The 46,994-nt window shown below is 67.5% G+C and carries 37 protein-coding genes and 3 tRNA genes (1 of these 40 only partly in view); 15 read left to right on the top strand and 25 right to left on the bottom strand.

The genetic code is table 11. The annotated features are described in order from the left end of the window. The first annotated feature begins 290 nt into the window (after positions 1-290). The 8 genes from NNI01S_RS02610 to NNI01S_RS02575 all read left to right on the top strand — a co-directional run bounded on the left by NNI01S_RS02610 (position 291) and on the right by NNI01S_RS02575 (position 10,777). The gene (locus NNI01S_RS02610) at positions 291-1,685 is read left to right on the top strand and encodes an FHA domain-containing protein (RefSeq protein ID WP_063017081.1); all 1,395 of its coding nucleotides are present in this window, start codon (positions 291-293) and stop codon (positions 1,683-1,685) included. A gap of 205 nt (positions 1,686-1,890) precedes the next feature. Continuing rightward, positions 1,891-2,358: an FHA domain-containing protein FhaB/FipA gene (locus NNI01S_RS02605; protein WP_063017079.1), complete on the top strand. Its 468-nt coding sequence runs from the start codon at positions 1,891-1,893 to the stop codon at positions 2,356-2,358. Then, positions 2,355-3,848, top strand: a complete 1,494-nt coding sequence (locus NNI01S_RS02600) for a PP2C family protein-serine/threonine phosphatase (protein ID WP_063017077.1) — start codon at positions 2,355-2,357, stop codon at positions 3,846-3,848. Before NNI01S_RS02605 ends, NNI01S_RS02600 begins: the two co-directional genes overlap by 4 nt. Further along, positions 3,848-5,332: an FtsW/RodA/SpoVE family cell cycle protein gene (locus NNI01S_RS02595; RefSeq protein ID WP_063017075.1), complete on the top strand. Its 1,485-nt coding sequence runs from the start codon at positions 3,848-3,850 to the stop codon at positions 5,330-5,332. Before NNI01S_RS02600 ends, NNI01S_RS02595 begins: the two co-directional genes overlap by 1 nt. Continuing rightward, positions 5,329-6,795, top strand: a complete 1,467-nt coding sequence (locus NNI01S_RS02590; RefSeq protein ID WP_063017073.1) for a peptidoglycan D,D-transpeptidase FtsI family protein — start codon at positions 5,329-5,331, stop codon at positions 6,793-6,795. The genes NNI01S_RS02595 and NNI01S_RS02590 overlap by 4 nt, the downstream gene beginning before the upstream one ends. Before the next feature lie 37 nt (positions 6,796-6,832). Continuing rightward, the gene (locus tag NNI01S_RS02585) at positions 6,833-8,353 is read left to right on the top strand and encodes a protein kinase domain-containing protein (protein ID WP_063017071.1); all 1,521 of its coding nucleotides are present in this window, start codon (positions 6,833-6,835) and stop codon (positions 8,351-8,353) included. Continuing rightward, complete coding sequence (gene pknB / locus NNI01S_RS02580; protein ID WP_063017069.1) at positions 8,350-10,251, top strand: Stk1 family PASTA domain-containing Ser/Thr kinase; 1,902 nt, start codon at positions 8,350-8,352, stop codon at positions 10,249-10,251. The genes NNI01S_RS02585 and pknB overlap by 4 nt, the downstream gene beginning before the upstream one ends. A gap of 106 nt (positions 10,252-10,357) precedes the next feature. Beyond that, positions 10,358-10,777 carry a CBS domain-containing protein gene (locus tag NNI01S_RS02575; protein ID WP_063017067.1) on the top strand — a complete coding sequence of 140 codons (420 nt, stop codon included), beginning with the start codon at positions 10,358-10,360 and terminating at the stop codon, positions 10,775-10,777. Between the two features lie 200 nt (positions 10,778-10,977). Here NNI01S_RS02575 and NNI01S_RS02570 read toward each other — a convergent pair whose 3' ends face one another. Both NNI01S_RS02570 and NNI01S_RS02565 read right to left on the bottom strand, forming a co-directional pair. After that, positions 10,978-11,658: a RibD family protein gene (locus NNI01S_RS02570; RefSeq protein WP_063017065.1), complete on the bottom strand. Its 681-nt coding sequence runs from the start codon at positions 11,656-11,658 to the stop codon at positions 10,978-10,980. Continuing rightward, the gene (locus NNI01S_RS02565) at positions 11,655-12,299 is read right to left on the bottom strand and encodes an aminodeoxychorismate/anthranilate synthase component II (RefSeq protein WP_063017063.1); all 645 of its coding nucleotides are present in this window, start codon (positions 12,297-12,299) and stop codon (positions 11,655-11,657) included. The genes NNI01S_RS02570 and NNI01S_RS02565 overlap by 4 nt, the downstream gene beginning before the upstream one ends. Positions 12,300-12,396: 97 nt before the next feature. Between NNI01S_RS02565 and crgA the strand changes: the two genes are divergently transcribed. Beyond that, positions 12,397-12,660: a cell division protein CrgA gene (gene crgA / locus NNI01S_RS02560; RefSeq protein ID WP_039803465.1), complete on the top strand. Its 264-nt coding sequence runs from the start codon at positions 12,397-12,399 to the stop codon at positions 12,658-12,660. Between the two features lie 91 nt (positions 12,661-12,751). Beyond that, positions 12,752-13,237: a PH domain-containing protein gene (locus tag NNI01S_RS02555; protein ID WP_063017061.1), complete on the top strand. Its 486-nt coding sequence runs from the start codon at positions 12,752-12,754 to the stop codon at positions 13,235-13,237. Between the two features lie 55 nt (positions 13,238-13,292). Here NNI01S_RS02555 and NNI01S_RS02550 read toward each other — a convergent pair whose 3' ends face one another. Beyond that, entirely contained in the window at positions 13,293-14,165 is an 873-nt protein-coding gene (locus NNI01S_RS02550) for a rhomboid family intramembrane serine protease (protein ID WP_063017059.1), read from the bottom strand. 4 nt (positions 14,166-14,169) lie between these two features. After that, positions 14,170-14,697, bottom strand: coding sequence for a peptidylprolyl isomerase (locus tag NNI01S_RS02545; RefSeq protein ID WP_281180594.1), 528 nt, complete (start codon positions 14,695-14,697; stop codon positions 14,170-14,172). A gap of 107 nt (positions 14,698-14,804) precedes the next feature. Here NNI01S_RS02545 and NNI01S_RS02540 point away from each other — a divergent pair, with 107 nt between their 5' ends. Beyond that, the gene (locus tag NNI01S_RS02540; RefSeq protein WP_063017055.1) at positions 14,805-15,017 is read left to right on the top strand and encodes a hypothetical protein; all 213 of its coding nucleotides are present in this window, start codon (positions 14,805-14,807) and stop codon (positions 15,015-15,017) included. A 16-nt stretch (positions 15,018-15,033) separates the two neighbouring features. Here NNI01S_RS02540 and NNI01S_RS02535 read toward each other — a convergent pair whose 3' ends face one another. From NNI01S_RS02535 to NNI01S_RS02525, 3 genes are all read right to left on the bottom strand, one after another. Then, complete coding sequence (locus NNI01S_RS02535; protein ID WP_063017053.1) at positions 15,034-15,882, bottom strand: ABC transporter permease; 849 nt, start codon at positions 15,880-15,882, stop codon at positions 15,034-15,036. After that, on the bottom strand, positions 15,879-16,880 hold the full coding sequence (locus NNI01S_RS02530; protein WP_063017051.1) for an ATP-binding cassette domain-containing protein: 1,002 nt from the start codon (positions 16,878-16,880) through the stop codon (positions 15,879-15,881). Before NNI01S_RS02530 ends, NNI01S_RS02535 begins: the two co-directional genes overlap by 4 nt. An 826-nt stretch (positions 16,881-17,706) precedes the next feature. Continuing rightward, positions 17,707-18,636, bottom strand: a complete 930-nt coding sequence (locus NNI01S_RS02525; RefSeq protein WP_063017049.1) for an acyl-CoA dehydrogenase family protein — start codon at positions 18,634-18,636, stop codon at positions 17,707-17,709. Positions 18,637-18,873: 237 nt separating this feature from the next. Here NNI01S_RS02525 and NNI01S_RS02520 point away from each other — a divergent pair, with 237 nt between their 5' ends. Together NNI01S_RS02520 and NNI01S_RS02515 are read left to right on the top strand one after the other, a co-directional pair. Further along, complete coding sequence (locus NNI01S_RS02520; protein WP_084488380.1) at positions 18,874-19,578, top strand: YoaK family protein; 705 nt, start codon at positions 18,874-18,876, stop codon at positions 19,576-19,578. 44 nt (positions 19,579-19,622) lie between these two features. After that, positions 19,623-20,804, top strand: coding sequence for a DUF1444 domain-containing protein (locus NNI01S_RS02515; protein ID WP_063017046.1), 1,182 nt, complete (start codon positions 19,623-19,625; stop codon positions 20,802-20,804). A 31-nt stretch (positions 20,805-20,835) separates the two neighbouring features. Here NNI01S_RS02515 and NNI01S_RS36650 read toward each other — a convergent pair whose 3' ends face one another. The 8 genes from NNI01S_RS36650 to NNI01S_RS02475 all read right to left on the bottom strand — a co-directional run bounded on the left by NNI01S_RS36650 (position 20,836) and on the right by NNI01S_RS02475 (position 29,481). Then, entirely contained in the window at positions 20,836-21,681 is an 846-nt protein-coding gene (locus NNI01S_RS36650) for a C40 family peptidase (protein ID WP_439956111.1), read from the bottom strand. Positions 21,682-22,008: 327 nt separating this feature from the next. After that, on the bottom strand, positions 22,009-22,797 hold the full coding sequence (locus tag NNI01S_RS02505) for a hypothetical protein (RefSeq protein ID WP_063017044.1): 789 nt from the start codon (positions 22,795-22,797) through the stop codon (positions 22,009-22,011). Next, a complete protein-coding gene (locus tag NNI01S_RS02500) occupies positions 22,797-23,522 on the bottom strand; it encodes a ParA family protein (RefSeq protein ID WP_157114557.1) in 726 nt (241 codons plus the stop codon). Before NNI01S_RS02500 ends, NNI01S_RS02505 begins: the two co-directional genes overlap by 1 nt. Before the next feature lie 159 nt (positions 23,523-23,681). Further along, a tRNA-Ala gene (locus tag NNI01S_RS02495) sits at positions 23,682-23,754 on the bottom strand. A 240-nt stretch (positions 23,755-23,994) separates the two neighbouring features. Further along, positions 23,995-25,533, bottom strand: a complete 1,539-nt coding sequence (gene mhpA / locus NNI01S_RS02490; protein WP_063017040.1) for a bifunctional 3-(3-hydroxy-phenyl)propionate/3-hydroxycinnamic acid hydroxylase MhpA — start codon at positions 25,531-25,533, stop codon at positions 23,995-23,997. Continuing rightward, a complete protein-coding gene (locus NNI01S_RS02485; protein WP_063017039.1) occupies positions 25,530-27,419 on the bottom strand; it encodes an acyl-CoA synthetase in 1,890 nt (629 codons plus the stop codon). Before NNI01S_RS02485 ends, mhpA begins: the two co-directional genes overlap by 4 nt. Beyond that, complete coding sequence (locus NNI01S_RS02480; RefSeq protein ID WP_063017038.1) at positions 27,416-28,351, bottom strand: fumarylacetoacetate hydrolase family protein; 936 nt, start codon at positions 28,349-28,351, stop codon at positions 27,416-27,418. Before NNI01S_RS02480 ends, NNI01S_RS02485 begins: the two co-directional genes overlap by 4 nt. Beyond that, a complete protein-coding gene (locus NNI01S_RS02475; protein ID WP_063017037.1) occupies positions 28,348-29,481 on the bottom strand; it encodes a VOC family protein in 1,134 nt (377 codons plus the stop codon). The genes NNI01S_RS02480 and NNI01S_RS02475 overlap by 4 nt, the downstream gene beginning before the upstream one ends. A 133-nt stretch (positions 29,482-29,614) precedes the next feature. Between NNI01S_RS02475 and NNI01S_RS02470 the strand changes: the two genes are divergently transcribed. Beyond that, positions 29,615-30,280: a TetR/AcrR family transcriptional regulator gene (locus tag NNI01S_RS02470; RefSeq protein WP_063017035.1), complete on the top strand. Its 666-nt coding sequence runs from the start codon at positions 29,615-29,617 to the stop codon at positions 30,278-30,280. Between the two features lie 19 nt (positions 30,281-30,299). On the opposite strand, the gene NNI01S_RS02465 is transcribed toward NNI01S_RS02470, so the two are convergent. After that, positions 30,300-32,501, bottom strand: coding sequence for an MMPL family transporter (locus tag NNI01S_RS02465; RefSeq protein ID WP_063017033.1), 2,202 nt, complete (start codon positions 32,499-32,501; stop codon positions 30,300-30,302). Positions 32,502-32,677: 176 nt separating this feature from the next. Here NNI01S_RS02465 and NNI01S_RS02460 point away from each other — a divergent pair. Then, positions 32,678-32,750 (top strand) — tRNA-Ala (locus NNI01S_RS02460). Between the two features lie 590 nt (positions 32,751-33,340). On the opposite strand, the gene NNI01S_RS02450 is transcribed toward NNI01S_RS02460, so the two are convergent. The 9 genes from NNI01S_RS02450 to dnaA form a co-directional block, all read right to left on the bottom strand. Next, positions 33,341-33,414 (bottom strand) — tRNA-Ile (locus tag NNI01S_RS02450). 210 nt (positions 33,415-33,624) lie between these two features. After that, a complete protein-coding gene (locus NNI01S_RS02445) occupies positions 33,625-34,854 on the bottom strand; it encodes a DUF3566 domain-containing protein (RefSeq protein WP_063017028.1) in 1,230 nt (409 codons plus the stop codon). A 45-nt stretch (positions 34,855-34,899) separates the two neighbouring features. After that, a complete protein-coding gene (gene gyrA / locus NNI01S_RS02440; protein WP_063017026.1) occupies positions 34,900-37,407 on the bottom strand; it encodes a DNA gyrase subunit A in 2,508 nt (835 codons plus the stop codon). Between the two features lie 74 nt (positions 37,408-37,481). Next, positions 37,482-39,527, bottom strand: a complete 2,046-nt coding sequence (gene gyrB, locus NNI01S_RS02435; protein WP_063017024.1) for a DNA topoisomerase (ATP-hydrolyzing) subunit B — start codon at positions 39,525-39,527, stop codon at positions 37,482-37,484. 305 nt (positions 39,528-39,832) lie between these two features. Further along, the gene (locus NNI01S_RS02430; protein ID WP_063017021.1) at positions 39,833-40,744 is read right to left on the bottom strand and encodes an alpha/beta fold hydrolase; all 912 of its coding nucleotides are present in this window, start codon (positions 40,742-40,744) and stop codon (positions 39,833-39,835) included. 125 nt (positions 40,745-40,869) lie between these two features. After that, positions 40,870-41,430 (bottom strand): DUF721 family protein, encoded by a 561-nt coding sequence (locus NNI01S_RS02425; RefSeq protein ID WP_063017019.1) that lies wholly within the window; start codon positions 41,428-41,430, stop codon positions 40,870-40,872. A 360-nt stretch (positions 41,431-41,790) separates the two neighbouring features. Next, positions 41,791-43,071 carry a DNA replication/repair protein RecF gene (gene recF, locus NNI01S_RS02420; RefSeq protein WP_084488378.1) on the bottom strand — a complete coding sequence of 427 codons (1,281 nt, stop codon included), beginning with the start codon at positions 43,069-43,071 and terminating at the stop codon, positions 41,791-41,793. A gap of 243 nt (positions 43,072-43,314) precedes the next feature. After that, a complete protein-coding gene (gene dnaN, locus NNI01S_RS02415) occupies positions 43,315-44,490 on the bottom strand; it encodes a DNA polymerase III subunit beta (protein ID WP_063017017.1) in 1,176 nt (391 codons plus the stop codon). 860 nt (positions 44,491-45,350) lie between these two features. Beyond that, on the bottom strand, positions 45,351-46,994 hold the 3' portion of the coding sequence (gene dnaA, locus NNI01S_RS02410; RefSeq protein ID WP_063017015.1) for a chromosomal replication initiator protein DnaA. The gene runs 309 nt beyond the window's last position; the window shows 1,644 of its 1,953 coding nt (coding positions 310-1,953); its start codon lies beyond the right edge, outside the window; its stop codon occupies positions 45,351-45,353.

The following is a 46,994-nucleotide window of genomic DNA, read 5'->3' as shown; positions in this document are numbered from 1 at the left end:
AACCCCCACGTCCCGAAGGACACTGGCACCTGAAGCCAGCGCGTCTGCCATTCCGCCACTCGCCCGAGCGACTGGGAGACAGTATCACGGCCCCGCGCCGGATACGAAATCGCCATTTCAGAGGCCTGACTGGGGGGCTGAACGGGCCCGGGAACCCGGGGCCGTCGCCAAGAGTTACAGGTGTGGACGATCGTGGATATCATGCAATGAACGTGGTCGATTAGCGACACGCCATACACGCGTGTCGTTGTTACGAATCAGGAAGAGACGCGTACCGAAGGGAGGCCGAGATGGGCATCGTTTCGCGATTCGAGCGTCGCCTGCAAGGCGCCGTCGGTGACGTGTTCGCCCGAGTGTTCGGCGGCAGTGTCGTCCCCCAGGAGGTGGAGGCCGCGCTGCAACGCGAGGCCACCGACCATGTCCAGGACCTGGGCGGCGGCCATCTGCTTGCGCCCAACAGCTATGTGATCACGATCAACACTTCCGATCACCAGCAGTTGGATGCCGACCACGACCTCACCACCCGCGCGTTCGCCAAACATCTACAGGACTACATCCGCGATCAAGGCTGGCAGACCTACGGCGAAGTACACGTGGCGTTCGAGGCATCACCTACGCTGCACACCGGACAGTTCAGGGCGAGTGGCCGCGTCGATCCCGACGTAGGACACAGAGCCAGCGCGGCTCGCGGCCCCGAATCACCGCCACAACGACCTGCAAACCCGCAACCAGGAGCTGGCCCCATGACGCAGAACTCAGGCTACGACCCGAGCCGTGAGCCCGCGGAGTCCGATCCACGCAACCGCGGGTACGCTCCACCGCCTGCCGGTCGCGGCGGTCCGCAGAACGGCGCGTACCGCGACGACTACGGCCGCGGCGGCGCGTATGGGGCCGATTACCAGGCTCCGGACGCACAGCAGGGTTACGGCGACTACCAGAACGGCTACGACTACCCGCAAGGCGGCCAGAGCTACGGCCAGCAGGGTTACGCCGACCAGGGCTACGGCCAGCAGGGCGGCTACGGCGAGCAGGGTTACGGCCAGCAGGGCGGCTATGCCGACCGCGGCTACGGCCAGCAAGGCTACGGCGACCAGGCTTACGGCCAGCAGGGTTATGCCGATCAGAGCTACGGCCAGCAGGGCTACAGCGATTCCGGCTACGGCCAGCAGGGCTACGCCGACCAGGGCTACGGCCAGCAGGGCTACGGTCAGCCCGGGTACGGCCAGTCCGGCTACACCGATCCGGGGTACGGCGATCAGAACTACGCCGACCAGGGCGGCTACGGTCAGGATGAGCAGGGCGGCTACGGCCAGGCATACTCTCAGCAACCAGGGTATGGCGCGCCCCAGGGCTACGCCGGCGGGCAAGGATACGGCGCCGCGCCGCAGGCCGGTTCGGGCTACTCGGCGACCCTCCAGCTGGACGACGGCAGTGGCCGGACTTACCAGCTGCGGGAAGGCAGCAACATCATCGGCCGCGGCCAGGACGCGCACTTCCGCCTGCCCGACACGGGCGTCTCGCGCAGGCACATCGAGGTGCGCTGGGACGGGCAGACCGCGATGTTGTCCGACCTCGGCTCGACCAACGGCACCCTGGTGAACGGTTCCCCCGTGCAGGATTGGCAGCTCGCCGACGGCGACGTCATCCGTGCCGGGCACTCCGAGATCCTGATCCGCATCGTCTGATCCCGTAAGCTCGCGGTGCAGGTCACGACATGGCTCTCGAGGGATTCGTCGGTCGTATCGTGATCGAAATCGACCGACGGCCCTATGATGCTGCCAACACACGCGCGGCGCCGACCCAGGGGCCGGCAAGACCAGCAGGCTGGTGGGGGTGGTCGAACCGCACCTACGGCACCGACGTACACGGTCGAACAGGAGGTGGAGCGCCGTGCAGGGACTGATCCTGCAACTGACCCGTGCGGGGTTCCTGCTGCTGTTGTGGTTGTTCGTGTGGGCTGTGCTGCGCACATTGCGCAGCGACATCTACGCGGCATCCGGCATTCGGATCCAGCCCAAGGCCCCACGCGGTGCCGCGGTGCTGCCGTCCTTCAGCCGGGGCCAGAAGGGCGCCAAATTTCTTGTGGTGACTCAGGGTTCACTCGCCGGCACCCGCATCTCGCTCGGCACCCAACCGGTGCTGATCGGGCGTGCGGACGATTCCACGCTGGTGCTCACCGATGATTACGCCTCGACCAGGCATGCGCGACTGTCTCCGCGTGGTGACGACTGGTACGTGGAAGACCTCGGCTCGACGAACGGCACCTACCTCGATCGCGCGAAAGTCACCACCGCCGTCCGTGTTCCACTCGGCACGCCCGTTCGTGTCGGCAAGACAGTGATCGAGCTGCGATCGTGACACTTGTTCTCCGCTACGCAGCGCGCAGCGACCGCGGTCTCGTCCGAGGCAACAACGAAGACTCCGTGTACGCGGGCGCCCGGCTGCTCGCACTCGCCGACGGCATGGGTGGCCATGCCGCGGGAGAAGTCGCGTCCCAGTTGATGATCGCCGCGCTCGCCCACCTCGACGACGACGAACCCGGCGACGATCTGCTCGGCAAGCTCGACGCGGCGACCCGAGAAGGCAACGCCGCCATCGCCGATCAGGTCGAGGAGGAGCCCGAACTCGACGGCATGGGCACCACGCTCACCGCAATCCTGTTCGCGGGCAAGAAGCTCGGCCTCGTGCACATCGGCGACTCCCGCGCTTACCTGTTGCGCGGCGGTGAGCTCGCCCAGATCACTCGCGACGACACATTCGTCCAGTCGCTGGTCGACGAGGGCAGGATCACACCGGAGCAGGCGCACACGCACCCGCAGCGTTCGCTGATCATGCGCGCGCTCACCGGCAACGAGATCGAGCCGACGCTGATCATGCGCGAATCGCGCGCCGGTGACCGCTATCTGCTGTGCTCCGACGGGCTCTCCGACGTGGTCAGCGACGAGACCATCGCGAACACGATGCGCGAGGGCAGCACCGACGAGTGCGCCGACCGGCTCATCGAGCTGGCGTTGCGCAGCGGCGGCCCGGACAACGTCACCGTCGTCGTGGCCGACGTCATCGATCTGGACTACGGCCAGAGCCACCCGATCGTGGCGGGCGCCGCGTCCGGCGTCGACGAGGACACGCCTCCGCCGAACACCGCCGCGGGCCGGGCCTCCGCGCTGCGACCGCCGCGCGCCGCTCCGCGCCGAGCCGCCGCCGCGCCCGAGCCGCCCGCGAAGAAGTCGCACCGGCTGCGCTGGATCGTGCTCGCGCTGGCACTGGTCGTCGCCGTCTGCGTGGGGCTCGTGGTCGGCTACAAGATGATCCGCAGCAACTACTACGTCGGCGCCGACGACGGTTCGGTGGTGATCCTGCGCGGGCTGCCCGGGTCGATCCTCGGCTACTCGATCCATGACGTGAACCTGGTCGGGTGCGTGACCCGCAACGGTGAACTCACCTTGACCGAGCCCGGCGCGGACGCGCCCTCGGCGTGCAAGCCGTTGAAGGTCAGCGATCTGAAGCAGACCGGCCGCGATCAGGTGGACAAGGGATTACCGCCGGGTTCGCTGGACAAGGCCAGGGACTCGATGACCTACCTCGCCCAGCGAGAACTGCTGCCGCCGTGCCCGGTCAAGGAAGCGGCGCCGCAGCCCGGGGTCGTCCCGCCGGCCGAGACCGCACCGCCCGCGCCCAACGGTGCTTCGCCGGCACCTGCCACCGCCGCGCCCGCACCGGCGCCGGAACAGGGTGACGCCAGGGGCCCCGAGATCAAGACACCGACGAAGTCGGAGACTCCTGCCCCGCCGTCGAGCACGTCACCCAGTCCCCAGACCGCGGGGGAGAACTGCCGGGTGACGGACTGATGTCCGCGCCGGCACCGCCGTCGGCTGGAGCTTTTCCCAGTCCCCCGGGCGGCTTCGCTCCCGCGCCACCGCCGAGCACCAGACGAAACGTCGAACTGCTGCTGCTCGCGGCCGCAGCGGTGATCACCACCGTGTCCCTCTTCTTGGTCGAGGCCAGTCAAGAGCAGTCGATCACCTGGGATATCGCCAAATACGGCTTCGCGTACCTGGCCCTGTTCGCGGTGGCGCACCTGGCCGTGCGACGGTTCGCTCCGTTCGCCGATCCGCTGCTGCTGCCGATCGTCGCGTTGCTCAACGGACTGGGCCTCGTGCTGATCCATCGGCTCGACCTCGCCGACCAGCAGACCGCCGCCTACAACTCGTGGGCGACCCCGTCTCCGGACGCCACTCAGCAGATCCTGTGGACCGCGCTGGGCACGCTCGTCTTCATCACGCTCTTGATCGCACTGCGCGACTACCGCACCCTCGCCCGCTACAGCTACACCCTCGGCCTGATCGGCCTGGTCGCCCTCGCCATCCCGGCGCTGCTGCCCAGCCAGTTCTCCGAGACCAACGGCGCGAAGATCTGGATCCGGCTGCCCGGGTTCAGCGTCCAGCCGGGTGAGTTCGCGAAGATCCTGTTGATCATTTTCTTCGCGTCGGTGCTGGTCGCCAAGCGTGAACTCTTCACCGCCGCCGGGCGCCACGTGCTGGGCATGGAGTTCCCGCGCGGCCGCGACCTCGGCCCGATCCTGGCCGTCTGGATCGTCTGCATCGGCGTGCTGGTGTTCGAGAAGGACCTCGGCACCTCGTTGCTGATCTTCAGCACGGTGCTCGTGATGCTCTACATCGCCACCGAACGGGTCGGCTGGCTGGTCATCGGCGGCGGGCTGCTCGCCCTCGGTTTCGTCTTCGCCTACCAGCTGTTCGGCCACGTTCGGGTCCGGGTGGAGACCTGGCTGCACCCGTTCGACGACTACAACAACACCGGCTACCAGATCTCCCAGTCGCTGTTCGGTCTGGCCACCGGCGGACTCGCCGGGACCGGCTTGGGCAGCGGCAGGCCCAGCCAGGTGCCCTTCGCCAAGACCGACTTCATCGTCACCACCATCGGCGAGGAACTCGGGCTGATCGGGCTCGCCGCGGTCCTGGTGCTGTTCCTCGTCTTCGTGGTGCGCGGTCTGCGCACCGCACTCGCCGTGCGCGACAGCTTCGGCAAACTGCTCGCCGCCGGCTTGGCGTTCACCATCGCAGTCCAGCTGTTCGTAGTGGTCGGTGGCGTCACCAAGCTGATTCCGCTGACCGGTCTCACCACCCCGTTCATGTCCTACGGCGGATCTTCGCTGCTGGCCAACTACGCCTTGCTGGCGTTGCTGATCAAGGTCTCCGACGCCGCCCGCGCACCCGCTCCGGCGCGGAAGAAGGAACCGGCGCCGATCGCCGACGCGCAGACCGAACTGCTGCGGCGCGATGGCGGACGACCGGAGGCGGGGCCGCTGACATGAACACTCCACTACGCCGAGTCGCGGTCGCGGTGATGGTGATGGTTGTCGCACTGCTGGCCAACGCCACCTACGTACAGGTGATCAAGGCCGACGACCTGCGCTCCGATCCACGTAACTCCCGGGTGCTGCTGGACGAGTACGCCCGCCAGCGCGGACAGATCTCCGCGGGCGGCACCGTGCTGGCCAGCTCCGTCGCCACCGACGATCGCTACAAGTACCTGCGCACCTATCCGACCGAGCCGGCGGCGTACGCGCCCGCCACCGGTTTCTACTCGATGCAGTACGGCAGCACCGGACTGGAACGCGCCGAGGACTCGGTGCTCAACGGCTCCGACAGCCAGCTTTTCGGCAGCCGCCTCGTCGACCTCATCTCCGGCCGGGATCCACGCGGCGGCAACGTGCTCACCACGCTCAATCCGCTGATGCAGCAGGTCGCCTACGACCAGATGACCAGCAAGGGCTACACCGGTTCGGTGGTGGCAATCGAGCCGAGCACCGGCAAGATCCTCACCATGGTGTCCACGCCGAGCTACGACCCGAACCTGCTGTCCGGGCACGACGGCGCGCGCGGCACCCAGGCGTGGGAAACGCTGAGCGCGGATCCGAACCATCCCATGCTGAATCGCGCCATCTCGCAGACCTATCCGCCGGGGTCCACCTTCAAGGTCGTGGTCACCGCCGCCGCGCTGGCCAACGGCGTCGCGACGCCCGACGACCAGTTCACCGCCGCGCCGACCTTCACACCGCCCGGCACCAGCACTCCGATGGAGAATTACAACGGCACCACGTGCGGTCCGAACCCGACCGCTTCGTTGCTCGAAGCGTTCCGCCGCTCGTGCAATACCGCTTTCGCCGAACTCGGCATCAAGGTGGGCGCCGCGAGCCTCAAGGACGAAGCGGCCGCGTTCGGGGTCGGCCCGCACCGGGGGATCCCGATGCCGGTGGCGGAAAGCACCGTCGGGCCGATCTCCGACGACGCCGCCTTGGCCCAGAGCAGCATCGGACAGCGCGACGTGGCGTTGACCCCGCTGCAGAACGCGGTCGTCGCGGCGACCATCGCCAACGGCGGCGTCCGGATGGAGCCCTACCTGGTCGATCAGTTGCAGGGTCCGGATCTGAGCGAGCTGTCGAAGACCAAGCCGGTCTCGGTCGGCCAAGCCGTCAGCGCCGATGTAGCGTCGACCGTGACCAATCTGATGATCGCGTCGGAGGGCAACACCGCTGGAGGTAACCGGACCCCTTATCAGATCGCGTCCAAGACCGGCACCGCGGAGCACGGGACCAACCCGCGCAACACGCCGCCGCATGCTTGGTACATCGCGTTCGCCCCCGCGCAGAACCCGAAGATCGCCATCGCGGTGATCGTGGAGAACGGTGGGGACCGAGCGCTTGCCGCGACCGGTGGGTCGGTCGCCGCGCCGGTGGCTCGCGCGGTTCTCGACGCCGGTCTTCGAGGGGGCTGAACGATATGGATGTGCGAGTGAAGGTACGGGGACCTCGATGCTGAACAACGGTGCGATGATCGCCGACCGGTACCGGCTGCAGCGACTGATCGCGACCGGCGGCATGGGCCAGGTCTGGGAAGCGCTGGACACCAGGCTGGACCGCAGGGTCGCGGTCAAGGTGCTGAAATCGGAGTTCTCGGCCGACCCGACTTTCCGGCATCGATTCCGCACCGAGGCGAAGACCACCGCCCAGCTGAATCATCCCGGTATCGCCGGGATCTACGACTACGGCGAGACCATCGACCCGCAGGGCAGCGAGATCGCCTACCTGGTCATGGAATTCGTCCAGGGCGAGCCACTGAACACCGTGCTCAACCGGCTCGGCAGGTTGTCGGTGGCCCAGGGCCTCGACCTGCTCGAGCAGACCGGCCGTGCGCTGGAGGTGGCCCATCGCGCGGGCGTGGTGCACCGCGACGTGAAGCCGGGCAACATTCTGGTCACCCCCACCGGCCAGGTGAAGATCACCGACTTCGGCATCGCCAAGGCGGTGGACGCCTCCCCGGTGACCAAAACCGGCATGGTGATGGGCACTGCCCAGTACATCGCGCCGGAGCAGGCGGTCGGTGAGGACGCCACCGCGGCCAGCGACGTCTACTCGCTCGCCGTGGTCGGTTACGAAGTGCTGGCCGGACAGCGGCCGTTCACCGGCGACGGCGCGATCACCGTCGCGATGAAGCACGTGCGCGAGACACCGCCCCCGATGCCGGCCGATCTGCCCGGCAACGTGCGCGAACTGGTCGAGATCACGATGGAGAAGGATCCGGCGCGCCGGTACGCCAGTGGCGGTGAGTTCGCCGACGCGGTCGCCGCGGTGCGCGCGGGCCGGCGTCCGCCGCCGCCGAGCGGCGCCCACCCCGCCGCCCCCTTGACCGGCGCCACGCGGGTCCTCCCGCCCGGCCCGACCGCCGTGATCCCTTCCACGCCATCCGATTTCGACGGTGCGACGGTCCGTTACTCGACGCCCGCGGCGGGCGCGGTGAACGCGGCGAATCGCGCGGGCACCATCGCGGCTCCGGCCACCGTGCTCAGCCGTGGCGCGGCGGGCGGTCCACCGCCCGGCGACGGCAATCGGTTCACCTCGACCCAGAAGTGGTTGGCCGGTCTGGGCATCGGCGCCGTGCTGCTCGGCGCGCTCACGATCTTCTTGCTGTTCGGCGGCGACACCAACCCGGATTCGACACCGTCGCCCACCACGACGTTCGCGCCGAATCCCAAGCCCGCGCCGCCGGTGGCCACCACGACCACCCCCAAGCCCGCGCCCGCGCCGGTGGAGACCGAGACCTACGAGCCGACCACCACCGAGCCGAAGACCACGACACCGGAGCCGACGACGACCACCCCGCCGACCACCACCACGGCACCGAGCACCACCAAGCCGACCACCACCGCGCCCACCGCCACGTCCACCCGGCCGCGCGTCCCCACCCTCGATCTCCCCTTCCCCGAGATTCCCGGCGCCCGGGGGCCTTCGGCCACCCGCAACGGGTCCGCTACTCCTTCGCAAGGACTGCCATGACGACCCCGAAGAATCTCTCGTCTCGCTACGAGCTTGGCGAGATCATCGGGTTCGGCGGTATGTCCGAGGTGCACAAGGCGCGCGACATCCGGCTGAGCCGGGACGTGGCGATCAAGGTGCTGCGGGCGGACCTGGCCCGCGACCCCACGTTCTACCTGCGGTTCAAGCGCGAAGCGCAGAACGCCGCCGCGCTCAACCATCCGGCCATCGTCGCGGTCTACGACACCGGCGAGGCCGAGGTGGACGGCGGCCCGCTGCCCTACATCGTCATGGAGTACGTCGACGGTGACACGCTGCGTGACATCGTGCGCGGCAAGGGACCGCTGCCGCCGCGCCGCGCGATGGAGATCATCGCGGACGTCTGCGCCGCCCTGGATTTCAGCCACAAAGCCGGGATCGTGCACCGCGACATGAAGCCCGCCAACATCATGATCAACCGGTCGGGCGCGGTGAAGGTGATGGACTTCGGCATCGCGCGCGCGATCGCCGACAGCTCCAATCCGATGACCCAGACCGCGGCGGTGATCGGCACCGCGCAGTACCTCTCGCCGGAACAGGCCCGCGGCGAAACGGTGGACGCGCGCTCGGATGTCTACTCCGTCGGCTGTGTGCTGTTCGAAATCCTCACCGGCGAGCCGCCTTTCACGGGCGACTCACCGGTCGCGGTTGCCTACCAGCACGTCCGGGAGGATCCGCGACTGCCCTCGCATGTGTACTCCGGCGTCCCGCGCGAGCTGGACTCGGTCGTGCTCAAGGCGATGAGCAAGAACCCGGCCAACCGGTACCAGACCGCCGCCGAGATGCGCGCCGATCTGATCCGGGTGCTCGGCGGTCAGAAGCCCAGCGCGCCCATGGTGATGACCGACGAGGACCGCACCACCATCATGGGCGCGGACGAACCCCAGCCGCGCACCTACCGCACGGTCGAGCGGCACGACGACACCGCCGAGCAGGATCCGGCCGAGCCGAACGGCGGGCGCAGGACCGCCTATATCGCGATCGGCGTCGCCGCGGCCGTCGCCGCGGCGTTCGCTCTGTTCTGGGTGCTGCTGGGCCCGGGTAGCCGACCGGACCAAGTGGCCGTTCCCGACCTGTCGAACAAGTCCTCGCAGCAGGCGCAGGACGCGTTGCAGAAGCTCGGCTTCACGGTGGCGATCCAGCAGAAGCCCGACGGCAAGGTCGCGACCGGCAACGTGATCGCGACCCAGCCCCTCGGCGGCTCCCGGATCGATGAGGGCAGCACCGTCACTGTCCAGGTGTCCTCCGGGCCCGCGCAGGTCCAGGTGCCGAAGCTGACCGGGCTGACCCAGGAGCAGGCCGAGCAGGTGCTGAACTCCAAGGGCCTGCGGATCAATCCGAACATCGAGCGCAAACCGTCGAGCACCGCCGAGAAGGACCAGGTGATCGAGCAGAACCCGTCTCCGGGTTCGAAGGTGGACATCGACTGGGAAGTCATCGTCACGGTCGGCACCGGGCCGGAGTCGGTGCGGGTGCCCTACGTCGTCGGCCAGTCGATCGATGTGGCGCAGCCGAACATCGAGGGCAACGGCTTCAAGGTCGTCGTCCAAGAGGTGCAGTCCTCCAAGCCCAAGGGTGAGGTGGTCGCCTCCAGTCCGGCCGGCGGCAGCAACGCGGAGAAGGGTTCCACGGTCACCGTCCAGGTGTCCGCCGGTGATCTGAAGATGCCGTCGCTGATCGGCCTCACCGTCTCGCAGGCGGTGGAGAAGCTGCGCGCGGAAGGCTGGTCCGGGAGCACCAGCCAGATCAGTCAATCTCCGCAGGGCACCTTCGACGCGGGCAATGTCGGACGCATCCTCAGCCAGCAACCGTCCGCGGGCAGTTCGATCCAGAAGAACAGCGCCATCCTGGTCGGCGTGGGGGTGCTCGGCCCGCCGTGACCGGCGTCGCCGCCGGTATCCGGAAAACGAGACCATCCGGTGTGAATTGCGGGAGAATGATGCTGCTCCATCCCAATCAGCGCAGCTGAGCACGAGGAGGTAGCTCATGACCACTGCCAGGGACATCATGAAACCGGGCGTTCAGTGGATTCCGAAGGACACGACCATTGATCAGGCCGCGCGCACCATGGCCGAACTCGACGTCGGGTCCTTGATCGTCTCGGATGAGAACGAGCGGATGTGCGGCATCATCACCGATCGCGACATCGTGGTGAAGTGCATCGCCCGAGGCAAGACCCCCGCCGAGTGCCGTGTCGAGGAACTGTGCGAAGCGACGCCACGGTGGGTCGATGCCAACGCCGATATCGAGGAAGTCCTCGATGAAATGGAAAGCAACAGGGTCAAACGCATGCCGGTCATCGAAGACAAGCGGCTGGTCGGCATGATCAGCGAAGCGGACCTGGCCCGGCATCTGGACGATAACCAGCTCGGCGAGTTCGTGACCGCCGTTTACGGGCGTCCTTAGATTTCGAAGCGGCGCGCAGGGCGGTACCCACGCCGCCCTCGCGGACGAGCTGCGCTTCGACGAAGCCATCGCTGTGGGTTCCTACGAGCGCGCGGGAATCGCACAGTGCGCTCGAGGCGCCGTGTGAGCCGACGCTCGGCCGCGGACGGTGGATCGCCGTCCGCGGTGCGTCGCGCCCTCGGCGCGGGCCGACTCCGGCGTCAGGTCCGGTCGGCCTTCGGCAGATATCGCAGCACGGCGACGTCGCCGACTTGCATCACTCCCGCCAGCCGCATCCTGCGGTGGGGCGCGCCCGGGAAATCGGCCGGGTCGAGGAAGCGTGGAGCCGCGACGTCGCCCACCAGGATCGGGGCCACGGCGAAGTGCAGTTCGTCGGCCAGATCGGCAGCGAGGAACGCGGTATGGATGCGGGTGCCGCCCTCCACCATGAGACGGCGGACGCCCCGTCGGCCCAGATCGTCCAGCAGCGTACCGAAGTCGAGATCGGCACCCAGATCCACGACCTCGGCCAGTCCCGCCAGCCGGGCGGTGAGGTTCGCCGCGCCCGCCGCGGTGGTGTAGACGAGCTTGTCGCCGCCGTGGTGCCAGAACCGCAGCGCGGGATCGAGTTCACCGCTCGCGGAGAGGGTGACCTTCAACGGATACTCAGGCTTGCCCGCAGCGACGCGTGCCGCCCTGCGATCGGCACTGTCGACGAGCAAACGCGGATTGTCACTGCGCAAGGTCTGCGCGCCGACCAGGATCGCATCGGAGTCGGCCCGGACCTGGTCGACCCGGTCGAAGTCCGCGGCGCCGGACAAGCGCAGCCGCTCGGGACCCGCGTCGTCGATGTACCCGTCGACGCTCACCGCGACCGACAGCAGCACATGCGGACGGGTCACTGCAGCACCAGCGCGGCGACCTCCGCCTCCAGCGCCCGCACCAAACCCTCCGCCGGACGCTCCCCGCACACGCCGAGCCAGTTCGCCAGCATCCGGTGCCCACCCTGGGTCAGCACCGATTCCGGGTGGAACTGCACACCGTGGATGGGCAGGCTCCGATGACGCATGGCCATCACGATCCCGCTCTCCGTGCGTCCGAGCACCTCGACCTCGTTCGGCAGGGTCTCCTCCAGCACCGTGAGCGAGTGATACCGGGTGGCGGTGAACGGGTCCGGCAGCCCGGCCAGCACGCCCGCGCCGATGTGAAATACCTCGCTCGTCTTCCCGTGCAGCAATTCCGGAGCCCGGGTGACGGTGGCGCCGAATGCCTCGCCGATCGCCTGGTGGCCGAGGCACACGCCGAGCAGCGGAACACTCTGCTCCGCGCAGGCGCGCACGAGCGGGATACTCGCGCCCGCGCGGTCGGGGGTACCGGGACCCGGGCTGATCAAAATGCCGTCGAAATCGCGGACAACCGCGCCGACGTCGGCCAGATTCGGATCGTCGTTGCGCCACACGACAGCGTCGACACCGAGCTGGCCCAGGTATTGCACCAGGTTGAAGACGAAGCTGTCGTAATTGTCGACGACCAGAACACGCATGGCATCGAGATTACGTCCCCGCACGGCACCGCGTCGCATCCATTACCTGTTGGGATAGCCTAGACACCACGACCTGCACGCCGAATACGAGGACGTCATGCCCAAGTCGAAGGTCCGTAAGAAGACCGACTACACGATCAACCCCGCCAGCCGGACCCCGGTGAAGGTGAAGGCTGGGCCCTCGCCGGTCTGGTACGTCGCCATCATGCTCGGGTTCATGCTCGCCGGGCTGGCGTGGCTGCTCGTCTATTACCTGGCGGCCGAGCAGATCAGCTGGATGAACGACCTCAACGCCTGGAACTTCCTGATCGGCTTCGGCCTGATGGTGGTGGGCTTGATCATGACGATGCGCTGGCGCTGACCAGGCGGCATCGGCCCGGATTACAGACGTGTCATTCATGCACACCTGTGGATGAGCCTGTGGACAACTCGAGGAGCGATTGGGGGGTGCCGTGAGTCCGAAGCGCTCCGTCCCCGGTCCACCGGACCGTGACGAGCCGAGTCTGGCCTGGACTACGCCGACGCCCGCGCTCGTCGCGGTCGCCGTGGGCGGTGTCGCCTTGGCCGTCGCCGCGGCGGTCACCACCGAGGCCGCGAGCCGCCTGCTCGTGGGACTCGCGGCCGTCGGTCTGCTCGCCCTTGCCGGGCTCGGCTTCCGCCAACGTCCCCGGCTGTCCGTGCCGGCCGGCGAGCGCCCGCGCATGGTGGTCCGCACACTGACGGGCGCGGACGAGTACCCCCCGGATCAGATCGTTCGCGCCCGCGTGGTGAGCTACCGGCGTCTCGGCCGCAAGATGCCGATGCTGGAGCTCGACGTCCTGCACGATGGGGCGGAACGGCTGCTTATCTTCGGCCGCTGGGATCTCGGCGCCAACCCCGAGTTCGTTTATCAGGACCTGGTCGCTGCGATGGGGCTCACCGAGGACAAGACCCGCTGACGAGACATTCGGGCCGCCGCCGATCCGTATGTTTCACGTGAAGCGAATCCCGCTGTCAGACAGACGAAGTGATCGCGCTCACAACCACCGCTGCCAGCGCCGCGAACGCGACCAGCGCCACCGCCACCCAGCCGACGGTGCGCGCCGCTTGCGGAGTCCGCACGCGCAGCCAGCTCGGCAGGAACAGGATGCCGAGGGTCGCGAGCGTGCCGGCGGCCAGACCACCCAGATGGCCCCAGAGCGAGATGCCGGGCAGCGACAAACTGATGAAGACGTTGATGCCGATGATGATGAGCATCTGATTCGGGTTCTGCCGCAGACGGATCAGGATGACCGTGATCGCACCGAACAGGCCGTACACCGCGCCGGACGCACCCGCCGTGAGACTGTTCTGCGCGAACAGCATGACCCCGGCGGACCCGCCGAGCAGCGAGACCAGGTACACCGCCAGATAGCGCAACCGGCCGAGCACCAACTCGGCATCCCGGCCCACCACATACAGGGCGAACATGTTGAGCAGCAGATGGATCGGGCCGTAGTGCAGGAAACCGGAACCGAGCACCCGCCACCATTCGCCGTCGGCGACCGCCGGTGCGTACAGCACCCAGTCGATGAACAGCGCGGAGCCGAGCTGGTTGTCCATCAGGCTCTTGGCCTGGGCCGCGGTGATCGCGTAGATCACGACATTGATCGCGATCAGCGCGTAGGTCACATAGGGAGCGGACGTTCGAGCCGCCGCTGCGCCCGAGACCGTCCGCACCGGCGCGGCGCTGCGATGTTCTGCACGCAGACAGTCGACGCAGTGCTGGCCGACGGCCGCGGGGCGCAGGCACTCCGCACAGGACGGCCGCCCGCACCGCGTGCAGGCCAGGCCGGTGGGACGATTCGGATGGCGGACGCACGTAGGTGCGGGCGGCTGGGGATTCATAGCCTCATTCGATCGTGATCTTGGTGATGACGACGGGCTCCAGCGGCCGGTCGTTGCGATCGGTCCTGGTGGTCGCGATCGTGTCGACGACCTTCCTGGAATCCGGGTCCACCACTTCGCCGAAGATGGTGTGCTTGCGGTTGAGGTGCGGTTGTGGGCCGACGGTGATGAAGAACTGCGAGCCGTTGGTGCCGGGCCCCGCGTTGGCCATCGCCAGCAGGTAACCCCGGTCGAACCGCAGCTCGGGGTGGAACTCGTCGCCGAACTCGTAGCCAGGGCCGCCACGACCGGTGCCGGTGGGATCGCCGCCCTGGATCATGAACCCGGCCATCACGCGATGGAACAGGGCGCCGTCGTAGAACGGACCGGTGCTACCGCCACTGGCGTTCGCGGTGGTGTACGGCGCCGAACCGTCGGCGAGACCTAGGAAATTGCGGACCGTCTTGGGCGCGTGGTTACCGAAAAGCGAAAGCTTGATATCGCCGTGATTCGTGTGCAGCGTTGCCACGGATGTCTGATTCGGTGAGGTCACGCCGCCCATCGTGCCACGGTCCGCGACAAGGCCGCGGAACTGGGCCGGACCGGGTTGTGAGCTGGGCCTCCTGCGCGAATCGCCGGGCTGTGCATACAGTGGTCCCCATGACCTCGGGGCGCCTGCATGTCTCTTCGCGTTCACGTAACCGGCTCATCCTCGCGGCCGCCGTCGCGCTGGCGGGTGGCGTGGCCTATTTGGTCCGCACCCGGCGGCCGCAGCAGCCGGAACCCGCCCCCGCGCCGCCGCGCATCGGATACTCCCGCAACGGCTCCGCGCCGACCCCGGTATCGGGAGCCGGCGCGGAGCACGAGCGCTGACACGGGCGTCACAAGATCAGCGACTGACGGTCTTCTTGTACTGACGCAGGGCCAGCGGCACGAACACCACCAGGATCACCACCACCCAGGCCAGGGAGGTGATCACCGGATGCCGCAGCGACCAGGCATCGGACGTCGGCGCCAGCGGGCTGGTGTTGCCGAACAGATCCCGCGTCGCCTGGGTGAGCGCGGATACGGGATTCCATTCCGCGATCACTCGCAGGCCGGTGGGCAGCTTGTCGCTGGGGACGAAGGTGTTGGCGATGAAGGTGAGCGGGAAGATCACCATGAAACTCGCGTTGTTGAACACCTCCGGCGCCCGCACCAGCAGGCCCACCACGGCCATGATCCAGGACACCGCGTAGGCGAACAGCAGCAACAGGATGTAGCCCAACACCGCGTCCAGGAACGAGCCGCGGATCCGCCAGCCGACGATCAGACCGGTCAGCGACATGACCGTCAAGCTGACCACGTTGATCACCACGTCGCTGACCGTGCGGCCGACCAGCACCGCCGACGAGGCCATCGGCAGGGAGCGGAATCGGTCGATGATGCCCTTCTGCATGTCCTCGGCCAGGCCCGCCCCGGTGAAGGTCGCGCCGAACACCACGGTCTGCGCGAAGATGCCCGCGATGAGGAATTCGCGATAGCCGCCGGAGAGACCGGGCACATCGATGGCCGCGCCGAAGACGTAGGCGAACAGCAACACGAACATGATCGGCGACAACGTGGAGAAGATCAGCACGTCGGGCACGCGCTTGATCTTGATGACGTTGCGTTTCGCGATGGTCACGCTGTCGCTGACCACTATGGACAGTCGCGCGCCCAGTGAGGGCCGTGCGAGGACCGGGGCCGTCGCGGTCATCGGGTCGTTCCTTCCGTAGCTTCCAGCTCGGCGTTCGTCGCGCCACCGTCGGTGATCATCTCCGCCTCGTGGCCGGTGAGGGTGAGGAAGACGTCGTCCAGGGACGGGCGGCGCAGACCGACATCGTGGATCTGCACGCTGTGTTCGGCCAACCGCCCGACGGCCTCCACCAAGGCTTGCGATCCGTCGGCGACCGGAACGATGATCCGGCGCAACCCCGGCTCGAGATGGATATCGCCGTCGGCCAGGCTCTTCAGCGCGGCCTCGGCCGTCGCGAGATTGTCGGCGCGATCGACGGTCAGCTCGATGCGGTCGCCGCCGACCATGGTCTTGAGTTCGTCCGCGGTGCCTTTCGCGATGACTTTGCCGTGATCGATCACCGCGATCGAATCGGCGAGGCGATCCGCCTCCTCCATGTACTGCGTGGTGAGCAGCAACGTGGTCCCGCCCGCCACCAGTTCCTCGATGACGTCCCAGAGGTCGAGACGGGCCCGGGGATCCAGACCGGTGGTCGGCTCGTCGAGGAACAGGACGGGTGGATTGGCGACCAACGCGCCCGCCAGGTCGAGACGACGGCGCATGCCGCCGGAGTAGCCCTTGACCGGCCGGTCCGCGGCCTCGGTGAGCCGGAATCGCTCGAGCAATTCGCGCGCGCGTTCCTTACTCCGCTGGACGCCCATGTGATAGAGACGTCCCACCATTTCCAGATTCTCGAAACCGGTGAGATATTCGTCGACCGCGGCGTACTGCCCTGACGCCCCGATGCGGGACCGCAATGCCTGCGGATCGCGCAGCACATCGATTCCCGCGACCGTCGCATGCCCGGCGTCCGGCACGAGCAGGGTGGTGAACACCCGGACGGTAGTGGTCTTACCTGCGCCGTTGGGTCCGAGCAGTGCGGTAACGGTGCCTTCGGGGACGCGCAGGTCGAGTCCGTCGAGGGCCACCAGCTGGCCGTATCTTTTGACCAGACCCTCGGCGACTATTGCGTCGGGCATGATTCTCCTGAGGTTGCTGAGTTCGATGTGAATTCGTGGGCCGCCGAGCGCCGATCGATGCACTGGATCGGATGACCGGCCGATACCGAGTCAGTATTGCCCGGGCCACCGACAATTTCATCCGAATTGTTCCGCCACGACCGGACGGCTCGGGCCACGCCAGAAGGCCGCATTCCGACCCAGTGGTGCTCGGGGGTACCGGATCGGAATGCGACCGGTTCGATGATCCCGCGGGCCGGGCTATCGGAGCGCGCGTAGCGCACTACCCGAATCGAGCAGACCCCGTACTCGGATCGCGAAGATTCGAATGCGGGCTCGCGCGAGGATCGCATGCGCCGCGTGCGGACGGTCGAGTCGATGGACACGAACGCATGTTCGCATCGAGGTACGACACAATTCGGGTCTCGCGCGGAATCGGGCGACACGCGGAGTAGCCGCGACCGGCGCGCCGACACGCCCGGAGGCGCCGTGGATTCGTTGCGCGGCGACTGGTCGGCATGTTCCGCGCCGACCCGCGACGAGGCAGGTCACAGCGGCAATAGCGCACGTAAGAGCTTGTTCGCCAACGTATTTGGCAAATAACAAGCCAACGGCCCGCTACGGCGCGAACCATCGGTCGCCCCGCCGCGATCGCTCCGGGTCGGCCAAAAGTAAGCCGACCCGAAAAAACTTGGAACGTCGCCGTCCCCCCGCACACACAATCGCAGATCATCGAGTAGCATCGTTCTCGTCGGCCCCTCCCCCCCGGGCCGACCCTACGCGGGCCTCGGCTAACTCCCCCCCTTCGCCGAGGCCCGCTCCCCATTTCCGGGACAGGTCGAGCGCCCTATTCCGCCCGGTCGTCTCCCGGTTCCACCGCTCGCCACGCTGCGATGAGCCGCTGCCCACGCACCCGCCCGGCGGTGGCGAGCAATGGACGGTCCCGTTCCCATCGCTGCTCGGTGACCTGGTCCGCGGTCTGCCACAACGGCTCCAGCTCGGTCACCAGCTCACCGAACGACGCGAAGACGCCGCCGAGGGCGATGTGCACACCCGGCGAAGCCGGCGCATCGATATCCAGGCCGCGCACGGCGGCCACCAGGGTCAGCAGCCGTTGCAGACTCTCGCGCGGCCAGCCCGACGCCCGCGCCACCCGCACCAGCCAGCCGAGAGTGGCGGCCAGCACGTGAATATCCTCGATCGTCCGGAACGGCTTGAGGTAGTCCAGATACCCGTCGCCCGGGAGCACCAGCGCGGGCACATCGGCCAGCACGACCGAAGCGTGCGGAACCTCGGGCGCGAACGCGAGCGCGGGATGATCGGCCAGGCGCACCCCGGCCTCGCTCGCCTCGACGATGCAGGCGCGCAGCCGATTTCGTCCATCGGCCGCCGTGCCGACGCTGGCGATCACGACCAGCTGTCGCGCGAAGGAGCCCATGGTCGCGAACGACTTCACACCGTCTACCCGCCAGATCCCGTCCCGTTCGGTGAGCCTGGTGCGGATCGCCGCGGGGTGACCGCCGCCCTCCTCGGTGGCGCACATCGCGACCAGGTAGTCGTCCGGCAGATCCGGAATCAGCGTCCGCAGCGCCTCCTGGTAGCCGGACAGAAAGGCGAACCCGAGCCGGTCGGCGCCGAAGCCGCCCGCGATCGCGACCTCTACCGGCTGGTCGAATCGGTTCGCCGCTACTCGATGCCGGGTCCACGCCGCGGCGACATCGTCGAGCGGCGCGGCCGCCACCGGCTCGGTCAGCAGGAAGTCGAGCAGAGTATCCACCTCAGCACGGTAACCGAGCGGCGACTCGTGAATGGCTCACTACGCCCCGCGGGCCCTTCCGGATCCGGCTACGGATGCACACCGTGGCACCCGGACGCGCCACGGATACGAACGCAGGAAGCGGGCGCTCCTGGGGAGCACTGGCGAACCATCGGTAATCGCCGGTGCTGCGTGGGCGAATTCCGTTGACAAGCCTGCTTCACTGGGGTGTCGCCCCGTATCGGAAGGAGTTCAGCCGTGCCGGAGCTGGAAGAAGATCGCAAGAAGGCACTTTTCAACGGCGAGGCCAGACTGTCCTGGGTGCTGGCCGCGCTCGCCGGGCTTATCGGTGCAGCGGCGTTCATGCATACGGCCGGCTATTTCGTCACCTTCATGACGGGCAATACCGAGCGGGGCGTCCTCGGGTACTTCCACGACGAGCCGGACATGGCTCTGGCTGCCACCCTGTTGCTCGCGTCGTTCCTGTCGGGGGTAGTCGTGGCCTCGTGGTGCCGCAGGCACTACTGGTCCGGTCATCCGCACGGTCCCACCCTGCTCACCACCGTCTGCCTGGCAGTGGCCTCGGCCGTCGACATCCTCGAGTACCAAACCTCCGACAAGCCGATCGGCCTGCTGCCGATCCTGTTCGTCGCCTTCGGCGTCGGCGCGCTGAACACGTCGTTCGTGCAGAACGGCGAGGTTTCGGTACCGCTCAGCTACGTCACCGGCACACTGGTCAAGATGGGTCAGGGCATCGAACGCCATCTCAGCGGCGGCTCCTACGCGGACTGGCTCGGCTACTTCCTGCTCTACGCCGGTTTCGGCCTCGGCGCGCTACTCGGCGGACTGCTGAGCCTGGCGGTCCCGGGCTGGGCGATGCTGATCACCGCGACCGTGGTGTGCCTGCTCGTCACCGCATTCACCTACCTGCACCTGGACCGGCACGGTCCCCTCAGCGAGTAAGCCACCGCGGGGCGTTTGTCGGCGATCGCGGCTACGGTGACCGCGTGCAGAACATCGAAGACGAAGCCGCCACGTTCGCCGCGCTGGTGATGCAACAGCTGTCCGTACTGGGCGAGACCGACGTCGAATACCACCCCGACGAGTTCGCGATACGCACCGGAGAACTGATTCTCGACCTGCACAACATCTTTCAGGAAACCCGCGAGCTCGATCCCGCGGAGCGCGATGCCCGGGTGGCCCAACACTGCGACGCCCTGCGCGAGCTGCGCGCCCCGGCGCCGGATTGGCCCTCGGTACGTTCCATGCTGCGTCCGGTGTTGCGTCCCAACAGCTTCGGCGTAGGCGTCGAGCCCGAGTCGCGGCCGGTCGCACGCCCTGCCTTTCCATTCGTGGACGAGATGGTCGCCATCGACATGCCACAAACCCGATCGATCGTCACCTACGCGTCGTTGCGGGAGTGGGGCGTGAGCCCGGACGACGTGTTCACGGTCGCGCGCGAAAATCTCGGCGAGATAATCAATTTCACCGTCATCGAGGAGGACGGCATCCTGCATTTCGTCGACGACGGCAACGGCTACTGCACATCCTGGCCGCTGCTTGCCGATTGGCTCGCCGGTTCCGGCTCCGGGACGCCACCCGTCGCGTTCATGCCGGACGTGGACACACTCATCGTCGCCTCCGGCATCGACGATCTCGAACCCATCTTCGAGGCGGTGGAAGAGCAGTACCGTGACGCGCCTCGCCCGATCTCGCCGCAGGGGTACATCGTGGACGACAGCGGAGCGGTGATCCCGCTCGATCGTTCACCCGCGCACCGCCACCTGCCCGCCGTGCAGCGCGCCCGATGCGGTTTGGCGGTCACCGAATACGAAGCGCAGGCTCAGATTCTCAACGAGATCGTCGAGGTGGATCTGGAGTTCACGCCCTACGCCATCGAGCCCGCCTACGTCGGTTCGGTCATGTACGGAAATGGCGACAACGGTCCTTACACGATCACCGTCTGGGGTGAGGGTGTCGAGTACCTCCTGCCGGAGGCCGACTACATTGCCTTCTGCCGTGACGATCAAGGTGAGCTGGAGCGTCTTTTCGAGGTTCCGTTCGAGGCTGTCGTCGAACTGACCGGCCTCACTCCCGTTCCCGATCTCGCACCTCGCCGCTACGAAATTCGCCACTGGCCGGATACCGAGACTCTGGCAGGGCTGCAAGCGGCGGCAGTCTCGCTCTGATCGGAAGGTGCGGTGCGGATTTCGCGAGAAGTCAGAAGCGGCGGGCACCGGTCACCGGCATCGAGGAGAGCGGGGAAGTGGTCACGCCCGTGCCGTACGTCGAGGCATGGATGACCTTGCCGTCACCCGCGTAGAGGGCGGAGTGGCTTCCGCCGTAGAACGACACCATGTCGCCGGGGCGCAGGTCGTCGAGGGGTATCGGAGTTCCGGCGGCGAGCTGGTCGTAGCTGGTGCGTGGCAGCTCCACGCCGGCCTGTTCGTAGGACCACTGCACCAGCCCGGAGCAATCGAAAGTATCGGGGCCGACCGCGCCGTAGCTGTAATCGGAGCCGAGTTTGGTCCGGGCCGCGTCGACCGCCGTCTCACCGGCGGACTTCTGCGGGATCACTGCCGCGGGCGGGGTGGGCGCCCGCGGCATGATCTGCGGGATGTCGCCGAGGAAGGGGAGCTCGATCTCGGGAACCAGGCCGAGCAGCGGGATCTCGATCGCCGGAACGATCGTCGGCACCGGCAGCTCGATCACGGGGACGGCCACCGAGAACGGGACCTCGATCGCCGGGCCGAGCGTCGCCGGCGCGATTTCGATTTGCGGCACCGAGGCGCTTGCGATGGCCTCTGTTTCCGAGAATCCGCCGGTTACGGGCGACTCGGTGACGGGAAGTATGGCGTTGTTCCGGAAAAGCTTTTCCGGCAGCCCCGGAAGCGGAATATCGTCGGAGATCTCGAATGTTCCCACGCCCGGGATGGCCACCGGCTGGGCCGATGCCTCCCCGGCGTTGCACAACATGCCCAGGAGGGCGGCCGCTCCGGCGGCGAACGCCCACAGCAGCGCGCGTCGCAGGTAGCGGGTATATCGGACGTCGGTCGATGATGCCATGATGCGGTCCTCCGATGCTCATATCGCCGGCCTTCGGTGGGCCATACGCCGCAGTGCGCGGCGAGCGGGATGTCACCAAGACCTCGAATTGATTCGAAAACCATCACGGTGCTTCGTCAGTCCAGCGGATCCGATCCGAGCGTTCACCTTTCGGCATAGCGTGCATCACGTAAAGCACAACACGCCTTTATTTACGTAACGAAATAATAACTGGTTCTGCCGCGTGGCTCGATATTATGAATTCTGCGCCACAAAATGCATTCACCTCGACGCGATACACCCCGCAGGGAAACCATTCCGCTGCGGGGCGCATTGCCGGTCCGGGCATCACGCGGTGATCTGCTCCTCGATCTGTTTCGCGATCGTCCGGAGCTTCGCTGCGAATTCACGGGCCGCGCGCGGGTCGTCGTTCGAACCTTTGACAACGCGCTTCGTCAGCGCGGCGAGCCGGGATTCCATGGCGGTGAAGATGTCGGCCGCGCGGTCGTTCGGGTCGTCCGGCAGTTCACCCCGCAGCCACGCCTGCAGGCGTTCGACCACCACTTCTTCGTCATAGCGTTCGGGCAGCAGAGCCACCGCTTGCCGGAGCTTCCCCGCGGTGACCTTCACCCCCGCACCCGCCGCCACGGTGGTGTACACGGTGATCGCGGCGTCTTCGCCGTACTCCGCCACCACCGGCAGCAGTTCACGGACCTGACCCTCGTTGATAGCGGGCGCCATCGGATGCAGCCGCGCGGCCAGCGGCCACGCCCGGATGAGCTTGTGCGCGTAGGACCGCTGCATGTCCCACCGTTGCTCCACGTACTCGTCGAACGTCTCGTGGCTGTCGCGGTAGAGCCGGCCGTCGCGGACGATCTGCAGTGCGCGGCCGGCCGCCCAGAACGCGATGCGCAGCGTGTCGATCGATGACTCGCACGCGGTCAACTGCGCCCGCTCCCGATCGCTCAGCGGGCCGTCGCCCGCATCCGGCACCGGCATGGTCAAGACGTTCGGGCTCGCGGGCGGCTTCGGCCGCCATTCGGCATCGCGCAGCGGTGACACCGGCGGTGTGTGTTCGGCGCCGTCGGATAGCGGATTGCCGCCGCCGATCGAACCCTTCCTGCGTTGCGGAGGCATCAGGCGGGCACCTCCATCAGCGCCCGGTACGAGTCGACCAACTCGTCGCCCACCCGGCGGTACTCTCCCAGATCCTCGATCGGATTCTCGGCCCCCTCCCCGACCTCCCCGTCGGCCGCCTCCCGGTACCATTTCCAGGCGCTCAAATAGGAGTCGAATACGTCGTAGCCCGCGCTTTCCAAATGACCGCGCTGCGCCCTGTATTCGGTCGAGACGTTGACGCCTTTCTTCATGATCACCGGCACTTTTGTCATCAGCACCCGCACCCGGATTTCCCGGTCGCTGTCGGCTGCCGCCTCCTCGGCGGCTTTGAACGTGCTCGGCACGCGTTTGACTTCCGATGGGCTCACACTCGTCAACAGCAGGAGTTCGTCGCTCTCGGGAACAGCGGCCTTGAAGATGTCTGCCGACTCACCCCCGGCGTCCACGATGATGACGTCGAAATCGGCGGCATTGTCGGTGATGCAGTCGCCGACATGCCGCGACGGGAACGCGACCAGTTCGAACGGCACTTCGATGCCCCCCTTGACCAGCCGACGGTACCAGGAGTATCCGGTCTGGCTGAGCGGGTCGGCGTCGATCACCAGGACCCGCAGTTCGTGAACCGAAGCGAAGTAGCTCGCCAAGAAGAACGCCGATGTCGTTTTGCCGACACCGCCCTTGAGATTCCCCAGCGTGATGACCAGGGGTTCGGGCAATTCGAGTGGCGCAACAGAATTCGTCATAGACGGTCCTCCGAGGATGAGGAGTGCATTACTGTGCGTGGCCAGTCTGGCACAGCACGAGCGAATACCGTCTGATTGCGGCGCCTTGTTCCGGCTGTGCCGCCACCGCCGCTGTGTCCAATTGGACACAGCACGCCGGTGTACGAGTTGTCTATTCTGTGGAGCCTAGGGGAATCGAACCCCTAACCCCTGCCTTGCAAAGGCAGTGCTCTGCCAATTGAGCTAAGGCCCCCGGAGTTCAGCGGCTGGTCACCTCGTGCCACATGTCCGCGTCGCTGCGCCGGCGCAGCTTGGAGATGCCGAAGAGGACCAGGACCACGACGCCGGCGGTGCAAAGAAGTTTCATGGGTTCCACCCTACTGCGCCGCCGGGGCCCGGCCCAGGACGACCTGAGTCCGGCGGCTCGGCTCGGCACGCCTCTCACCGGCCCGAACGCAGTTTAATGAGTATTCCGTCAACTATGAGTGCCCGGTCAACCGACCCGGTGTTCGCCATGCACGCCGCCTGCACCGGAGTGGAATCGAGGCATCGCCGCGCAGAGCACGGGCAGGTCGCGGGCGGTGCGCTGCACGACGCCGTCGGGCCGGATGAGAGCGGCGCGGGCGCCACGCCGGCACAGCCAGCGACGCAGTTCGCTTCCCGCAGCCGCGAACACCAGCACTGCCCCGCGGTCGCGGATCCGGGCGTGCTCCGCCGATGCCGGTTCGATCGTGGTGACGATCGCGTACCGCCCCGCGACGACGTCGTCGTAGCGACGGCCGTCGGCCAGGAGAGCGTTGGGCACCAGATGGCCCGCCCGGCCGCCACCGAGGCGCGACCGCATGACCAGCTCGGATCGACGCAAGGGCGGTGTCTCGCCGCTGGTGACCAGCGCGTGGAAACCGGGCAGGCGACCCAGGTGGGGAGCAAGCGTGCCGCGCAGGAGATTGCCGAGTTCACCGCCCTCGGTCATCGCCATCCCGGTGAACTTCGCCAGCCGAATCATGCTCCGCGCGTGCGGCTTTCGTTCGATCTCATAGGAGTCCACGACCCGTTCGGGCAAGTCTCCGGCGAGTACGCCGGCCAGCTTCCAGGTGAGGTTGGCCGCATCACGCAATCCGGCGCCCATGCCCTGACCGATGAAAGGCGGCGTGAGATGCGCCGCGTCGCCGAGCAGGAAGATCCGGCCCGCCCGCCAGCGGTCGGCGAGCTGGGCGCGGAAGGTGTACTCGGCCACCCGGAGCAACTGGATCTCCTCGACCGCGACCGCACCGGTCCAGGGGCTGATCAGTTGATACACCCGGCCGATCTCGTCGTAGTCGGCCGCTGCTTCACCGGGATTCAGCCGGAATTCCCATCGGTGGCGTGCCGTTCCGATGCGCATGTAGGTCGCGGCGCGGACGGGATCGCAAACCTGATGTACGCCTTCCCACTCCCCCAGTTCCGCCGTCGTACCCACGTCGACGACCAGCCAACGCTGCTCGAAGTTCAGCTCACGCATTCTGGCGCCGATGGCGGTACGAACCAGGCTGTTCGCGCCGTCGCAGCCCAGCACGTACCGCGTGCGGACCGACTCGGTCGCGCCGGAGGTCCGATCGGTGAACTCGACCCTGGCGCCGCCGGTTTCCTGGACTACCGCGGTGACTTCGACGTCCCCGCGCAACGTCACTCGCGGCCGGCGCCGCACCTCGGCGCGCAGAATCGCTTCCAGTTCCGGCTGGTCGAACATGTTCGCGTCCGGGTGCCCGTTGCGGCCGCCCGCCGGGTCGCGCTGGAATTCCGCGAGTGTCCGCAGATCCCGGTCGAGCAGGCGCAGACCGAGCGCGGGCCGGGAGATGGCGTCGAATTCGTCACCGATGCCCAGCCGCGACACGATCCGGCGGATCTCACCGTCCATGTGCACCGCGCGCGGCTGCGGGTAGACGCCCTTCCACCGCTCCAGGACCAGCGACTCGACGCCGTAGCGGGCCAGCAGTAACGCCGCGGTGAGACCGGTCGGCCCCGCGCCGACGATCACGACCGGGGCGCTCATCGGCGCGCCTCGATCTTCCACTCGATCGCGTAGCGGCCCAGAATCGCCGCGACGGCGCCCTCGTCACCGCTCTGGTCGAGTTCGACGGTGGCCACGATCGCACCGTCCTGGACGGTGGCGGCGATGCCGCGCACTCCGGCGGCGCCTGCGAGCGCGTCGAGGAGTTCGCGGCGCGTGGCGTCGGCGCGCAACCCGAGCTTGTAGGGCTTGCCCACGTCGGTGACCGGCAGCGCGTCGAGCACCGTGATGGTCTTCGGCGCGGCGGCTCGCTCGGGTACCCGGCTGCCTGCCCATTCGAGCAGTTCGGCCGCGCCGATGCCGGCGCCGGGCGCGAGGGTGACGTAGGCGACCGGCACCTCGCCCGCGTGGACATCGGGGCGACCGACCGCACCCGCCGCAGTCACCTGCGGGTGCGCCAGCAGCGCGTCCTCGATGAGCGCGGGGTCGATGTTGTGCCCGCCGCGAATGATCAAATCTTTGGCGCGACCGTGCAGATGGATGAACCCCTCGGCGTCGAGGTGGGCCAGGTCGCCGGTGTCGAGCCAGCCGTCGGCCAGTTTGCCCATGCCGTCGAGCACGAATCCGTGCGCGTCGCGGGCGGTCACGTATCCGGCGAAGACCGTAGGGCCGCCGATGGCCAGCACGCCGGTCTGCCCGGCGGGCAGTTCCGCCCACGAACCGTCGGCGCCGATGCGCACCACCCGCACCGACTGATAGGGCATGCGCTGCCCGACCGCGCCCGGTCGCGGATGTCCCGGGAAGCTGCGTGCGCTGGCGCAGGTCGCCTCGGTGAGTCCGTAGCCCTCGACCAGGGTGATGCCGGTGTGCGTCTCGAAGGTCTCCCGCACCGCGGGAGGCAACGGCGACGCGCCGACCATCGCGTAGCGCAGACTGCTGATGTCCGCGTCGACCGGACACTGGGCGAGCACCGCGTACACCGTCGGTACCGCGCTCATCGCGGCGAGCCGATAGTGCTCGACGATCTTCCAGAATTCCCCGTAGATGGCGAGATCCCGGTAGCCGAGCGGTCCGGCCCACACCACCGGCTGCCCCTTGAACAAGGGTGCGAGCAGCGTGACCACCAGCGCGTTGACATGGAACAGCGGCAACGCCGCGAAGACCACGGCGTCGTCGGCGAGCAACGAATTCGCGGCGATCATCCACGCGTTCGCGACCTCGTTGGCATGGGTGTGCGCCGCCAATTTCGGCACGCCGGTGGTGCCGCCGGTGTGGAACAACGCGGCGAGGTCCTCCGCGTTCGGCGGTTCGCCCACGAAGGCGTGCGCGTCGTGCGGCGCGGCCTCTTCATCGAGGTAACCGACGCGCACGCCAGCGATGGGTCGCAGCGGCGCGGGCTCGCCCGCCGCGGCGGTCGGCCGCAGCACGAGCACCGCGTCCACCATGCCGTCGGCGGCCAGTTCCCGGGTGGTTTCCCAGATGGCGGCCGACAGTTCGGGTCCGGCCGTCATGAGCACGCGAGCTCCGGTGCGCCGCAGCAATTCGGCGATGTGCTGCCGGGACAGCCCACCGTTGATCGGGGCGGCCACCCCGGCGAGCTGGGCGGCCAAGGTCGCCGGGATGAGCCCGGCACAGTTGGGAGCGATCAACGCCACCGCGTCGCCGCGTCGCACGCCGATGTCGTACAGCAGGTTCGCGTATCGGTGCACGTCTTCGAGCAGCTGAGCCGCATTGCGGCGCAATGGCTCCCGCCATCGCGCCGCTTCCGGAAGCACGGTGATCGCGGTGCGCTCGGGCCACGATCGGGCCGCTCTCCCCAGCAGGGCGTAGGTCGATTCCGGCAAGGCGCGCTCGGCCAATGGCACCGATTCGATGCCGGGAAGGTCGGCCGGGTCCGCATAGCGCGGCCAAAGCAGGTCGTCGGTCACCGGTACCTCACCGTCGTGCGCTGGCGGCCGAGATCGATGGCGCCGTCGTCGGTGGCGATCGCGGCCTCGACGACGTCACCGTCGCGCAGATACTTCGGGTTCTTGGCCTGGCCTTTGAAGAACAGCTTCCACTTCACGGCGGGCGGCAGCAGTGAGCCGATGATCTCGACCGGTTTGGGCGGGGCGCTGATCGCGGTGCCGACCGGCGTTCCGGTGAGCAGCAGGTCACCGGTGTCCATGCGCTGGAAACCGGTCAATGCCCGCAGGGTCTCCAGCGGCCGGTAGATCATGTCGGCGACGGTCATGTCCTGGCGCAGATCGCCGTTGACCCACAACCGCAGCCGCAGGTCGGTGAACCGTTTCAGCTCGTCGTCCTCCAGCAGCACCAGCGCCGGACCGACCGGAGTGAAGGTCGGATAGGACTTCGCCTCGTAGAACTGGGTTTTCGGCAGTTGGATGTCGCGGGCGGAGATGTCGTTGGTGACCACCAGACCGGCGATGTAGTCGGCGAGGTTGTCGCTGGTGATCTCCGATCCCACCGGCATGTCGCGACCGAACACCAGGCCGATCTCCACCTCGTAATCCAGCAGACGCACGTGCGGGGGCCGGAGGACGTCGTCGTGCGGGCCGCTGATCGACCCTGATGCCTTGCGGAAGAACGTCAGCGGCACCGTCGCCGGATCGCCACCGGAGTCCGCGACGTGCGAGGCGAAGTTCGTCATCTGGGCGACGACCCGGCACGGCGCGGTCACCGGGGAGACCGGCGACAGGCTCTCGACCGGCACGACCTCGCTGCTCGCCGACGCCGCGTGGATCGCCTGCCGGTCTTGCAGCAGCTGCCCGGTGGTGGTCGCGGCGGTATCGACCCTGGCCGCGCCCACGGGTGTGACCACCCACCAGGCGTCGGCGGTACGGAGCACGGAAATACTCATGAACCAGCTACTTTCATCAGGCCGCGCAGGCGGCGCAGGTCGAATTCGTTGTCCTCGCGCAGCGCATCGGCCATCGCGCGCAACTCGCGAAGGGCTTCCCGCCCCGGTTTGAGGCCGAGGAAGTCTTTGCTGGCGGGCGGCCCCCACTGCGCCAGTCCGGACGCGGTGAACGGCGCCCAGCCGGGCTCCACCGTGCAGTCGAACAGGTCACCATCGCTGAAGTGTTCGACGAGGAAACCGTCCGGGTCGCGCCAGTAGTCGAAGATCTGGCTGCCCTGGATGTGCCTGCCGATTCCCCACGACCGGTAATAGCCGTGATCGCGCAGGTACTCCCCGCCCGCGGCCAAGGCATCCAGGTCGGCCACTTGGTAAGCCGAGTGCACGTATCGGTTGGCCGGCCCGAGCACCAGCGCCAGCGTGTGATGGTCCACGGGTGTCCGGCCGCGATCGCAGCGGATGAAGCTCATCACCGGACCGCGTTCGCGTTGTCCCGGGTAGTAGAGGAAGTCGCTGACGATCAGCCCCAAGTGCCGGAGATACCAATCGAGCGTTCGGCGGTACTTCGTGGTCTGCACCACCACATGCCCCAGCCGCTGCACCAGCGCCGGCGAGCGAGGCGGCCGCTGCGTCCGGTTCACCCGGGCGACTTCGTGCCCGAAGTTGAGCGTGTGCGGCGGCTGCGCGGGGAGAGCGGGGAGCTTGTCGGTGTCGGCGACCACCCGCACCCGCAATCCACTGGGGTCGGTCAGATCGACGGTCGATCCACCCAAGGTCCCGGGCAGGGAAGTCAGCGTGCTTCCGGCTGCCTCGGCCAGCCGGAGCAGGTCGGCGGTGTCGGCCGCGCGGAAGGCGGGCCCGACGAATCGCGAGCGCGTGCCGCGACGGATCAGCACGCATGGCGATTGCGGGTCGGTGCCCCGCAGGTGCAGCTCGTCGGCTGTGCGCAACGAGATGGCGAAGCCGAAGGCGTGTGCGAAGACCTCGGCGCGGTCGAGGTCCGGCTTCTCGAACTCCAGCCACGCCAGATCATGCACCTTCACGATCGGATCGCGGGCCCGCCCCGGGTGCTCGCCCACCTGCGCGCCGTACTCGCTGTGCAGTCCGGTGTGCGGGTCGTGCTGGTCGGTCATCGACCACTCCCTCTGTTGACTGATGATATCGTCACATGCGACGCAATATTCAGTCAAGACTTGCTGATGAATTCGTCATAACTGAGTGCAGGCCGCTACCATGGTCGAGGCACCGACAGGGAGAGGAGCGGGCATGACCGATCGAACGGAGGCGGCGGAACCCAACCGCTTGGCACGCCGCAAGGCCCGTACCCGCGCCGCTCTCGTGACAGCGGCCCAGGCGTTCATCGCCACCGGAAGATCGAACGCGCCGATCCTCGAGATCACCCAGGCCGCCGACGTCGGTATGGGGTCGTTCTACAACCACTTCCAGAGCCGGGAGGACCTGTTCCAGGCGGCGGTGGAGGAAGCGCTCGAGAAGCACGGCGCCGTGCTCGACACCTTGACCGAAGGCATGGACGATCCGGCCGAGGTCTTCGCGCAGAGTTTCCGGTTGACCGGGCGTATGCACCGAAGAATCCCCACCCTGAGCAAGGTGCTGCTCAACAACGGGCTGATCTTGGCGGGCTCCGACAAAGGACTCGTCCCGCGCGCTCGTCGCGATATCGAGGCCGCCGCTCGCGCGGGCCGGTTCCAGACGAGCGATGCGGCGCTGTCCATGACCATCGTGACCGGCGCCGCGCTGTGCCTGGGCCAACTGCTGCACGATCACCCCGACCGCGACGACGCCACCGCCACCGATCAGGTCACCGAGGACCTGCTGCGCATGTTCGGCCTCTCCCCCGACGAGGCGCGCGATATCTGTTCGCGTCCCCTGCCGTCCCTCGACGACGTGCTCGAGCGCGGCGACGCCGCCTGACCACGTCGGTCCGTGGGCGTCAGCCGCTCGTGCTGCCGACCGCGCTCGGGGTGAACTCCTTCTCCAGTCCGGTGCCCTCGATGTCGAGATCAGGAACGTAACGCCCGAACCACCTCGGGTGGTACCACATGCGCTCGCCGACCAGGGCCATGACGGCGGGCACCAAGGTCAGCCGCACGACGAACGCGTCCAGGACGACGCCGACCGCCAGCGTGAAGGCCAACGGCTTGACGACCGGATTGTCGACCCAGATGAAGGCCACGAAGACGGCGAACATGATCAGCGCCGCCGCGCTCACCACCCGCGCGGAATGCGCGACTCCGTCCTGCACCGACCCGGTCGCGTCCCCGGTACGGCTGTATTCCTCCTTGATCCGGGAGACGACGAAGATCTGGTAGTCGCTGGAGAGCCCGAAGATTATCGCCAGGATGATGATGGGCAGGAAGCTCAGCGTCTGCGCCTTCGCCACGTCGAAGAATCCCGCTCCCCAGCCCCATTGGAACACCGCGACCTGGACGCCGAGCGCCGCGAAGACCGACAGGATGAAGCCGACGATCGAGGACAGCGGCACCAGCACGGTGCGGAAGGCGATCGTCAGAAGCACCAGCGCCAAGCCGACGACAACCAGGAGGAAGACCGGCAGGGCCGCGGCCAGCCGGTTGGAGGTGTCGATGTTCGCGGCGGTCGTTCCGCCGACCAGGAAGGTGGCGCCCGTGTTCGCCTCGATACGGTCGCGATTGTCACGCAGCCGGGTGACCAGCTCCGCGGTCGCTTGGTCGTCCGGACCGGTCTTCGGCACCACCTGGATGAGCAGCAAGCCGTCACCGCTGCCCGCGGGCTGGACCGCGGCGACGTCGGGTTCGGCGCGCAACCGGTCCATCACCGTCTGCGCGACGTCCGGGGCGGTGGCTTTCGACAGATCGTTGACCATCAGCAACGGTCCGTTGAAACCAGGGCCGAACGACCGGCTGACCAAGTCGTAGGCCTTGTGCGCGGTACTGGACTCCGGCTGCGATTCGCCGCTCGGCAAGCCCAGATGGATCCGCGTGACCGGAATCGCCAGAACCACCAGCGCGGCGATTCCGACCACGAGCAAAGGCAGCCGGTAACGCGTGACGAAACGGGCCCAGCCGTGTCCCATCGTGCGTTCCGGTTCGTAGGCCGCGATCCGCGCTACCTCTTCGGGACGCCCCGGATGCAACGGCGGCGAGACGAAGCGGGCGACCGTGTCACCGGCGAACCCGAGTAGCGCGGGCAGCAACGTCAGGGCGACCAGCATGGCCACCAGAACGGCGCCCGCCGCCGTCAACCCCATGACGGTCAGGAACGGGATACCGGCCAGCGCCAGGCCGCACAGCGCGATGATCACGGTCACCGCGGCGAACACCACCGAGCTGCCCGCAGTGCCGACGGCCAGTGGAATCGACTCGTCTGCGGCCAGACCCAGCACGATGTTGTGCCGATGCCGGGACAGGATGAACAGCGCGTAGTCGATCCCGCACGCCAATCCCAGCATCAATGCCAAGGAGGTCGCGGCCGCGGGCACATCGACGAAGGCGGCCACACCCAGGATTCCGGTCAGGCCGATCGCTACGCCGACCAGCGCCGTGACGATGGGCAGGCCGGCGGCGACCACCGCCCCGAACGTGATCAGCAGGATGACGAACGCGGCGGCGATACCGAAGATCTCGGGTGTCTCGGGCACCTCCGCGGTGAAGCCCGGATACACCGCTCCCGAGAACTCCACATCGAGCCCCGCCTCGCGAGCGGGCGCGGCGATGCGGTCCACCGCGTCCAACGTCTCCTCGGTGACTTCCCCCGCCTGCACCGAGTACTGCACGCTGCCCAACGCGACCCGCTGATCGGGTGAGATCGCCTGAGCCTGGAACGGGTCGACCACCGTGGCGACTTGCGAGACTCCGCGTAGCCCCGCCATGACCTGCTGGATCTGAGCACTCGGCTGCGGATCGGTGACTTTTGCCGAGCTGGGCGTCGCGAACACCACCTGCGTCTGCGCCCCGCTGTAGGCGGGCATCCGCTGCTTCAGCAGCGCGACGGCGTCCTGCGACTCGGTGTTCGGAATCGTGAAGTTGTCGGTGGTCTTGCCGCCACTCACCGCGGCGAACCCGATCGCACAGGCCAGCAGGACCACCCACACCGCCACCACCCACCACCGCCGGCGAGCGACCATGCGGCCGAGTGCGAACAGATACCGAGACATGCGGGTCCTCTCATCGAGCAACCGACGACACATCGAAGAACCGGATCATGACGCTGCGACCAACCATAGGTCGCCATACCTGGCCATACGCGACAACCTGCCGTTTTGACCACGCCAACGGCGAGAAGGTACCGTTTTCCAGGCGTCTGTACACGCTAGCCGTGACGAACGGCGACGGGGCCTTAGCTCAATTGGCAGAGCACTGCCTTTGCAAGGCAGGGGTTAGGGGTTCGATTCCCCTAGGCTCCACTCCTCGGAGGCTCATGCTCATGGAGGGCATGAGCCTTTGTCGTTTCGCAGACGCCGCGAGCGCCGAGTTGGCGTCGAAGCACAGACCGTGGCCGCTACCTTCCTGCGTCGGCTGTGCGGCGGGAGACGAGGTCGTCGCAGCGGGTGGTTCGGGGGCCGCGGTGGCTCCGGGACCCGGTTGTGGCGTTGTGGTCGGTTGTTCGCCGATCGTCGACGCCCGTGTCCCCGCCGGACCTCCCGGTGGCGCGGTGACGGTACTCACCGACGACGCGGTGGTCGCACTCACCGCCGACGTCCCTGCCTCTCCCGATGTGACCGAGTCGGTACCGCACGCGGCGTTTGGCAGCACGCATTTCACGGAACGAGCACTCAATCGAGATGGGAGGATTCGAGCGGCGCCGGTGCCCTGGGTGACCGTGTCGCTCGCTACGTGCTCGCCGAAGGAGCGGTGGCATCTCGGGTCTGCCGTGTTCGTGCGTGGACTGGCGTGAAGATGCATGCGTCGCCTGGAACGCAACGATGGTGACCGCAGGGACGATGCGAATCCGCTGGAGAAGACGGGAGTGGCGCCGGATGTGGCAATGAGGGAGTGGGCCTAGGAGGACTTGAACCTCCGACCTCTTCGTTATCAGCGAAGCGCTCTAACCGCCTGAGCTATAGGCCCGTAGTGGTGTTGTTCGCGGGAACAACAACGTGTAGAGACTACACAACACCTATCTGCGGAACCAAAACGGCTGGTAGGAGCCTTGCTGAGCCGCACTCACGACGAGGGGGCATCTTCGGTTCATCTGCGTTCTCGGTCGGTTGGTCCAAACGAAAACGGCCGGTACGCCACCCCGCGGTGGCTGGTACCGGCCGTTCGGACGCTGGATGACTAGTCGGGGTCGGCCAGGGTGACCTGGATACCGCCGACGAGGTCGCAGCACTGGTTGTAGATGAAGGTGCCGACCGTGCCGAGCGCGGTGAACAGCACGACGTTGATCAGGCCGATCACGCCCGCGTAGCCGAACACGGTGCCCGCGTCGATCAAGCCCACCGAGCCGCTGTCCTGCGACACCATGTCGGTGAACGTGTTGTTCAGCCGCTCCCACACACCCATGCCCTCGAGCACGATGTACAGCAGGCCGACCGCGAGCATCCACACGAAGAACATCGCCACGCTGATGACCAGCGAGATCTTCAGCGTCGACCAAGGATCGATGCGACGGATCTGCACGGTGGCCCGCAGCGGCTCGCCGGAGGCCACCGCGGCCACGGCGACCGGGACCGCGGGCGACACCGGCCCGGACTGGGGACCGGCTGCCTCGCCGGGCGGCAGCGGATGCCGGATCTCGGACAGGTCGGGCATGTCCTTGATCAGTTCCGGCCGCGCGATGCTGCGGGTGGGCCCGTCGATGCCGACCGACTTCACCATTGCCGCTTCCTTGCGCGCCGCTTTGGCCGCCAGGTCGGCGGTGGTGCGGGCGTTGGACGTGCCGCCCCCGAGTCCGCCTCCGCCTCCGCCCGAGTTCGGGCGTCCGGTGACCGGCGCCTGCCCGGGGCGGTACAGGTTGGACTGCGGCTCCCGCTGCGGCAGCTGCGCCCAGCCGTCCTGGTACGGCGACTGGGGCCCGCCGTTGGCGGCGGCCCCGACCGGTTGCTTGTCCTCGCTCTCGGGCGCGGACTGCGGGGCCTGGTTGTTGATCCGCGTCGTCTTCTGGTCGAAACGGTCCTGGCCGTCGCCGCCGGGCGCCTGATCCGGCGCACCCTGCTGCGGGGCGAAATCACCCTGCTGGTCGCGGATATCGTGCGGCTGGTTGCCGCCGGGCTGGTTGGCCGGCTGCCCACCCGGATGTCCGCCGGACTGCGGCCCGTTCGGCGGGCCCTGGTGACCACCCGGCTGCACGCCACCGGGGTGACCGCCGCCAGGGTGACCGCCCGGCTGACCGCCGCCAGGGTGACCGCCCGGCTGACCGCCGCTCTGCTGGCCGCCGCCGGGCTGACCGTTCTCGGCCGAGGCGACCGGCCGTGGGATCGGCCGCGGCGGGATCGGTGACGGTGCGATCCGCTCGGTCACACCGTTCGTCTGGTGCCGCTCGTCATTCGGCTGATTCGGAGTGGTCAATGGGAATCCTTGGGTCCGTTCGTTGCCGCCGCTGTTGGGATATTTCTAGGAGCCGGTGTCGCCGCCACCGGAGACCTGATCAGGATCGGGCTCGTCGGCGTTGCGCGCGATCGCAAGCAAGGTATCGCCCTCCGCGAGGTTCATCAATCGCACACCCTTGGTCTGTCGTCCAGCCTTGCGAACCTGCTTCGCCGCCGTCCGGATGACGCCGCCACCGGAGGTGATCGCGTACAACTCGTCGTCGTCGTCGACGATGAGCGCCCCGACCAGGGTGCCACGTTTCGCGTCGAACTGGATGGTCAATACGCCTTTACCACCGCGGCCCTGCGCCGTGTACTCCTCGATCGCGGTGCGCTTGGCGTAGCCGCCGGACGTGGCGACCAGCAGATATGTGCCGTCGCGAACCACATTGAGGGACAAGAGTTCATCGCTGTCATTGAACCGCATGCCCTGCACGCCGGAGGTGGCGCGTCCCATCGGGCGCAGCGCCTCGTCGGTGGCCGAGAAGCGAATCGACTGGCCGAGCGCGGAGACCAGGAGCAGGTCGTCGTCGGCCGAGCAGAGCACGGCGCCGACCAATTCGTCCTCGTCGCGCAGATTCACCGCGACGATGCCGCCGCTGCGGTTGGAGTCGAAATCGGTCAGCTTCGACTTCTTCACCAGGCCGTTCTTCGTGGCGAGCACCAGATACGGTGCGTCGTCATACGACTTGATCTGGATGATCTGGGCGATCTTCTCATCCGGCTGGAAGGCCAGCAGATTGGCCACGTGCTGCCCGCGGGCGGTGCGGTTGGCCTCGGGCAGCTCGTATGCCTTCGCCCGGTAGACCCGCCCCTTGTTCGTGAAGAACAGCAGCCAGTCGTGCGTCGAGGTGATGAAGAAGTGCTTGACGATGTCGTCCTGCTTGAGCCCCGCGCCCTGCACACCCTTGCCGCCGCGCTTCTGGCTGCGGTAGAGGTCGGTCTTGGTGCGCTTGGCGTAGCCGGTCTCGGTGATCGTGACGACCACGTCCTCGCGGGCGATCAGATCCTCGTCGGCCACGTCGCCGTCGGCGGAGATGATCTGGGTACGCCGGTCGTCGCCGTACTTGTCCACGATTTCGGCCAGCTCGTCGCGCACGATCGCGCGCTGACGCTCCGGCTTCTCGAGAATGTCCTTGTAATCGGCGATTTCGGCTTCGATCTTGGCCAGGTCGTCGACGATCTTCTGCCGCTCCAACGCCGAGAGCCGCCGCAGCTGCATGTCCAGGATCGCGGTCGCCTGGACCTCGTCGATGTCGAGCAGCTGCATCAGGCCGGTGCGCGCGGTGTCGGTGTTGGCCGAGCGGCGGATCAGCGCGATGACCTCGTCCAGCGCGTCGAGCGCCTTGACCAGGCCGCGCAGGATGTGGGCCCGCTCCTCGGCCTTGCGCAGCAGGTACCTGGTGCGCCGGATGATGACGTCCAACTGGTGGTTGACGTAGAACCGGATCATCTGGTCCAGCCGCAGCGTGCGCGGCACGCCGTCGACGATGGACAGCATGTTGGCGCCGAAGCTGGTCTGCAGCTGGGTGTGCTTGTACAGGTTGTTCAGCACGACCTTGGCCACGGCATCCCGCTTGACCGTCACCACGATGCGCAGGCCGACACGGTCGGAGGACTCGTCGTGGATGTCGGCGATGCCCGCGATCTTGCCGTCCTTGACCTGCTCGGCGATCGCGTTGATGAAGTTGTCGGTGTTGACCTGGTACGGCAGCTCGGTGATGACGATCGTGGTGCGGCCGCGATTGTCCTCTTCGATCTCGACGACGCCGCGCATCTTGATCGAGCCACGACCGGTGGTGTACGCGTCGTGGATGCCCTGGGTGCCGACGATCAGACCCGCGGTCGGGAAGTCCGGGCCCTTGATCCGCTCCATGCACGCGGCGAGGGTGATCTCCTCGTCGGCGTCGTGGTTGTCCAGCGCCCAGTAGATCGCGTCCGCCAGCTCGGTCAGGTTGTGCGGCGGGATGTTGGTCGCCATACCGACCGCGATGCCGTTGCTGCCGTTCATCAGCATGTTCGGCACGCGACTCGGCAGGACCACCGGCTCCTGCGTCTTGCCGTCGTAATTGGGGATGAAATCGACCGTTTCGTGGTCGATCTCGCGCAGCATCTCCATCGCCAGAGGCGTGAGGCGGCACTCGGTGTAGCGCATGGCCGCGGCGCCATCGTTACCGCGGCTGCCGAAGTTGCCCTGGCCGTCGACCAGCGGGTAGCGCATCGCCCACGGCTGGGCCATGCGGACCAAGGTGTCGTAGATCGCCGAGTCGCCGTGCGGGTGGTAGTTGCCCATCGTGTCGGACACCGGACGCGCGGACTTCACGTAGCCGCGATCGGGCCGGTACCCGTTGTCGTACATGGCGTAGAGGATGCGGCGATGCACCGGCTTGAGGCCGTCGCGCACTTCGGGCAGCGCGCGGCCGACGATCACGCTCATGGCGTAATCGATGTAGCTGTTCTGCATCTCCAGCTGGATGTCGACCGGTTCGACGCGGTCGCCCGCGCCGTCCGGCGGCAGGGTGATGTCGGTCATGAGAAAGTCTCCTTAACGGGCTGACGTGCGCAGACTGCCGGGCGCCACCGCGATCGGGCGGCGCCCCGGGCAGATCACACGTCGAGGAAGCGGACGTCCTTGGCGTTGCGGGTGATGAAGCTGCGGCGGGCCTCCACGTCCTCGCCCATCAGCACGCTGAACAACTCGTCGGCCGCGGCCGCGTCGTCCAGCGTCACTTGACGAAGCACCCGGACACTGGGATCCATGGTGGTCTCCCAGAGTTCCTTCGGATTCATCTCGCCCAGACCCTTGTAGCGCTGGATGCCGTCGTCCTTGTTGATCTTCTTGCCCGCGGCGAGACCGCGCTCGAGCAGGCCGTCGCGTTCCCGGTCGGAGTAGGCGAACTCCGGCTCGCTGCGCTGCCACTTCAGCTTGTACAGCGGCGGCTGCGCCAGGTAGACGTGCCCGTGCTCGACCAGCGGCCGCATGAACCGGAAAAGCAAGGTCAGCAGCAGCGTGGAGATGTGCTGGCCGTCGACGTCGGCGTCGGCCATCAGCACGATCTTGTGATAGCGCAGCTTGCTGATGTCGAACTCGTCATGGATGCCGGTGCCGAACGCGGTGATGATCGACTGGACCTCGTTGTTCTTGAGGACCTTGTCGATGCGCGCCTTCTCGACATTGATGATCTTGCCGCGCAGCGGCAGGATCGCCTGGTACATCGAGTCGCGGCCGGACTTGGCCGAGCCGCCGGCGGAGTCACCCTCCACGATGTAGATCTCGGACTTGCTCGGGTCCTTGGACCGGCAGTCGGCCAGCTTGCCCGGCAGCCCGCCCAGGTCGGTGGCGGACTTGCGCCGCACCAGTTCGCGAGCCTTACGGGCGGCGACGCGGGCCTGCGCCGAGGAGACCGCCTTGTTGACGATGGTCTTCGCATCGGCCGGGTTGGCCTCGAACCAGTGGGTGAGGTGCTCGTTGCAGGTGCGCTGCACGAACGACTTCACCTCGGTATTGCCGAGCTTGGTCTTGGTCTGGCCCTCGAACTGCGGCTCGCCGACCTTGACGCTCACGATGGCGGCCAGGCCCTCCCGGATGTCGTCACCGGTGAGGTTGCCGTCCTTCTCCTTGATGAGCTTCTTGTCCTTCGCGTACTTGTTGACCACCGTGGTCAGCGCCGCGCGGAAGCCCTCTTCGTGCGTGCCGCCCTCATGGGTGTTGATGGTGTTGGCGAAGGTGTGCACCGACTCCGAGTAGCCGGAGTTCCACTGCATCGCGACCTCGAGCTCGTGGCCGGTGCCCTTGCCGGTGAACGCGACGACCGAGTTGTGGATCGGCTGCTTGGTGCGGTTGATGTGGCGGACGAAGTCCTCCAGACCGCCCGGGTAGTTGTAGGTCCGCGTCTTCACCTTGTGCTCGGCGGGCGCGGCGCCCTCCTCGGCGTGCTTGGGCGCCTCGGCGGTCTCGCTGACCACCTCGTCGGTCACGTCGGCATCGCTGACGCGCTCGTCCGTGAGCTTGATGGTCAGTCCCTTGTTCAGGAACGCCATCTCCTGCAGCCTGCGGGCCACGGTCTCGAAGTTGTAGGTGGTGGTCTCGAAGATCTCCGGGTCCGCCCAGAAGCGGATGGTGGTGCCGGTCTTCTTGGTCGCCTCACCCTGGATCAGCTTGCCGGGGGTGGCGTCCTTGTAGGTCTGGCTCCAGTGGTAGCCGTCGTGGTCGATCTCCGCTTCCAAGCGGGTCGACAGTGCGTTCACCACGGAGATGCCGACGCCGTGCAGACCACCGGACACCGCGTAGGAGTCCGAGTCGAACTTGCCGCCCGCGTGCAGCTGGGTCATGACGACCTCGATGGTCGGCACACCCTGGGCGTGCATCGCCACGGGGATGCCTCGGCCGTCGTCGACCACTTCGACGCCGCCGTCGGCCAGCAGGGTGACCTCGACCTTCGTCGCGTACCCGGCCATCGCCTCGTCGACGGAGTTGTCCACGACCTCCCAGATCAGGTGGTGCAGACCGCGCTCACCGGTGGAGCCGATGTACATGCCCGGACGCTTGCGAACCGCCTCGAGCCCCTCGAGAACCGTGATGGAGGAGGCACCGTAGTCCTGCTTCCCGGTCGCTCTGGTCGAACCCGATGCGTTGGAGTCTTTGGCAGCCACTGGTCGGTAGCTCTCCTTACTTGCTGATCCCGGCATAGAGCGACCGGACAGCACACGTGAGGCCCTGGTTCACGTCTGGCTCGAGAATTAGGGTCCACGCGTGGACTGTGCGGAACGCGCCGAAGGTATCGCCGCTAGTTACGTAACCATCCTACTGGTACGCCCAACTTACAACCCACCTCCGACACCCCTCACAGCGCCGTGGATGCGAGAAATCGGATTGCGCCGACTCGGTTCCGCCTCCTGGCGCTTTTGATCCAGCAGGAGTGGGCTGAGAGACGCGTTGCCGGTTCGCCGCCGGGCGCTCAGCGAGCGGCGCCGAACCGGGCGACGAAAGCGGCCGTGTGACGCGCCAGCTCCGCCGGGTGCGAGATCGGCGACCAGTGCCGCGCCGGGATCTCGACCCGGGTCAGGCGCGGCACCCACCGGTCTGCCTCGGCGTTCGCCACGGGTCGCACGGCGCGGTCGCCCGTGGCGACGATCAGCTGGACCGGCACCCCGATCGGCCGGGGCCGCGGATGGCGCAGGTGGGTGCGGATGTTGGCGCGGTAGAGCTTCAAGTTGTTGAGCATATCGGCGCGCAACGTCGGCGCCGTCTCCACCAGTACGGGATCGAGGTCGTCGAAGAAGGCGAGGAATCGCGGCCAGCGGCCGGACAGCACCCGCAGCACCGGATTCGGCAACCTGGGTATCTGGAAGGCGACGGTGTAGGCCGACGCGAGGGCCTGGGCCAGCGCGCCCCGCAGCCGGGCCGGGGTGAGCGGTCCCCGCAGATAAGCGCCGAGGAAGTCGAGATTCGGGCCGGACACCGAGGTGAAGGACGCGATCACCGACGTGGCGTCCTCACCCGCGACCGCTTCCCATCCGATCACCGACCCCCAGTCGTGCCCGAGGATGTGCACCCGTTCGCCGGGCGAGACCGCCGCGATGACCGCGCGAACGTCGGCCGCGAGCTCCTCGAGCCGATAGGCCTCGACCGCGGTCGGCGCGGAACTGCGTCCCGCGCCCCGGTTGTCGAAGGCGATCACGCGATGACGGCCGCCGAGCAGGGCCGCCACCCGGCTCCACAGCAGGTGGGTATCGGGCCACCCGTGGAGCAGCAGCACCGGCACGCCCTCGGGGTTGCCGCATTCGTAGACCGCGAGCTCGACGTCGCCCCGGCGAACCATCCGGGTCGCGGTCGCCGGAAACGGGCCCACCGCCGTGGTGATCGTCATCGAGATTCCTTCTGCCCGGACGGTTCCGATCGACGTCGCAGGCTTGCGGCGCGGACGTCGAGCCGGAGCGTTCCACGTGAAACGCCGCTTCGTCGGTAAACGTTACATCAAGTATCAGATACTGGTCAGCCGTAGGTGTCGCGCGGTCCTCGACCTTTGATATGGCGTTCGCCCTTGCGCCAGCTCGGTGCGGCAGGCCCGGAGATCTTCAGCGAGGTCACCACGCCCTGACCGACCGCGGCATTGATCTTCGCGAGGATCTGGCTTTGCAGCATCCGCAACTGGGTGGCCCAGGCGGTCGACTCGGCGGAGATGCTCAACACGCCGTCCTTGAGGGTGACCGGCGTGGCGTGCGCCGCGATGTCCTCGCCGACCACCCCCGCCCAGCGGCCGAAGACCATGCCCTCGGCCACCTTGCCCGACCACCCACGACTCTTGGCGAGGGAGCCGGCCAGCTTGGACAGCGGCTGTGGATCACGGTCGTCCGGGCCCGCGCCCGACCATCCGGTGCGCCTGCGCGCTCCGCTCCGCAGCCTGCGCTGGGGTGAGGAGCGCCCCTGACCGACGGCCTTACCGCTCGCCCGTGCCGCGGCGCGTGCTTCCTCCAAGGCACGCCGGGCCAGGTCGATGCCCCGCAATTCGGGTTCCGGTCCTGCGGATTCGGGCTCGGTGGGCCGATCGGTCATCGCCCTTCTCCCTCCGCGTGCGGTGTTCTGTCCCCAGTTTCGATCAAGTTGTCCCCAGCCCCCGCCCGCGGTTGCCAGCGTCGGGAATCGCGCACGCCACATACGGAGGCGGTCGATCGAACACTCTGTTCCCCGCCCAAAACGCCGGATTCGTCGGCTAGGCCGTCCACTTGCTCAGCCGTTGCTGTGGAGAGTTTCGCGAAAGCGGTCACCCATGACCGAGTGAGTTTTCCACAGGTGTTGGGGAATCGGTCCCGGCTGTTGAGAACTCGATCGGCGTTCCCGACGACTGGCCACTGTAGTGGACCGGGGCGGCGGATGGCGAGGCCGGGATCGCCTGTCCACGTCACCTGGGGATAACTACGGCGTCCGCGACTCCCTCGAATCGGTGACCGGATCACGTTCGCCCCCGGTGGCCGAGTGCGTGGCGTCGTCGTCGCTCTGTTCGCCGCCGAAACCCGCACTCGCGGACGAATCCTCGGCGACGATCCGCGAAACGCGGCCGTCCGGACCGCCCGCGGTTTCGACTCGCAGCGGAACGGCGGCGAGTTCGGCGGGCACATCCTCTGGCACAGCCGCCGTGATCAGCACTTGCTCCGCATCCGCGGCGACAGCCGCCAGGGCGGCGCGGCGGCGCCGGTCGAGCTCGGCGAACACGTCGTCGAGCAGCAGCACCGGTTCGGCGCCGGTGGTGCGCAGCAGTTCGAACGCTCCCAGCCGCAAAGCCAATGCGAACGACCAGGACTCGCCGTGGCTGGCGAAGCCTTTGGCGGGCGAATCCCCCAGCATCAGGTCCAGTTCGTCGCGGTGCGGCCCGACCAGGCACACTCCACGCTCGAGTTCCTTCGGTCGAGTGGCGGCGAGTTCGCGCAGCAGGATCGCCTCCAGCTCCGCTTCGTCCTCCGGGTGCGGCACTCTGGCCGGATCCAGGAACTCCGGCGGCAACGCGGCGCTGCGATAGGCGATCGACGCGGGCCTCGACTCGGGGGCGATCGACGCGTAGGACCGGGCCAGGTACGGCGCGAGATCATGCACCAAGCGCAGCCGCTGGGCGAGCAGGACGGACGCGTGCGCCGCGAGATGCCCGTCCCACACGTCGAGAGTGCTCAGGTCGGCCTTCGATCTGACTTGCCTGCCAGCGGTTTTCAGCAGCGCCGAACGCTGGCGCAGAACCCGGTCGTAGTCGCTGCGGACCGCGGCCAGTCTGGGGAGCCGAGTTGTGCACAACTCGTCCATGAAGCGGCGGCGCTCCCCGGGATCGCCGCGCACCAGCGCGAGGTCCTCCGGGGCGAACAACACCGTCGGCAGAATCCCGAGGATCTCCCTGGGTCGGCGGACCGGGGAGCGGTTGATCTGCGCGCGATTCGCGCTGCCTTGCTTCAGCTCGACATCGATGCGCAGCTCACGCCCGGTGTTGACCACCGTGGCGCCGATCCGGGCTCGCTCGGTCCCGGTCCGGATCAAGGGAGCGTCCACGGCGACCCGATGCGACCCGAGCGTAGCCAAGTAGCCGATCGCTTCCAGCAGATTTGTCTTGCCGTTGCCGTTCGATCCCAAGAAAACGGTTCGACCTGGGGATAATTCGACTTCCGCATACTCCCACGAGCGGAAGTCGCGCAGCGACAGGGCTCGGACGAACATCCGCTATCGCGCCTCTGCCTGGGCCGAAGCGGACATTTCCGCCGATCGGCGCGCCGTTGCCGCAGCGAGCGGATGCCGCGCGGCGCGCTGTACCCCTGTGGAAGACCTGTGGATAAACCGGGGGGCTGGCTGTGCGAGCACTGGTTCCTCCGACGTCGCTGAGGATTTCCCAGCGGCGTCACCGCTCAGCCGCGCTGGATCACGCAGCGCGAATCCGTTCGACGTCAGGTCATGCACAGGCGATCAGCCCGGGAGCCGGACCGGCATCAGCAGATAGATGTACGGGCTCGACAGTGCGGCGAACGTCCCCGAGTCCAGCACCTCGGGCTCCTCCTCCGACGCAGGCAGCAGCACGGCGGGCCTGCTCGGTGTGGTGAAGCCGAAGGTGACCCGGTCGGTGTGCAGGGCCGACAGGCCGTCGATGAGATACCCCGGGTTGAACGCGATGGTGAGCGATTCGCCGCGGAAATCGGCCTCCAGCCACTCCTCGGCGCGGCCGGCGTCGTCCCCGCCCGCGGACAGCAGCAGGCCGTCGGCGGAGAACTCCAGCCGCACCTGCGCGCCTCGTTCGGCGACCAGCGCGACGCGCTTGATCGCATCGGTCAGCGCGGCGACGGCGAGGGTGGCGATCGAGGTGTGCTCCTTGGGGAGCAATTGACGGAACTTGGGGAATTCCGCGTCGAGCAGGCGGGTCGTGGTCCGGCGGCCCGCGTTCACGATGCCGAGCAGGCCGTCCGATCCCCCACCGGAGCCGAGGGACAGCTGAACGGGCGCGTCGGACGGTCCGAGCGTCTTGGCGGCCTCCGACAGCGTCCTGGCCGGGATGAGCACCGAAGTCTCGATATCGGCGCGCGCAGGCTGCCATTCGATGTGCCGCACGGCGAGGCGGAACCGGTCGGTCGCTGCGAGCACGACTTGCGATCCCTCGATCTCCACCCGGATACCGGTGAGCATGGGCAGCGTGTCGTCGCGACCCGCGGCGACGGCGACCTGGCCGACGGCCTCCGCGAAGACATCCACACTCAGTTCACCGGTCTGCTGGGGCACCTCGGGCAGCTGGGGATAATCCTCGACCGGCATGGTCGGCAGGGAGAACTTCGCGCTGCCACAGGAGATCAGCACGCGGGTGCCGTCCACGGAGACGTCGACGGGCTTGTTGGACAGCGCCTTGGTGATGTCGGCCAGCAGACGACCGGAGACCAGCACCTGACCGGGCCCCGCGACCTCCGCCGCGACTCGCACCTGCGCGGAGACCTCGTAGTCGAAGCCGGAGACGGTCAGCCCGTCCTCATCGGCGACCAGCAGCACGCCACCGAGCACCGGCACCGGAGGCCGGGACGGAAGACTACGCGCCACCCAGGCGACGGACTCGGCGAAATCCTCGCGGGCGACCCGAAACTTCATGCTTGCAAGCTCCATCGCCCGATCTGTCCTCTCCCGGTTCCGTGATCTGTTGTCGGCTCGTCAGTGTCGGTGCTCGAAAGGGTCTTGCCGAATCGGCCGCCTTCGCAGTCTGGCACAGGCGACCGACATAGAACCGTACCCGCGGAGGGGACGTGCACCTAGCCCGACCCTCCGGCACCACAGATCACCGAGTTCCGGAGGGGGACCGAGCGAAGCCGGCGAAGGCTGATCGAGCCGCGCGCGGACCTGTACGCCGATTCGCCATGCGATGGGCGATCCCTCTGTCGTCCTTGCCGTGAACCGTGAGTGGCCGCGCACGCACGCTGCTCCGCCGACTTTCCACACACCCTGTTTTGAAGAGAGATCTCTAATGAGAAGAACTGAAGTAGTAGTAGGCGCTGTGGATTCTGTGGACTGCGGCCGAATCCGCTGCTCAGAAGGCGTGGTGCCGTGGGGATGGCCACGGGGTGTCTCGAGGATGAACACCCGGCGTCTGTGGAGCTTCACGGGTTGTCCCCGATTCATCCTCGAGCGCTCCTCGAGTTGTTCCACCAGATTCACCCGGTTGTTCACACATGTGCACGAAATCGTGGACAGCTCGAGGATTCCTCGAGGACTCCACACGGACTCCTCGAGGAATCCACAGGGCTCGATCCGGACACCTCCCTGGTCAACGGCTGTGCGCAACCAAGGCTGGGGAAACTGTGCAATTCGGCCTGTGAGGGAACCCGCGAAGGCGGCTACCTCGACCTGTGCACGAATCGGTGGACAAACCGGGGGATTCCTCGAGGACTCCACAAGGATTCCACAAGGAATCCACAGCCCACAAAAAGCACCGCCCCTGGTCAGGGACGGTGCTCGGGTGTGAATGCCGGTCAGCGCGAACGTTGCTTGATCCGGGCTGTGAGTTCCTGCACCTGGTCGTAGACACGGCGCCGCTCGGTCATCTCCTTGCGCACCTTTTTCTCCGCGTACATCACCGTGGTGTGGTCGCGGCCGAACGCCTGGCCGATCTTCGGCAGGGACAGGTCGGTCAGCTCGCGGCACAGATACATGGCGATCTGCCTGGCCTGGGCCAGCGGCCGAGCTTTGCCGGGACCGGTGAGTTCTTCCAGCGTGGTGTTGAAGTACTCCGCTGTGACCGCCATGATCGTCGCCGCGGTGATCTCCAGCGCTGTGGTGTCCGGCATCAGATCGCGCAGCACCACCTCGGCCAAGGGGAGATCCAGCGGCTGGCCGTTCAGTGACGCGAACGCGGTCACCCGGATCAGCGCGCCCTCCAGCTCGCGGATGTTGCGTTCCACCCGGCTGGCGATCAGCTCGAGCACGTCGTGCGGCACGTCGAGCCGGTCCATCCGCGCCTTCTTGCGCAGGATGGCGATGCGCGTCTCCAGCTCCGGCGGCTGCACGTCGGTGATCAAGCCCCATTCGAATCGCGTACGCAACCGCTCTTCCAGCGTGGCCAGCTGCTTGGGCGGGCGATCCGAGGAGACGACGATCTGTTTGTTCGCGTTGTGCAGGGTGTTGAAGGTGTGGAAGAACTCCTCCTGGATACCTTCCTTGCCCTCGATGAACTGGATGTCGTCGACCAGCAGGATGTCGGTCTCGCGGTAACGGCGTTTGAACGCGACCTTGCGGTCGTCGCGCAGGCTGTTGATGAAGTCGTTGGTGAACTCTTCGGTCGACACGTACTTCACCCGCATGCCGGGGAAGAGACGCTGCGCGTAATGCCCCGCCGCGTGCAGCAGATGCGTCTTGCCCAAGCCCGAAGCGCCCCAGACGAACAACGGGTTGTAGGCACGGGCCGGGGCTTCGGCGATGGCGACAGCCGCGGCGTGCGCGAAGCGGTTGGACGCGCCGATGACGAAGGTTTCGAAGGTGTACTTCGCGTTGAGGCTGGCCGAGGACGTCGCCGGAGCCGGGGATTCCTGCGACTTGGCGAAGTAGGTGGGCCAGGAGTTGCGGACGTTCACCACGGGCTCGTCGTCGTGATCGCCGCGCGGGTGATCGCCGACCGGTTCACGAACCGGATCGTGCGCCAGGCCGGTGTCGTCGTCGGCGGTCTCGCGCAGCGGAGCGCGGAGCGGGCCGCGCCCACTGCCCGGCGACGGTTCGGGATTGAACAGCGACTCCTGCCCTGGCGGGATGGCCGGCTCCCGGCGAGGCGGAATCCCGGGTTCGCGACGCGGTGCGACGTCCGGCCCGGGCACCATGGGCAGCTCGCCCGTCGCGGAATACTCGCCACGCGGCGGGTAGTCGGCATGGGCGTACTCCGATTGGTGGTACTCCGGTTGGTGGTACTCCTCCGGCGGGGCGAAGTCCTGTCCGTATTCCGCGCCCGGGTAGTCCGAGCCGTCGTTGTACGGAGACACTGCCGGGAATTCTGCGGGCTGTGCATAACGTGGCCCGGGGTACGCGTCGCGGCCGGGGAATTCCGAGCCGGGGTACGCCGCGGGAGCCCGGCCTTCTCGGGTCCGCTCCGGCCTGCTCGTCATCCGCGCGTGCCGAGGGGTATTGCT

Origin of the sequence: Nocardia niwae NBRC 108934 = DSM 45340 (genome assembly GCF_001613465.1) — a bacterium.
GTDB lineage: Bacteria > Actinomycetota > Actinomycetes > Mycobacteriales > Mycobacteriaceae > Nocardia > Nocardia niwae.
The sequence above is the reverse complement of the archived record's forward strand: the minus strand, read 5'-3'. Positions and strand labels throughout refer to the sequence as shown.

Coding starts and splice junctions, on each gene's coding strand:
- NNI01S_RS02500 (WP_157114557.1), bottom strand. CDS start 23,522: ATGACGAATTCTGTTGCGCCACTCGAATTGCCCGAACCCCTGGTCATC.
- NNI01S_RS02530 (WP_063017051.1), bottom strand. CDS start 16,880: ATGCCCGACGCAATAGTCGCCGAGGGTCTGGTCAAAAGATACGGCCAG.
- NNI01S_RS02565 (WP_063017063.1), bottom strand. CDS start 12,299: ATGCGTGTTCTGGTCGTCGACAATTACGACAGCTTCGTCTTCAACCTG.
- NNI01S_RS02480 (WP_063017038.1), bottom strand. CDS start 28,351: ATGAGTATTTCCGTGCTCCGTACCGCCGACGCCTGGTGGGTGGTCACA.
- NNI01S_RS02540 (WP_063017055.1), top strand. CDS start 14,805: ATGACCTCGGGGCGCCTGCATGTCTCTTCGCGTTCACGTAACCGGCTC.
- NNI01S_RS02575 (WP_063017067.1), top strand. CDS start 10,358: ATGACCACTGCCAGGGACATCATGAAACCGGGCGTTCAGTGGATTCCG.
- NNI01S_RS02590 (WP_063017073.1), top strand. CDS start 5,329: ATGAACACTCCACTACGCCGAGTCGCGGTCGCGGTGATGGTGATGGTT.
- NNI01S_RS02465 (WP_063017033.1), bottom strand. CDS start 32,501: ATGTCTCGGTATCTGTTCGCACTCGGCCGCATGGTCGCTCGCCGGCGG.
- NNI01S_RS02505 (WP_063017044.1), bottom strand. CDS start 22,797: ATGCCTCCGCAACGCAGGAAGGGTTCGATCGGCGGCGGCAATCCGCTA.
- pknB (WP_063017069.1), top strand. CDS start 8,350: ATGACGACCCCGAAGAATCTCTCGTCTCGCTACGAGCTTGGCGAGATC.
- NNI01S_RS02535 (WP_063017053.1), bottom strand. CDS start 15,882: ATGACCGCGACGGCCCCGGTCCTCGCACGGCCCTCACTGGGCGCGCGA.
- dnaN (WP_063017017.1), bottom strand. CDS start 44,490: ATGGAGCTTGCAAGCATGAAGTTTCGGGTCGCCCGCGAGGATTTCGCC.
- NNI01S_RS02585 (WP_063017071.1), top strand. CDS start 6,833: ATGCTGAACAACGGTGCGATGATCGCCGACCGGTACCGGCTGCAGCGA.
- mhpA (WP_063017040.1), bottom strand. CDS start 25,533: ATGAGCGCCCCGGTCGTGATCGTCGGCGCGGGGCCGACCGGTCTCACC.
- NNI01S_RS02550 (WP_063017059.1), bottom strand. CDS start 14,165: ATGAATCCCCAGCCGCCCGCACCTACGTGCGTCCGCCATCCGAATCGT.
- NNI01S_RS36650 (WP_439956111.1), bottom strand. CDS start 21,681: ATGGCATCATCGACCGACGTCCGATATACCCGCTACCTGCGACGCGCG.
- NNI01S_RS02470 (WP_063017035.1), top strand. CDS start 29,615: ATGACCGATCGAACGGAGGCGGCGGAACCCAACCGCTTGGCACGCCGC.
- NNI01S_RS02425 (WP_063017019.1), bottom strand. CDS start 41,430: ATGACCGATCGGCCCACCGAGCCCGAATCCGCAGGACCGGAACCCGAA.
- NNI01S_RS02610 (WP_063017081.1), top strand. CDS start 291: ATGGGCATCGTTTCGCGATTCGAGCGTCGCCTGCAAGGCGCCGTCGGT.
- recF (WP_084488378.1), bottom strand. CDS start 43,071: ATGTTCGTCCGAGCCCTGTCGCTGCGCGACTTCCGCTCGTGGGAGTAT.
- crgA (WP_039803465.1), top strand. CDS start 12,397: ATGCCCAAGTCGAAGGTCCGTAAGAAGACCGACTACACGATCAACCCC.
- NNI01S_RS02595 (WP_063017075.1), top strand. CDS start 3,848: ATGTCCGCGCCGGCACCGCCGTCGGCTGGAGCTTTTCCCAGTCCCCCG.
- NNI01S_RS02430 (WP_063017021.1), bottom strand. CDS start 40,744: ATGACGATCACCACGGCGGTGGGCCCGTTTCCGGCGACCGCGACCCGG.
- gyrA (WP_063017026.1), bottom strand. CDS start 37,407: ATGACCGACATCACCCTGCCGCCGGACGGCGCGGGCGACCGCGTCGAA.
- NNI01S_RS02475 (WP_063017037.1), bottom strand. CDS start 29,481: ATGACCGACCAGCACGACCCGCACACCGGACTGCACAGCGAGTACGGC.